The 56,279-nt window shown below is 72.5% G+C and carries 55 protein-coding genes, 2 rRNA genes and 1 pseudogene (1 of these 58 running past the window's edge); 38 read left to right on the forward strand and 20 right to left on the reverse strand.

Annotated features, from left to right (window positions below; all coding sequences use genetic code 11):
• The 10 genes from ACFU9E_RS03345 to pstB all read left to right on the forward strand — a co-directional run.
• Positions 1-93 (forward strand): 23S ribosomal RNA (locus tag ACFU9E_RS03345); the annotation flags it as partial.
• A 77-nt stretch (positions 94-170) separates the two neighbouring features.
• Positions 171-287: ribosomal RNA gene (rrf, locus tag ACFU9E_RS03350) — 5S ribosomal RNA — on the forward strand.
• A 73-nt stretch (positions 288-360) separates the two neighbouring features.
• Complete coding sequence (mshD, locus tag ACFU9E_RS03355) at positions 361-1,374, forward strand: mycothiol synthase (protein WP_380685316.1); 1,014 nt, start codon at positions 361-363, stop codon at positions 1,372-1,374.
• Between the two features lie 337 nt (positions 1,375-1,711).
• Positions 1,712-3,889, forward strand: coding sequence for an RNA degradosome polyphosphate kinase (locus ACFU9E_RS03360; protein WP_380685318.1), 2,178 nt, complete (start codon positions 1,712-1,714; stop codon positions 3,887-3,889).
• 254 nt (positions 3,890-4,143) lie between these two features.
• Positions 4,144-5,229 (forward strand): CHAD domain-containing protein, encoded by a 1,086-nt coding sequence (locus ACFU9E_RS03365; RefSeq protein ID WP_380685320.1) that lies wholly within the window; start codon positions 4,144-4,146, stop codon positions 5,227-5,229.
• Between the two features lie 49 nt (positions 5,230-5,278).
• On the forward strand, positions 5,279-5,737 hold the full coding sequence (locus ACFU9E_RS03370; protein WP_380685322.1) for an NUDIX hydrolase: 459 nt from the start codon (positions 5,279-5,281) through the stop codon (positions 5,735-5,737).
• 244 nt (positions 5,738-5,981) lie between these two features.
• Entirely contained in the window at positions 5,982-7,121 is a 1,140-nt protein-coding gene (pstS, locus tag ACFU9E_RS03375) for a phosphate ABC transporter substrate-binding protein PstS (protein ID WP_380685324.1), read from the forward strand.
• A gap of 148 nt (positions 7,122-7,269) precedes the next feature.
• Positions 7,270-8,241, forward strand: coding sequence for a phosphate ABC transporter permease subunit PstC (pstC, locus tag ACFU9E_RS03380; RefSeq protein WP_380685326.1), 972 nt, complete (start codon positions 7,270-7,272; stop codon positions 8,239-8,241).
• Positions 8,238-9,314, forward strand: coding sequence for a phosphate ABC transporter permease PstA (gene pstA, locus ACFU9E_RS03385; protein WP_380685328.1), 1,077 nt, complete (start codon positions 8,238-8,240; stop codon positions 9,312-9,314). Before pstC ends, pstA begins: the two co-directional genes overlap by 4 nt.
• Positions 9,315-9,359: 45 nt before the next feature.
• Positions 9,360-10,136, forward strand: coding sequence for a phosphate ABC transporter ATP-binding protein PstB (gene pstB, locus ACFU9E_RS03390; RefSeq protein ID WP_355357343.1), 777 nt, complete (start codon positions 9,360-9,362; stop codon positions 10,134-10,136).
• A 192-nt stretch (positions 10,137-10,328) separates the two neighbouring features.
• Here the strand turns inward: pstB and ACFU9E_RS03395 are convergent, their stop codons facing one another.
• On the reverse strand, positions 10,329-11,327 hold the full coding sequence (locus tag ACFU9E_RS03395; protein WP_380689360.1) for an anion permease: 999 nt from the start codon (positions 11,325-11,327) through the stop codon (positions 10,329-10,331).
• 5 nt (positions 11,328-11,332) lie between these two features.
• Positions 11,333-11,953, reverse strand: coding sequence for a DUF47 domain-containing protein (locus tag ACFU9E_RS03400; protein ID WP_030312623.1), 621 nt, complete (start codon positions 11,951-11,953; stop codon positions 11,333-11,335).
• 348 nt (positions 11,954-12,301) lie between these two features.
• Here ACFU9E_RS03400 and ACFU9E_RS03405 point away from each other — a divergent pair, with 348 nt between their 5' ends.
• Positions 12,302-12,700: a metal-sensitive transcriptional regulator gene (locus tag ACFU9E_RS03405; RefSeq protein ID WP_380689358.1), complete on the forward strand. Its 399-nt coding sequence runs from the start codon at positions 12,302-12,304 to the stop codon at positions 12,698-12,700.
• A gap of 29 nt (positions 12,701-12,729) precedes the next feature.
• Here ACFU9E_RS03405 and ACFU9E_RS03410 read toward each other — a convergent pair whose 3' ends face one another.
• From ACFU9E_RS03410 to ACFU9E_RS03425, 4 genes and pseudogenes are all read right to left on the reverse strand, one after another.
• A complete protein-coding gene (locus tag ACFU9E_RS03410) occupies positions 12,730-12,954 on the reverse strand; it encodes a hypothetical protein (RefSeq protein WP_380689356.1) in 225 nt (74 codons plus the stop codon).
• A 182-nt stretch (positions 12,955-13,136) separates the two neighbouring features.
• Entirely contained in the window at positions 13,137-14,069 is a 933-nt protein-coding gene (locus ACFU9E_RS03415; RefSeq protein ID WP_380714742.1) for a hypothetical protein, read from the reverse strand.
• Between the two features lie 429 nt (positions 14,070-14,498).
• Positions 14,499-15,218 carry a phosphatase PAP2 family protein gene (locus ACFU9E_RS03420; RefSeq protein WP_380681993.1) on the reverse strand — a complete coding sequence of 240 codons (720 nt, stop codon included), beginning with the start codon at positions 15,216-15,218 and terminating at the stop codon, positions 14,499-14,501.
• 408 nt (positions 15,219-15,626) lie between these two features.
• A pseudogene (locus ACFU9E_RS03425) lies at positions 15,627-16,634 on the reverse strand (NlpC/P60 family protein); the annotation flags it as partial.
• Between the two features lie 248 nt (positions 16,635-16,882).
• On the opposite strand from ACFU9E_RS03425, the gene ACFU9E_RS03430 reads away from it, so the two are divergent.
• From ACFU9E_RS03430 to ACFU9E_RS03455, 6 genes are all read left to right on the forward strand, one after another.
• A complete protein-coding gene (locus tag ACFU9E_RS03430; RefSeq protein WP_355357364.1) occupies positions 16,883-17,233 on the forward strand; it encodes a hypothetical protein in 351 nt (116 codons plus the stop codon).
• Positions 17,234-17,508: 275 nt separating this feature from the next.
• Positions 17,509-18,312, forward strand: a complete 804-nt coding sequence (locus ACFU9E_RS03435) for a hypothetical protein (RefSeq protein WP_380681992.1) — start codon at positions 17,509-17,511, stop codon at positions 18,310-18,312.
• A gap of 319 nt (positions 18,313-18,631) precedes the next feature.
• Positions 18,632-19,681, forward strand: coding sequence for a hypothetical protein (locus tag ACFU9E_RS03440; protein ID WP_380714744.1), 1,050 nt, complete (start codon positions 18,632-18,634; stop codon positions 19,679-19,681).
• 7 nt (positions 19,682-19,688) lie between these two features.
• Complete coding sequence (locus ACFU9E_RS03445) at positions 19,689-21,263, forward strand: SCO6880 family protein (RefSeq protein ID WP_380681990.1); 1,575 nt, start codon at positions 19,689-19,691, stop codon at positions 21,261-21,263.
• Positions 21,264-21,301: 38 nt separating this feature from the next.
• A complete protein-coding gene (locus ACFU9E_RS03450; protein WP_380681989.1) occupies positions 21,302-22,651 on the forward strand; it encodes an ATP-binding protein in 1,350 nt (449 codons plus the stop codon).
• A gap of 179 nt (positions 22,652-22,830) precedes the next feature.
• A complete protein-coding gene (locus tag ACFU9E_RS03455; RefSeq protein ID WP_380681988.1) occupies positions 22,831-24,621 on the forward strand; it encodes a bifunctional metallophosphatase/5'-nucleotidase in 1,791 nt (596 codons plus the stop codon).
• Positions 24,622-24,687: 66 nt separating this feature from the next.
• On the opposite strand, the gene ACFU9E_RS03460 is transcribed toward ACFU9E_RS03455, so the two are convergent.
• The 5 genes from ACFU9E_RS03460 to ACFU9E_RS03480 form a co-directional block, all read right to left on the reverse strand.
• Positions 24,688-26,190, reverse strand: a complete 1,503-nt coding sequence (locus tag ACFU9E_RS03460; RefSeq protein ID WP_380681987.1) for a sensor histidine kinase — start codon at positions 26,188-26,190, stop codon at positions 24,688-24,690.
• Entirely contained in the window at positions 26,187-26,963 is a 777-nt protein-coding gene (locus tag ACFU9E_RS03465; protein WP_380681986.1) for a response regulator transcription factor, read from the reverse strand. The genes ACFU9E_RS03460 and ACFU9E_RS03465 overlap by 4 nt, the downstream gene beginning before the upstream one ends.
• A gap of 57 nt (positions 26,964-27,020) precedes the next feature.
• Positions 27,021-28,196 (reverse strand): S1C family serine protease, encoded by a 1,176-nt coding sequence (locus tag ACFU9E_RS03470; RefSeq protein WP_380681985.1) that lies wholly within the window; start codon positions 28,194-28,196, stop codon positions 27,021-27,023.
• Positions 28,197-28,290: 94 nt separating this feature from the next.
• Positions 28,291-29,337 (reverse strand): LacI family DNA-binding transcriptional regulator, encoded by a 1,047-nt coding sequence (locus tag ACFU9E_RS03475; RefSeq protein ID WP_380681984.1) that lies wholly within the window; start codon positions 29,335-29,337, stop codon positions 28,291-28,293.
• Between the two features lie 147 nt (positions 29,338-29,484).
• Entirely contained in the window at positions 29,485-30,228 is a 744-nt protein-coding gene (locus tag ACFU9E_RS03480) for a response regulator transcription factor (RefSeq protein ID WP_380681983.1), read from the reverse strand.
• A gap of 681 nt (positions 30,229-30,909) precedes the next feature.
• Here ACFU9E_RS03480 and ACFU9E_RS03485 point away from each other — a divergent pair.
• From ACFU9E_RS03485 to ACFU9E_RS03515, 7 genes are all read left to right on the forward strand, one after another.
• Complete coding sequence (locus ACFU9E_RS03485; RefSeq protein WP_380681982.1) at positions 30,910-31,209, forward strand: MoaD/ThiS family protein; 300 nt, start codon at positions 30,910-30,912, stop codon at positions 31,207-31,209.
• 5 nt (positions 31,210-31,214) lie between these two features.
• The gene (locus ACFU9E_RS03490; protein ID WP_380681981.1) at positions 31,215-32,822 is read left to right on the forward strand and encodes a hypothetical protein; all 1,608 of its coding nucleotides are present in this window, start codon (positions 31,215-31,217) and stop codon (positions 32,820-32,822) included.
• A gap of 174 nt (positions 32,823-32,996) precedes the next feature.
• Positions 32,997-33,713 (forward strand): DUF2993 domain-containing protein, encoded by a 717-nt coding sequence (locus tag ACFU9E_RS03495; RefSeq protein ID WP_380681980.1) that lies wholly within the window; start codon positions 32,997-32,999, stop codon positions 33,711-33,713.
• A gap of 236 nt (positions 33,714-33,949) precedes the next feature.
• A complete protein-coding gene (locus ACFU9E_RS03500) occupies positions 33,950-34,030 on the forward strand; it encodes an Ms5788A family Cys-rich leader peptide (protein WP_350517234.1) in 81 nt (26 codons plus the stop codon).
• A gap of 251 nt (positions 34,031-34,281) precedes the next feature.
• A complete protein-coding gene (locus ACFU9E_RS03505; protein WP_380681995.1) occupies positions 34,282-35,115 on the forward strand; it encodes a sulfurtransferase in 834 nt (277 codons plus the stop codon).
• Positions 35,116-35,155: 40 nt separating this feature from the next.
• Positions 35,156-35,446, forward strand: a complete 291-nt coding sequence (locus ACFU9E_RS03510; protein WP_344343425.1) for a DUF1416 domain-containing protein — start codon at positions 35,156-35,158, stop codon at positions 35,444-35,446.
• Between the two features lie 85 nt (positions 35,447-35,531).
• A complete protein-coding gene (locus ACFU9E_RS03515; RefSeq protein ID WP_380681979.1) occupies positions 35,532-35,813 on the forward strand; it encodes a DUF3099 domain-containing protein in 282 nt (93 codons plus the stop codon).
• Positions 35,814-35,823: 10 nt separating this feature from the next.
• On the opposite strand, the gene ACFU9E_RS03520 is transcribed toward ACFU9E_RS03515, so the two are convergent.
• Complete coding sequence (locus ACFU9E_RS03520) at positions 35,824-36,189, reverse strand: DsrE family protein (protein WP_380681978.1); 366 nt, start codon at positions 36,187-36,189, stop codon at positions 35,824-35,826.
• 274 nt (positions 36,190-36,463) lie between these two features.
• Here ACFU9E_RS03520 and ACFU9E_RS03525 point away from each other — a divergent pair, with 274 nt between their 5' ends.
• The 3 genes from ACFU9E_RS03525 (at position 36,464) to ACFU9E_RS03535 (ending at position 38,622) form a co-directional block, all read left to right on the forward strand.
• Positions 36,464-37,066 (forward strand): FABP family protein, encoded by a 603-nt coding sequence (locus tag ACFU9E_RS03525; protein WP_380681977.1) that lies wholly within the window; start codon positions 36,464-36,466, stop codon positions 37,064-37,066.
• A gap of 109 nt (positions 37,067-37,175) precedes the next feature.
• Positions 37,176-37,640 (forward strand): Fur family transcriptional regulator, encoded by a 465-nt coding sequence (locus ACFU9E_RS03530; protein ID WP_380681976.1) that lies wholly within the window; start codon positions 37,176-37,178, stop codon positions 37,638-37,640.
• 19 nt (positions 37,641-37,659) lie between these two features.
• Positions 37,660-38,622, forward strand: coding sequence for a YgfZ/GcvT domain-containing protein (locus ACFU9E_RS03535; RefSeq protein WP_380681994.1), 963 nt, complete (start codon positions 37,660-37,662; stop codon positions 38,620-38,622).
• A gap of 13 nt (positions 38,623-38,635) precedes the next feature.
• On the opposite strand, the gene dtd is transcribed toward ACFU9E_RS03535, so the two are convergent.
• Positions 38,636-39,076, reverse strand: a complete 441-nt coding sequence (gene dtd, locus ACFU9E_RS03540; RefSeq protein ID WP_380681975.1) for a D-aminoacyl-tRNA deacylase — start codon at positions 39,074-39,076, stop codon at positions 38,636-38,638.
• Between the two features lie 534 nt (positions 39,077-39,610).
• On the opposite strand from dtd, the gene ACFU9E_RS03545 reads away from it, so the two are divergent.
• The 3 genes from ACFU9E_RS03545 to ACFU9E_RS03555 all read left to right on the forward strand — a co-directional run bounded on the left by ACFU9E_RS03545 (position 39,611) and on the right by ACFU9E_RS03555 (position 41,556).
• Positions 39,611-40,201, forward strand: coding sequence for an ABC transporter substrate-binding protein (locus ACFU9E_RS03545; RefSeq protein WP_380681974.1), 591 nt, complete (start codon positions 39,611-39,613; stop codon positions 40,199-40,201).
• Positions 40,202-40,279: 78 nt separating this feature from the next.
• A complete protein-coding gene (locus tag ACFU9E_RS03550) occupies positions 40,280-41,239 on the forward strand; it encodes an asparaginase (protein ID WP_380681973.1) in 960 nt (319 codons plus the stop codon).
• 98 nt (positions 41,240-41,337) lie between these two features.
• Positions 41,338-41,556 (forward strand): dodecin, encoded by a 219-nt coding sequence (locus tag ACFU9E_RS03555; protein WP_380687562.1) that lies wholly within the window; start codon positions 41,338-41,340, stop codon positions 41,554-41,556.
• Here the strand turns inward: ACFU9E_RS03555 and ACFU9E_RS03560 are convergent.
• Genes ACFU9E_RS03560 through ACFU9E_RS03570 form a run of 3 tightly spaced genes read right to left on the reverse strand, consistent with a single transcriptional unit; the run spans position 41,498 to position 44,555 of the window.
• The gene (locus ACFU9E_RS03560) at positions 41,498-42,391 is read right to left on the reverse strand and encodes a heme ABC transporter ATP-binding protein (RefSeq protein ID WP_380687560.1); all 894 of its coding nucleotides are present in this window, start codon (positions 42,389-42,391) and stop codon (positions 41,498-41,500) included. The genes ACFU9E_RS03555 and ACFU9E_RS03560 overlap by 59 nt on opposite strands.
• Positions 42,388-43,458, reverse strand: a complete 1,071-nt coding sequence (locus ACFU9E_RS03565; protein ID WP_380687558.1) for a FecCD family ABC transporter permease — start codon at positions 43,456-43,458, stop codon at positions 42,388-42,390. Before ACFU9E_RS03565 ends, ACFU9E_RS03560 begins: the two co-directional genes overlap by 4 nt.
• A complete protein-coding gene (locus ACFU9E_RS03570) occupies positions 43,455-44,555 on the reverse strand; it encodes a hemin ABC transporter substrate-binding protein (protein ID WP_380687556.1) in 1,101 nt (366 codons plus the stop codon). Before ACFU9E_RS03570 ends, ACFU9E_RS03565 begins: the two co-directional genes overlap by 4 nt.
• A gap of 86 nt (positions 44,556-44,641) precedes the next feature.
• Here ACFU9E_RS03570 and ACFU9E_RS03575 point away from each other — a divergent pair, with 86 nt between their 5' ends.
• Complete coding sequence (locus tag ACFU9E_RS03575; protein WP_380687554.1) at positions 44,642-46,189, forward strand: HtaA domain-containing protein; 1,548 nt, start codon at positions 44,642-44,644, stop codon at positions 46,187-46,189.
• Between the two features lie 47 nt (positions 46,190-46,236).
• Positions 46,237-47,925, forward strand: coding sequence for an HtaA domain-containing protein (locus ACFU9E_RS03580; RefSeq protein WP_380687552.1), 1,689 nt, complete (start codon positions 46,237-46,239; stop codon positions 47,923-47,925).
• 155 nt (positions 47,926-48,080) lie between these two features.
• On the opposite strand, the gene ACFU9E_RS03585 is transcribed toward ACFU9E_RS03580, so the two are convergent.
• Both ACFU9E_RS03585 and ACFU9E_RS03590 read right to left on the reverse strand, forming a co-directional pair.
• A complete protein-coding gene (locus ACFU9E_RS03585; RefSeq protein WP_380683528.1) occupies positions 48,081-48,275 on the reverse strand; it encodes a DUF397 domain-containing protein in 195 nt (64 codons plus the stop codon).
• Between the two features lie 11 nt (positions 48,276-48,286).
• Entirely contained in the window at positions 48,287-49,147 is an 861-nt protein-coding gene (locus ACFU9E_RS03590; RefSeq protein WP_380683529.1) for a helix-turn-helix domain-containing protein, read from the reverse strand.
• A gap of 312 nt (positions 49,148-49,459) precedes the next feature.
• On the opposite strand from ACFU9E_RS03590, the gene ACFU9E_RS03595 reads away from it, so the two are divergent.
• The 3 genes from ACFU9E_RS03595 to ACFU9E_RS03605 are packed head-to-tail and all read left to right on the forward strand — an operon-like array spanning position 49,460 to position 50,279.
• Entirely contained in the window at positions 49,460-49,828 is a 369-nt protein-coding gene (locus ACFU9E_RS03595) for an ATP-binding protein (RefSeq protein WP_380683530.1), read from the forward strand.
• Positions 49,825-50,040 (forward strand): hypothetical protein, encoded by a 216-nt coding sequence (locus tag ACFU9E_RS03600; RefSeq protein ID WP_380683531.1) that lies wholly within the window; start codon positions 49,825-49,827, stop codon positions 50,038-50,040. Before ACFU9E_RS03595 ends, ACFU9E_RS03600 begins: the two co-directional genes overlap by 4 nt.
• Complete coding sequence (locus ACFU9E_RS03605) at positions 50,037-50,279, forward strand: hypothetical protein (protein WP_380683532.1); 243 nt, start codon at positions 50,037-50,039, stop codon at positions 50,277-50,279. Before ACFU9E_RS03600 ends, ACFU9E_RS03605 begins: the two co-directional genes overlap by 4 nt.
• A gap of 118 nt (positions 50,280-50,397) precedes the next feature.
• Here ACFU9E_RS03605 and ACFU9E_RS03610 read toward each other — a convergent pair whose 3' ends face one another.
• Positions 50,398-51,072 (reverse strand): heme oxygenase (biliverdin-producing), encoded by a 675-nt coding sequence (locus ACFU9E_RS03610; RefSeq protein WP_380683533.1) that lies wholly within the window; start codon positions 51,070-51,072, stop codon positions 50,398-50,400.
• Between the two features lie 217 nt (positions 51,073-51,289).
• A complete protein-coding gene (locus ACFU9E_RS03615; protein ID WP_030397564.1) occupies positions 51,290-51,781 on the reverse strand; it encodes an inorganic diphosphatase in 492 nt (163 codons plus the stop codon).
• Between the two features lie 143 nt (positions 51,782-51,924).
• Between ACFU9E_RS03615 and dacB the strand changes: the two genes are divergently transcribed.
• The 3 genes from dacB to tilS all read left to right on the forward strand — a co-directional run.
• A complete protein-coding gene (gene dacB / locus ACFU9E_RS03620; RefSeq protein ID WP_380683534.1) occupies positions 51,925-53,538 on the forward strand; it encodes a D-alanyl-D-alanine carboxypeptidase/D-alanyl-D-alanine-endopeptidase in 1,614 nt (537 codons plus the stop codon).
• Between the two features lie 535 nt (positions 53,539-54,073).
• The gene (locus ACFU9E_RS03625) at positions 54,074-55,255 is read left to right on the forward strand and encodes a zinc-dependent metalloprotease (RefSeq protein WP_380683535.1); all 1,182 of its coding nucleotides are present in this window, start codon (positions 54,074-54,076) and stop codon (positions 55,253-55,255) included.
• Positions 55,256-55,520: 265 nt separating this feature from the next.
• Positions 55,521-56,279, forward strand: partial view of a tRNA lysidine(34) synthetase TilS gene (gene tilS / locus ACFU9E_RS03630; RefSeq protein ID WP_380683536.1) — the 5' portion only. Its footprint extends 399 nt past the window's final position; 759 of the gene's 1,158 nt are visible here — the first part of the coding sequence; it begins with the start codon at positions 55,521-55,523; its stop codon lies off the right edge, out of view.

The raw sequence follows: 56,279 nt of genomic DNA on the forward strand, positions 1-56,279 counted from the left end.
GGCTCCCAGTAGACGACTGGGTTGATAGGCCGGATATGGAAGCCCTGTGAGGGGTGGAGTTGACCGGTACTAATAGGCCGAGGGCTTGTCCTCAGTTGCTCGCGTCCACTGTGTTGTTCTGAAACAACGACCCCCGCCATTGCGTGCGGGCGGTGACAGTTTCATAGTGTTTCGGTGGTCATAGCGTGAGGGAAACGCCCGGTTACATTCCGAACCCGGAAGCTAAGCCTCACAGCGCCGATGGTACTGCAGGGGGGACCCTGTGGGAGAGTAGGACGCCGCCGAACAAATTTTGAGAAGAGCCCCCGCCGGTTATCCGGCGGGGGTTCTTTGCGTTTCCCGTTGACGTATCGTCAGGACATGGACGATGGAACGGCAACAACGGGCGACTCGACCACGGTCCTCGCCTCCGACGTACTGCGGCCGGCACAGCGGGACGCGGCCCTGAAGGTCCTGGCGGACGCCCAGGTCGAGGACGGCCGCGAGGCCGTGTCCGAGCAGGGCCGCCTGCGGTTGCGCTCCTCGGAGACGCCGCGGACCGGAGTGACCCACTTCCTCGAAACAGCCGGCGCCACGACCCACGCCGACACCGACGCCGAGCTCGTCGGCTACGGCCAGCTGGAGGTCCCCGAGAGCGGCACCGCCAACCCGGCTGCCGAGCTCGTCGTGGCCCCGGCCGCCCGCGGCCGCGGCTTCGGACGCCCTCTGGTGGACGCCGTGCTCGCCGAGGCGGGGCGGGCGGGTCGTGGGTACGTCGACTTCTGGGTGCACGGCGGACACCCGGCGGCCCGGCACCTGGCCGGGCGGTACGGCGCCGAGCTGGTCCGCGAGCTCCGGCAGATGCGCCGCACCGGGCCGCAGACCGAGGCCGTTCCGCTTCCGGACGGGATCGAGCTGCGGACGTTCCGGCCGGGTGAGGACGACGCCGAGTGGCTCCGCCTGAACGCCCTGGCCTTCGCCCACCACCCGGAACAGGGGTCCTGGACCGAGCGGGACCTGGCCGACCGGCTCGCCGAGCCGTGGTTCGACCCGGCCGGCTTCTTCATCGCCACCAGGGACGGCAAGCCGGTCGGCTTCCACTGGACGAAGGTGCACCCGGCAACGGCGACCGAGCCCGCGCTCGGTGAGGTCTACGTGGTCGGTGTCGATCCGGCGGAGCAGGGCAGCGGCCTCGGCCGGGCGCTGACCGCAGCCGGTCTTCGTCATCTGACCGGCAGTGACGCCGGGGCCGGCGAGCGCGGTCTGGACACCGTCCTGCTGTACGTCGACGCGGACAATCCGGCGGCGGTGCGGGTCTACGAAAGGCTCGGATTCACCGTCCACGAAGTCGATCTGATGTATCGCGCCGGGGTCGCGCGTCCGAATTCCCGGTGACCGCTCAATCGGTCACCGAGAGTGACCGATTGAGCGGGGCGTCCCGGCGGTTCCTAGCGGAGACAACGGGGCTGCGGCAACGGGCGTGCGCTCGTCGCCGCAGCCCTGACCGCCTCAGCTTTCCTCCTGGCCATGCGGTGTTTACCGTGGATTCAATTACTGCCGCGAAGATCACAGGATGAAGTCCGTAGTGTCTCGCTCGTGCAGCATCGGCCGGCACTCGCCGACCGGTTCTGTGACGACCGCGCCGGGTGGGTGGGCGTCGGTGACGGGCGAGGGCGACGGCCCGAAAAGCATTTCGCGTCCGGACGCCGTCCTGCTGGAGGAGCTGGAGCCAATGAGCATCCCCCGCCCCGTCCCTGCCCCGCTGTCCCCGCCCGCGCGGCTTTCCAGCGCGCTCGCGATACCACCGGAGCTGACGGTCACCGACGAGCAGGGCTTGGAGGAACTGCCGCAGGGCCGCTTCCTGGACCGCGAGCGCAGCTGGCTCGCGTTCAACGAGCGCGTGCTGGAGCTGGCGGAGGATCCGGGCATCCCGCTGCTGGAGCGCGCCAAGTTCCTGGCGATCTTCGCGAGCAACCTCGACGAGTTCTTCATGGTCCGGGTGGCGGGCCTCAAGCGCCGGATCGCCACGGGCGTCGCCCAGCGCAGTGCCTCCGGCCTTCAGCCGCGCGAGGTGCTGGACCTCATCTGGACCCGCTCGCGCGAGCTGATGGCCCGACACGCCGCCGCGTTCCAGCAGGAGGTGCTGCCCGATCTCGCCGCCGAGGGGATCGAGGTGGTCCGCTGGTCCGAGCTGGCGGAGAAGGAGCAGGTGCGGCTGCACACCCTGTTCCGGCAGAAGATCTTCCCGGTCCTCACCCCGCTGGCGGTGGACCCGGCGCACCCCTTCCCCTACATATCGGGGCTCTCCCTCAACCTGGCGGTCGTCGTGCGCAACCCGGTCTCCGGGCACAAGCACTTCGCCCGGGTGAAGGTGCCGCAGTCGCTGGCGCGCTTCCTGGAGGCCTCCCCGCAGCGGTACGTGCCGCTGGAGGACGTCATGGGGGCGCATCTGGAGGAGCTCTTCCCGGGCATGGAGGTGCTCGCCCACCACGCCTTCCGGGTCACCCGCAACGAGGACCTGGAGGTGGAGGAGGACGACACCGAGAACATCCTCAAGGCCCTGGAGAAGGAGCTGATGCGGCGGCGCTTCGGCCCGCCGGTGCGGCTGGAGGTCGAGGAGTCGATCGACCCCTACATCCTGGACCTGCTGGTGCGGGAGCTGAACATCACCGAGGCGGAGGTCTTCCCGCTGCCCGGTCCGCTGGACCTGACCGGGCTGTTCGGGATCGCCGGGCTGGACCGGCCGGAGCTGAAGTACCCGAAGTTCGTGGCGGGCACCGCACGCGGCCTGACCGACGTCGAGTCGGCGTCGCAGCCGGACATCTTCGCCGCGATGCGCGAACGGGACGTGCTGCTGCACCACCCGTACGACAGCTTCTCCACCTCGGTGCAGGCCTTCCTGGAGCAGGCCGCGGCCGACCCGGACGTGCTGGCCATCAAGCAGACGCTGTACCGGACCTCGGGTGACTCGCCGATCGTCGACGCGCTGATCGACGCGGCGGAGTCCGGCAAGCAGGTGCTGGTGCTGGTCGAGATCAAGGCGCGCTTCGACGAGCAGGCCAACATCAAGTGGGCCCGCAAGCTGGAGGAGGCCGGCTGCCACGTGGTCTACGGCCTGGTCGGGCTGAAGACGCACTGCAAGCTGTCGCTGGTGGTCCGGCAGGAGGGTGACACCCTGCGCCGGTACTCGCACGTCGGCACCGGCAACTACCACCCGAAGACGGCCCGGCTGTACGAGGACCTCGGTCTGCTGACCTCGGACCCGCAGGTCGGCGCGGACCTCTCGGACCTCTTCAACCGGCTCTCGGGCTACTCGCGCCGGGAGTCGTACCGCCGGCTGCTGACCGCCCCGCGCGGACTGCGCGACGGTCTGGTGGCGCGCATCCACAACGAGATCGCCAACCACCGGGCCGGCCGTCCGGCGCACGTGCGGCTCAAGGTCAACTCGATCGTCGACGAGGTCGTGATCGACGCGCTGTACCGGGCCTCGCAGGCCGGTGTGCCGGTGGACGTGTGGGTGCGCGGCATCTGCGCGATCCGGCCGGGCGTGCCGGGGCTGAGCGAGAACGTCCGGGTGCGCAGCATCCTGGGGCGCTTCCTGGAGCACTCGCGGGTCTTCGTCTTCGGCAACAACGGCGACCCGGAGGTGTGGATCGGCAGCGCCGACATGATGCACCGCAACCTGGACCGCCGGATCGAGGCGCTGCTGCGGATCACCGACCCGGCGCACCGGGCCGAGCTGTCCGGGATGCTCGACCTCGGGATGTCGGACGAGACGGAGTCCTGGCACCTGGGGGCGGACGGGTCGTGGACCCGGCACGCCCAGGACGCCGACGGCAAGCCGCTGCGGCACGTCCAGGACCTGCTCATCGACTCGCGTCAGCGTCGTCGGGCCGCCACCGCCCGATGACCCGCGGTCGCCGCCACGACCCCGCTGACGCAGACGTGACGACGTGAGCCGCGACGCCTCGCGGAGCGGCCCGTACCGGACCGAACGGTGCGGGCCGTTCCATCGGGGGCAGCACGGCACGAGACACGACGGCACGAGGTTCGACGACGCGACCGCGTGACCCACCGACGCGAGCCGCTGAGCGGTAGGGACCCGCTGAGCGGTCGGCCACCAGCCCCGGGGACGGCCCCGGGGGAACGGGGATCTAGCTAGCCATGACCGATGCGCCGATGACGGCCCAGGCGGCCTCCACCGCGACCGCCGGGGACATCCTCTCCAGCCACCTCACCGCCCTGGCGGGCGCGTTCCTGCGCGCTCTGCCGCTGGCGGTGGGCGAGGTCGGTGCGAGACCGGGTGCGTCCGTCGTCCCGTCGGAGGGCACGGCGGACCTGCTGCGGGCGGTGCGGCGGATCAACGGGCTGCTGACCACCTTCGCCGCCTCCTTCGATCCGGTCTGGGCGCAGGAGTCGCGCACCGAGCTGGCCTGGCTGCTGAACCTGCTGGCGCTGGAGCCGGGGTACGTACGGCGATCGGCCCGGCTGCTGGGCGCGCTGGACGGGCTGAGTGGCAGCGAGGCGGAGGGGCCGGGCATGCTGGCCGGCCACGCGGGGGCGCCCAAGGCCCGGGCACTGCTGGACCGGCAGCTGACCCTGGCCCGTACCCGGGCGCACTCCACGGTGCTGCAGGAGCTGCGCTCGGCCCGGTTGCACGCCCTGGCGGACCGGATGACGCTGCTGGTGGCGGATGCGCCGCTGGCGGCGCCGGCGGAGGGCCGGGCGGGCGCGGTGCTGGTGCCGCAGGCGGCGGCCGCGTTCGGGGCGCTGGCGGCGAGCGCCCAGCAGCTGCCGCTGCAGCGCTCGGCGACGCCGTACGGCGGGGACGGGCTGCGCCGGCTGGGGTCGGTGCCGAGCGCGCGGGGCGTGCTGGACGCGGACGCGGCGCTGGCGGCGGACGACGCGCCGTGGCACCGGACGCGGGTGCTGGTGAAGCGGGCCCGGTACGCGCTGGAGGTGTGCGGGCAGCCGTCGGCGGTGCTGGACGAGCTGGACCGGGTGCTGCTGCGGCACCAGGAGGCGTCCGAGGCGGCGGTGACGGCGGCGACGGCGGCGCGCACGCCGCGGATCACCCCGGCGACGGCGTACGTGCTGGGCGTGGTGCACGCCGACCAGCGGCTGGAGGTGGAGGCGGCCCGGTACGCCTTCGGGCGGCGGTGGCCGGAGCTGCCGCCGGGGGCGGAGGCGTGGCTGGACCTGCCGCCGGCCGGGGGCTGGGGGTCGGCGGCGGAATCGCGGACGGCCTGAGGTGGGCGGGCGGCCGTCGTCGTCCGGGCGGCCCGCGTCCGGGCGGACGGTGTCCGGCGGGCGGGTGGTGCTGGCGGCGGGGGCGGTGCTCTGGTTGCCCGGCCGTCCGAAGAAGAGCGGCCGGCTCGGCCGGCCGAGGATCGCGGTGATCCACCGGCCGAAGTACGACGACTGGAGCCTGCCGAAGGGGAAGCTGCATCCCGGCGAGGGCGTGGTCGAGGCGGCGCTGCGGGAGGTGCGGGAGGAGACGGGGTTCTCCTGCGTGCTGGGGGCGGAGCTGCCGACCCAGCACTACCTGGCGCAGGGCCGGCCGAAGGAGGTCCGGTACTGGGCGGCGGTGCCCACGGAAGGGGAGTTCCGGCCGAACCGGGAAGTGGACCGTCTGGAGTGGCTGCCGGCCGGTAAGGCGAGGGCGCGGCTCTCCCGGGAGCAGGACCGGCGGCTGGTGGACGCGCTGCTGGAGCTGCTGGGGGCCAGGCCGGTGCGGTTGCGCGGTCCGGAGACGTGAAGGAACAGTGGAAGTGATCTCTCTGCGCCCTTGCCGTGACGCAACCGTTACTACCTGACGTAGTTTCCTGTCATCCGTTCGAGGTTCACTCGCCGTTCACTTGCGACCGGCTGACGCGTCACCTCCCCGGCCTAACTTCGGTACCACCGGCGGGCCGAACGGGCCCCGGACCTCAGCAAAACCCGCGCTTCTCCCTGCTCGGCAGGGCCTGCGCGCCGGGCAATGCCACAGAAAGGGACACCCTGTGAAGCTCCAGCGGAACGGCCGCTCCAAGGCCCTCGCGATCGGTGCCATGGCGCTCGTCAGCTCGCTGTCGCTCGCCGCCTGCGGCTCGGACGATAACAACAACAACGCCGCCGCCCCGTCGGGCTCCACCGGCGCCGCCGCCCCCGCCGCGATCACCTGTGGCTCGAAGCCCACCGCGCTCGTTGCCGCGGGTTCCACCGCCCAGGGCAACGCGATCGACATCCTGAAGAACAACTTCGAGGCGGCCTGCAAGGGCGCCACCATCAACTACGGTGGCGGCGGCTCCGGTGCCGGTATCCAGCAGTTCAACCAGGGCAAGATCCAGTTCGCCGGTTCGGACTCGGCGCTGAAGCCGGCCGAGGTCGACGCCAGCAAGGCCGTCTGCACCGGTGGCCAGGGCATCAACCTGCCGCTCGTCGCGGGCCTGATCTCGATCGTCTACAACGTGGACGGCGTCGACAACCTGGTCCTGGACGGCCCGACGATCGCGAAGATCTTCGACTCGCAGATCACCAAGTGGAACGACCCGGCGATCGTCGCGCTGAACCCGAGCGCCAAGCTGCCGGACGCCGACATCCAGACCTTCCACCGCACCGACGACTCGGGCACCAACGAGAACCTGACCAAGTACCTCGCCAAGACCTCGGGCGGCGCCTGGTCCTACCCGCCCAGCAAGGCCTGGGCGGGCAAGAACGGCCAGGGCGCCAACGGTTCGGCCGGTGTCTCGGCCCAGGTGAAGCAGGTCAAGAACTCGATCAGCTACGCCGAGCTCTCCTACGCGCAGACCAACAACCTGAAGAGCGCCGCGATCAGCACCGGCGCCTCCAAGCCGGTCGAGGCCACCGCCGCCAACGCCGCCAACACCTTCGCCAAGGCGCAGATCGCCGGCACCGGCAGCGACCTGGCGCTGACCCTCGACTACGCGACCAAGGACGAGGGCTCCTACCCGCTGGTCCTGGTCACCTACGAGATCGCCTGCGACAAGGGCAACAAGGCCGACACCCTCGACACCCTGAAGGCCTTCCTGGCCTACTCCGCCAGTGACGCGGGCCAGAAGGCGATCGGCGACGGCGGCTACGTCCCGCTGCCGAAGTCGCTGACCGACAAGGTCAACACGGCCATCGGCTCGCTCGCCTGACCCAGTAGGACCTCCGCTGGGGCGGCCCCGTGAACGAGGGGGGCCGGGGCCGCCCCTGCGGGAAGTACCGACGAAACGCAACACGTCCGGGGCACCGCCGCCAGGGTGCCGCCCCCTCGGGGCCGCACCACCAGACCGGAGTAGACCAATGACTTCATCCACCCCTGCCGCCCCGCGAGGCAGGGAACGCCGCCCGCGCGACAGCCGGCTCGGCGACAAGATCTTCATGAACCTGTCCCGCGGGTCGGGCATCCTGCTGCTGGTGGTCATGGCCGCCATCGCGGGCTTCCTGACCTGGCGCTCGGTCATCGCGCTGAGCAAGAACGAGGGCAACTTCCTCACCACCTTCGAGTGGACGCCGGACGCCCCGCAGCCGGTCTTCGGCATCGCCGTCCTCGCGTTCGGCACCATCGTCAGCGCGCTGATCGCGATGCTGATCGCCGTCCCGGTGGCCATCGGGATCGCCCTGTTCATCTCCCACTACGCGCCGCGCCGGATCGCCCAGCCGTTCGCCTACCTGGTGGACCTGCTGGCGGCCGTGCCCAGCATCATCTACGGCCTGTGGGGCGCGCTCTTCCTGGTGCCGCACCTCGGTGGCCTGAACAGCTGGCTGGACCAGTACCTCGGCTGGACGTACATCTTCGACCAGTCCCGGGCCGGCACCACCCCGCGCAACCTGTTCACGGTCGGCATCCTGCTGGCGATCATGATCCTGCCGATCATCACGGCGGTCAGCCGTGAGGTCTTCCGGCAGGCCCCGCGGATGCACGAGGAGGCGGCGCTCGCCCTCGGCGCGACCCGCTGGGAGATGATCCGCACCGCGGTGCTGCCGTTCGGCCGTCCCGGCATCATCTCGGCCTCGATGCTCGGCCTCGGCCGCGCGCTCGGCGAGACCATCGCGGTCGCCGTCGTGCTCTCCTCCAGCAACGTGCTCTCGCTGCACCTGCTCGACCCGGGCGGCGGCACCTTCGCCCAGAACATCGCGCTGAAGTTCAACGAGGCCCAGCCCTTCGGCCGGGACGCGCTGATGGCCTCCGGTCTCGTCCTGTTCGTGATCACCCTGCTGGTGAACGGTGCCGCGCGGCTGATCGTCGCCCGCCGCAAGGAGTACTCCGCATGAGCGCCGCGACCACTTCCGTTCCGGCGGACGCCCGTCCGGTGGGCCGCCTGCTGACCGCCAACCGGCTGCCCAAGTGGGCCCCGGGCGCCGTCGCCGCCGGCTCGATCGTCCTCGGCTGCGGCATCGGCCTGGTCGGAGACCTGAAGAGCAAGCTCCAGTGGGGCCTGATCGCCGCGATCCTCTTCGTGGTCATCAGCTACGTGCTCTCGGCCCAGGTCGAGGGCCGGCGCCAGGCCAAGGACCGCCTCGCCACCTCGCTGGTCTGGGTCGCCTTCATCCTGGCCGTCGTCCCGCTGCTCTCGCTGACCGTCTACACCATCCAGCAGGGTGCCAGTGTGGTGGACGGCAACTTCCTGACCCACTCCATGATGGGCGTGCGTTCGGCGGGCCCCGGCGGCGGCATCTACCACGCGCTGATCGGCACCCTGGAGCAGGTCGGCCTGGCCACCCTGATGGCCGCCCCGATCGGTCTGCTGACCGCCGTCTACCTGGTCGAGTACGGCCGCGGCACGCTCGCCAAGGCGGTCACCTTCTTCGTCGACGTCATGACGGGTGTCCCGTCGATCGTCGCCGGTCTGTTCATCCTGTCCTTGTGGAACATCGCCCTCGGCTTCAACTACTCCGGCTTCTCGGGCAGCCTCGCGCTGGCGATCCTGATGATGCCGGTCGTGGTCCGCTCCACCGAGGAGATGCTCAAGCTCGTCCCGAACGAGCTGCGCGAGGCGTCGTACGCGCTCGGCGTGCCGAAGTGGAAGACCATCCTGCGGATCGTCCTCCCCACCGCCATCGGCGGCATCACCACCGGCGTGATGCTCGCGGTCGCCCGCATCACGGGTGAGACCGCCCCGGTGATGATGCTGGTATTCGGTGCCGCCTACATCAACAACAACCCGTTCGACGGACCGCAGCAGTCGCTGCCGATGTACATCTGGCAGCAGTACGCCGTGGTGAACAACGACTACGGCTACGCCCGTGCCTGGGGTGCCGCGCTGGTGCTGATCGCCTTCGTGATGGGGCTCAACCTCATCGCCCGGGGCATCGCCCGGTGGCGCTCGCCCAAGGCCGGACACTGAGCGACCGACTGACGTACGACGAAGACTGAGAGAAGACGAACGATCATGGCCAAGCGCATCGACGTCAGCGGACTGTCCGCCTACTACGGCTCCACCAAGGCCATCGAGGACATCTCGATGTCCGTCGAACCCCGCTCGGTGACGGCCTTCATCGGCCCCTCCGGCTGCGGCAAGTCCACCTTCCTGCGGACCCTCAACCGGATGCACGAGGTGATCCCCAACGCCCGCGTCGAGGGCAAGGTGCTCCTGGACGACGAGAACCTGTACGGCGCCAGCGTCGACCCGGTCGCCGTCCGCCGCTCGGTCGGCATGGTCTTCCAGCGCCCGAACCCGTTCCCGACCATGTCGATCTACGACAACGTGGTCGCCGGGCTGAAGCTCGCGGGTGTGCGCAAGAAGTCCGTGCTGGACGGCGTGGTGGAGAAGTCGCTCAAGGGCGCCAACCTCTGGAACGAGGTCAAGGACCGGCTGAACAAGCCGGGCGCCGGCCTCTCCGGCGGTCAGCAGCAGCGTCTGTGTATCGCCCGCGCCATCGCGGTCGAGCCGGAGGTCCTGCTGATGGACGAGCCCTGCTCCGCCCTCGACCCGATCTCCACCCTCGCCATCGAGGACCTGATCGGTGAGCTGAAGTCCGAGTTCACCATCGTCATCGTGACGCACAACATGCAGCAGGCGGCCCGCGTCAGCGACCGCACCGCCTTCTTCAACCTGGCCGGCGTCGGCCAGCCGGGCAAGCTGATCGAGCTCGACGACACCCAGCGGATCTTCTCCAACCCGTCGGTGCAGGCGACCGAGGACTACATCTCCGGCCGCTTCGGCTGATCGGCCCGCCCGCCGGTGTGCGGGCGGCGCCCCAGCGGCGCTTCACAGGCTGCTTCGCGGTGCTGCATGGCGGTGCCGCCGCGGAGCATGAAAGGGCCCGCCCCCCGAGATGTGGGGGGCGGGCCCTGTCGTTTCCGGTCCGGTCGCTTCCGGTTCGGTGGTGTCCGGCTCGGTGGTGTCCGGTCCGCCGGGTCATCCCCAGAACAGGTGGACGAACCAGTACACCAACGCTGCGACGATGGCGGCCGCCGGCATCGTGATGAACCAGCCGAGCACGATGTTCTTGGCGACGCCCCAGCGCACCGCGCGGATCCGCTTGGTGGCCCCGGCACCCATGATCGCCGAGGTGATCACATGGGTGGTGGAGATCGGCGCCTTGAAGACGAACGAGGTGATGTACATGACGGCCGAGGCGGTGGCCTCGGCGGCGAAGCCCTGCGGCGGGTCCAGCTCGATGATCTTCCGGCCCAGCGTCCGCATGATCCGCCAGCCGCCGGCGTAGGTGCCCAGCGAGAGCATGGTGGCGCAGGAGATCTTCACCCAGACCGGGATCGGGTCCCCCGCGCTCTGGTGGCCCGAGATCACCAGGGCCAGCACCACGATGCCCATGGTCTTCTGCGCGTCCTGCAGACCGTGCGCGAGTGCCATCGCGGCGGCCGAGGCCGTCTGGGCGACCCGGAAGTTGCGCTTGGCCCGGTGCGGGTTGGCCCGCCGGAAGAGCCAGAGGATCGCCAGCATCACCAGGAAGCCGCCGACCAGGCCGACCACGGGCGAGACGATCATCGGAATGATGATCTTGTCGATGACCCCGCTCCAGATCACCTCGGTGCCGCCGGCCAGCGCCGCGCCCACCATGCCGCCGAACAGCGCGTGCGAGGAGGAGGACGGGAGGCCGAAGTACCAGGTCACCAGGTTCCAGGCGATGGCGCCGACCAGTGCGGCGAACAGGATCACCATGCCTTGGTCGCCTGTGGGGGTCTCGATGATGCCCTGCGAGACGGTGTGCGCCACCCCGCTGCCCAGGAAGGCGCCCGCCAGGTTCATCACCGCGGCCATCGCCAGTGCCGCCCGGGGCGTCAGCGCCCGGGTGGAGACCGAGGTGGCGATCGCGTTGGCCGAGTCGTGGAAGCCGTTGGTGTAGGTGAAGAAGAAGGCAACGCCGACGACGGCGATGAGTGCTGCCATGTCCACGGGGGTCAGGACTCCTTGACCGCGATGGTCTCCACCGTGTTGGCGACGTGCTCGAAGGCGTCCGCGGCCTGTTCGAGGACGTCCACGACCTGCTTCAGCTTGAGCACCTCGATGGCCTCGTACTGGCCGGAGAAGAGGTGGGCGAGCAGCTTGCGGTGGATCTGGTCGGCCTGGTTCTCCAGCCGGTTGACCTCGATCCAGTACTCGGTCAGGTTGGACATGCTCCGCAGGTTCGGCATCGCCTCGGCGGTCAGCTCGGCGGCGCGGGCCAGGACCTCGATCTGCTGCTCGATCCCCTTCGGGAGGGTCTGGATGTCGTAGAGGACGACCAGGTCGACGGCCTCCTCCATGAAGTCCATGATGTCGTCCAGCGACGAGGCGAGGTTGTAGATGTCCTCGCGGTCGAAGGGCGTGATGAAGGACGAGTTCAGCTGGTGGAAGATCGCATGGGTGGTGTCGTCTCCGGCGTGCTCGGCGGCGCGCATGCGCTCGACGATCTCCGCGCGGGCCGACACGTCTGATCCCAGCAGTTCCAGCAGGAGCTTCGAGCCGACGACCAGGTTCTCCGCGGCGGCGGCGAACATGTCGTAGAAACTCGTCTCCTTCGGGGTCAGGCTAAAACGCACGGAAATCTCCGATGTGCGGGGTAGGGGACTGAACGATGCTAGGTGCAACCGAGCACCATGGCACAAACGGGGTGCTCGAAGAGGAGCCGGAACCTCCTCTTCCGTTCGGCTGCCGCAGCAGTGGACCCGATCCGCACCACAGGTGCGGGCATGAGCCCCCAGTCTGACGGAACCTCGCCCGGATTGCCCCTGTCGTGCGCCGGGAACAACGGGGTGTTCCCCGGACGGGGGAACCCCGCCGCAGGCACCCGCGGACGGTCGCCCGTGCCGGAGGAACACCACGACGGGCCAGGGTGTTGGACACTGGAGGCCGACGCAGCCACCAGGCACTCAGACGAAGGCGGGCCGATGACCACCACGCAAGCGCGCACCGAGCCGGAGCAGGCGCCCGGGGCGGAACCGCACGGCGAGCACGCTGCTCTCCCGAAGACGCCGGACGCCCAGGACGCCCACACCGCCCACGGTCCGCACGGGTACAGCGGGCAGAAGGACGCGCACCTCAAGCGGCTGCGCCGGATCGAGGGCCAGATCCGCGGCCTGCAGCGGATGGTCGACGAGGACGTCTACTGCATCGACGTGCTCACCCAGGTCTCGGCCAGCACCAAGGCGCTGCAGTCCTTCGCGCTCTCGCTGCTGGAGGAGCACCTGCGGCACTGCGTCGCGGCCGCCGCCGAGGAGGGCGGCACCGAGCTGGACGCCAAGGTCGCCGAGGCCACCGCGGCGATCGGCCGGCTGCTCCGCAGCTGACCGCGGGCCGCCGGGCGCGTCGGTCGACCCTAGTCGCCCTGCCGATCCCTCGCCGGTCCGTCCGTCGGACCGGCGGCCGGACCGGCGGCCGGACCGCCGTCGGGCCGGTCGAGCAGCACCTCGTCGATCCGCTCGGTCGGCAGCCGGTCACCGCTGCTGGCCGTGGCGGCGATCATCAGCTCACCGGCCAGCTCGATCTCGTCGAGGGCCGCGTCGTCGTGGCCGCCGCTGCGGCCGCCCGTGGACGACATCACCTGCACCACCCCTTCAGCGCCTCGCCAGCCCGGGCGGCAGCCACCCGGCGTCCAGCCTAGGCACTTCGGAGCCCGTCCACATGGCACGGACGGGCCATCTCGGCGCCGCCGAAACGGGTGGGCCCGGGGGGTTCCGGGCCCACCCGGACCGGCGGCCCCCGCTCCCGCGCCCCCGGAACGTGCTACTTGGGGCTCTCGGTGGGCTTCATCGCGAAGATGTCCGCGGCCGGCGGCTCGGCCGCCTCCACCGGTGCGCCGAACTCGCTCAGTGTGGTGGTCGAGACCACCTTGACCTGGTCCTTCGCCTCCTTGGAACCGGCCACCCCGGCGAAGGTGAAGACCTCGACCACCTTGTGCAGCCGGCCCTCGTCGTCCAGCCAGACGTCGTAGGGGACCTCCTTGACGGTGAAGGTCTGCGCCCCCATCCGCAGGCCGTCCCCGGCCCGGCCGCCGGTGGCGTCGGCCGCCTTGGCGAGGTCCAGGGTGCCGCGGTAGTGCTTCAGGGGCACCCCGTCGACCGGTTCGGTGCCGATCAGCTCGGCCTTCTGGGCCCCGCGCAGCGCGCCGGCGGCGGCCGCCGGGTCGGTGGCCCCGCCGCTGACCAGGTTGCCGTCCGGCAGCTGGCGGACGTCCAGCTTGACCCACTTGCCCTCCGGCACCTTGGCCCCGCTGTTCTGCAGGTAGACCGTTCCGGGCAGGAGCACTTCGACGATCTTGCCGGTGGTCGCGGCGCCCGGCGGCACCTGCACCTCCAGCCGGCCGATCCGCTTCACGTAGTCGTAGCCGCCGCTGCCGGTGAAGACGGCCTTCTTCTCCGCGGACTCGGTCACCAGCTCGGTCACGGCGTGCGCGGAGCCCGCCCGGCCGGTGATGTCGGCGGCGCCGCGGACCGCGCCCAGCGGGTCGGTGGCGAGCTGGTCGGGGGCGCCGCTCGCCCGCTGGTCGGCCGGGGCGGCGGCCACGGCGTCCGCGCCGCCCGCGCCGTCCGGCGAGCAGCCGGCCAGGGCGGCCGCCCCGGCCAGGGCGACGGCGAGCAGGGCGGCCCCCGCCGCCGGACGCGCCCGCCGCCCGGTGCGGCCGGCCGTCGGGCCGGCGGTGCGCTGCTGGTCGGTCATCTTCATCCTCGCGACAACCCCTTCGGGCCCGACTGCCCCGCCGGCCACCGTCGCGGGTGGGCAGAGCTCTTGCCGGGCAAACGAGTTGGGGCGCGAGGAGTTACGCCATGTCCCGCGCGTCACAGGCGTCGCGCGGCGGCGCCCCGGCGCGTTACCGTGAACCACGTGCACAGTGAGCTGCCGGCGGTACCCGGCACCACCCCGACGCCCGAGCACTGCGTCGCGATCAGCGAACGCGGCTCCTTCTCCTTAGCGACCTGCAGTTGCGGCTGGTTCTCGCCGGCCCGGCGCTCGCGCGACCTCTCCCGGCGCGAGGCGGACGCCCACCTCGCCGACAGCGGGGCGGTCCCGGGGTAGGCCGTTCCGGGGCGGTCGTCCTGGGCGGTCGTCCTGGGCGGTCGTCCCAGGTGGTCGCCTCAGCCGGTCGTCTCAGGCGGCGAGGTCGGACTCCCGCGGCTGCTCCTCGGCGCGGACCGTTCCCCGCCTCCCGCCGCGACGCCCGCCCGGCCGACCCGGACTCCGCTCGGAGCCCCGTCCGGCGCGGATCAGCGGGGCCAGCGGCGTGCGCGCGATCGCGTGGCAGAGCGGCACGAGCACGGCCATCGCGATCGGCGCCAGCAGCAGCACCACCGCGGTGGCGAGCGCGAAGCCGCCGATCACGTCGGTCGGGTAGTGGACGCCCATGTACATCCGGCAGAAGCCCTGCAGCAGGGCCAGGCCGCCGGCGATCCAGCCGAGCCGCCGGTTGACCAGGAACAGCGCCACCGCGATGCCCATCGACATCGTGGAGTGGTCGCTGACGAAGGAATGGGTGCCGGCCTTGCCCTCGACCAGCACCTCCAGCCCGGGGTGGTCCACGAAGGGCCGGGGGCGGTCCACGATCGCCGAGATCGGCAGGTTGGCCAGCTCGGCGATGGCGACCGCCAGCGGGGCCCAGAGCAGCCCGGCCACCGCCACCGGGGCGTCCGGGCGCCGCCGGGCCCGCAGCCAGCCCACCAGGCCCAGCAGGGCCAGGCCGATCAGGATGCCGTACTCGCCGACCCAGGAGACCAGGTGGTCCAGGGCGGCCGGGGCGTGTCTGGCCAGGCCGTTGACGGCGTAGAGCAGCCCGAGGTCGGGGTTGGTCGTGTCGGCAAGCGGCGTCGACACGCCGCACCTCCTTCCGGGTCCGCTGCACCTGGTCGTTCGCACCGTGGCCCACCTGCCGCCGCCCGGTGCGGGGCGGTTGACGGTCGACCACCGGACACAACGTCATCACTGGAGTACAGCGTTCCACGGGAACACGCAGTTATGGAAACTTGACTCAGCGTCCACACCGCGCGCACACCCGGCGGGTGGGCGGGTTCAGTTCTTTGCGGGGAGTTGACCTGAACCTGCCGCTCCGACGCCGGGTGCGCCGGCGGCCACGGCGGCACCGGACCGGCCGGGCGGTACGGCCGGGGCCGGCGGCTGCCCGGCCGGGGCGGGTGGGGCCGGCGTGGGTGTCGGGGTCGGCGTCTGGGGCGGCGTCGGGGTCGGGTCGCCGGGGCGGCTCGGAGCGATCACCCCGCCTTCCTCGTTGCGGTCCGGCAGGGCCTGGGCACCGTCCGAGGTGACCCGGGTGGCGCCGATGTACTCCCGGGTGTCGATCTTGTCGTAGCGGATCACCGCGCCGGTGTGCGGAGCGTTGAGCATGTACCCGCCGCCCACGTAGATGCCGACGTGGTGGATGCTCCGCGGATCCGTCAGATCGGTCGCCCAGAACACCAGGTCACCCGGGCGCAGCTGGTCGCGCGACGGGTGCGGACCGGCGTACCACTGGTCGTTGGCCACCCGCGGCAGGAGGATGCCCACGCTCTCGAACGCGGCCCTGGTGAGCCCGGAGCAGTCGAACCGCCCGTTCTGCCACGCCTTTCCGTCGCCGCCCCACAGGTACGGGGTGCCGAGCTTGGTCTGGGCGAAGTAGATGGCACCCGCCGACTGCGCCGAGACCTCCACCGGGGCGGACGGGGTGACCGGGGCGGCGAAGCTGCGGGCCGTCGCCAGGATGTTCCGCACGTACCCCTGGGTCTCCCGGTACGGCGGCACGCCCTGGTACTTCGTCACCGCGCCCGGCCCGGCGTTGTAGGCGGCCAGCATGTTGGACTGACGGTCACCCGGGACCTTGGAGACGTCCCGGGCGAGCGCGCAGTCGAAGGTGGCCGCCGAGGCGATGGCGTCCAGCGGGTCCCAGGGGTCCCGCCGGCCGTCGTTGTTGCCGTCCGTGCCGTACGACGCCCAGGTGCCCGGCATGAACTGCGCCAGGCCCTCCGCACCCACACCGGAGCGGGCCCGCGGGTCGAAACCGCTTTCCTGGTACAACTGCGCCGCGAGCAACGGGGGGGAGAGATCGGGGCAGAGCCTGCCCCACTGTTCGATCTGCGCCTGGAAGGCCGCCGGAACGGTCCCCGGGGAGAGCCCGGCGGCATTGCCCTGCTGCTGTGGCGTCCCGCTCGCCGCATACGTCCCGAGCGTCACCAGGCCGACGAAGCCGGCGAGGACAACTCCCGCGGCAGCGGCGGCCGTACCGCCTTTCCGGAGTACCATCAGCACCATCCCGACGAATCGTCAGTCGAAGTGTCCCGGAAGGCGTTGCTCACCGCAATCATCAGAGATACAAAGAGTGAGCGCTATCCTTCGTACGGTGGACATCCTCGCGTACGTGTCCGATGCCTCACGACCAATCCGCGAGAAGTAGCCAAGTCGACATCAGATCTGGCCAAGAATAGGTACCGACCCTTCGCGCGGGCGGGGTCTGGGCCCTTGAATTTGCCTGATCGGGCGGTGAGATGGAAATGAACCAGAGCAGCGTGCAGAGCATCGCGATCGGCCACCTGGCCGAGGACCCTCCAAAGAAGCCGAATATCGACACCATCATCGGCGGGATCGCCCCGGACTGGGGCCCGTTCGCGAGCCTCGGGTCGGAGGCCCGGGTGATGGTCGAGGTCGTCATGGCCGTGGCCATCCTGGCCTGCCTGGGCCTCGCCGTCTGGGGTGCGGCCAAGCAGCGGATCGGCGCCACCGCGATGCGCGACAGCTTCGGCGCCGAACAGGGCAAGGGGCTGATCATCGCCGGGCTGACCGGCGTGTTCATCATTGGATCACTCGGCACTCTGTTCACCATTGTTTACGGCATGGCGATCTGACGAACAGGCAGATCGGACAGTCGGGACGGAAGCGGCGGTTCGGACTCTTCGGGTCCTTCGGACCGTCGTGACGTGCCGGCGGCGCCCGCGGCGCCGGCCGGCCTGTCCGATCGTTTGACCGTCCGACCGTCTGTACGTCTGTACGTCTGTCCGGGCATCCGTGAATGCTCGGAGCCCCGCCGGGAATCCATCCATCACCCCTTCCCTCCGCGCCCGCCCACGGCCGGAGGGGCCCCCGGAGCCGCCAGCCGGCTCCCCGCACCAGGAGGGCCGCCGTGTCGTTGTCCGACGACCAGCCGCACACCCGTACGCGGCTGCCGGTCGGCGAACAGCCCTCCTCCCAGCCGGGTGCCCTTCAGGCGCGGCCGCTGCGCACCCTGCTGACCGCGCTCCTCGTCGTCGCCCTGCTCGTGCTCGCGATCTCGGTGGCCAACCGGGGCAAGCCCGACCCGGGCACCGGCAACACCGGCCGCTCCGCGGACCGGGCCGCCGCCACCGCCGCCTCCAGCGGCGAACAGCCCGTCACCACCACCGCCAACGGCATCGCCTCGGGCTTCCCGCACACCGACCAGGGCGCCCAGTCCGCCGCCGCCAACTACGCGGTGGCCATCGGCTCCGCCGACATGTTCCGCACCGACACCCGCCACACCATCATCACCACCATCGCCGACCCCGCCACCGCCCCGAACCTTCAGTCCCGCTTGGACCAGGGGTTCGGCGGCGACACGGTGGCCCGCTACGGCCTGGATGCCCAGGGCCGGGCGCCCAAGGGCCTCACCTTCGTCAGCCGCACCATTCCGGTGGGTACCAAGTCGGTCGGCTACACCGATGCGGAGACCAAGGCCGAGGTCTGGTGCACCGGCCTGACCGGCCTCGCCGGCGAGCGCTCCATGCTGCCGGTGGTGACGAGCTGGTTCACGCTCACCCTCTCCCTGCGCTGGACGGGCGGCGACTGGAAGCTCACGGACTACACGAGCCGGCAGGGGCCCGCCCCCATGCCGGGAGATGAACAGGCCGCCACCGCCGAGGAGATCACCGGCGCCGTCCAGCAGTTCGGGGGTTTCCGCTATGCCCGTTGAGATGACCGTCGCCCCGCCGACGGCCCGTCGCGGTCCACGCTGCGGCACTGGGGCCGGGGGCGCCCCGCGGACCGCCGTCCGCCGCGCCGGGACGCTGGCGGGCGCGTTGGCGACCCTCCAGCTCGGCGCGCTCCTCGCGGCCCAGCGGGTGTTCGCCGAGCCGTCCCCGACGGGCTCGCCGACTGGCACCCCGAGCGGCAGTCCGAGTGCCACCCCCAATGCGAACTGTCCGGATCTCCCCATTTCCGGGAACGGCATCCTCTGCGTGGACAAACCAGGCGGTGGGGCTTCGCTGCCCGGGAGTGGGACGGTGGGGTCGGTGACGGATCCGTTGGGGTCGTTGGCGAAGGGGTGTGCGCAGGCGGCGGCGTGGGTGGTGCGGAAGCTGTCGGGGTCGATCGACGGGACGACGGAGGTGGACTTCACCAATGCGTCGTTCCTGCAGCAGTACGCGGTGGTGTTCGCCGCGTCGACGATCATCACGCTGGTGCTCTGGCTGCTCGCGGTGACCAAGCGGGCGGTGCGCGGGGCGCCGTTGGCGACGGCGATCTCGGAGGCGATCGGGTTCCTGTGGCTGACGGTGGTCGCGTCGGCGTTCACGCCGTTGATCCTGTACACGGTGGTGAGCGCGACCGACGGGCTGACCAAGGCGATCGCGGTGGGGACGAAGTCGGACACCGGGACGTACCTGGGTGGGTTCGCGGACACCCTGGAGAAGGGTGACATCGGCGGCGGGCCGCTGATCCTGATCATCACCTCGCTGGTGGCGGTACTGGCGGCGGCGGTGCTCTGGATCGAGCTGCTGATCCGGGCCGCGATGCTGTACGTGGGCGCGCTGCTGGGGACGGCGGTGTACGCGGGGCTGGTGGACAAGCAGTTGTGGAAGCACGTGCGTCGCTGGGCGGGGGTGATGGTGGCGGTGGACCTGGCGAAGCCGATCATCGTGATCATCCTCGGGCTGGCCGGGGCGGTGTCGGCCGGGGCGGGCGCGAGCGACGACTTCGCGCGGGTGCTGTCGGGGTTGGCGATCCTGTTCCTGTCGATCTTCGCGAGTGCCTCCGTGTACCGGTTCGTGCCGGGCTTCGGGGACGAGATGATGAACATGCGCCGGGCCCGGGCGAGTGCGGTGTCGGCCGGATCGGCGATGATCAACGGGACCGCGAACTTCATGCGACAGGGCATCAGCACGCACGGCGACCGCGGCCCGCAGGCGGGTGGCGGCGGGGGCGGCTCGGGCGCGGGCGGCGGTTCGGTCGCCCCGGGCATCGCGGCCCACGCGGCGCGCACGCCCGCGCCGCCGGCGCAGGCCGGGCCGCCGGCCCAGTCCTCGGGTGCGGTCCGCGACAGCAATCCAGCGAAGGGAGGGTGACGGGTAAGTGAGCAGCGAACCACTCGGCCAGTACGGCGCCCAGTACGCCCAGCCGTACGTGCACCAGCGCCGTACCTACCTGATCGGCAAGGCCCGCCCGAACGCGCCGATCGGCCGGAACCGGGAGTCCGGGGAGATCGTGCTGATCATCTTCGGGGCCTTCCTCGGCATGGTCTGGGGCCTGATGATGCCGATCCTGCCGTTGCGCATCGCCGGCCTGGTCGGCCTGCCCGCGCTGGCGATCGCGGCGGTGTACGTGCCGTACCGGCGCCGGACGTACTACAAGTGGGTGGAGATCAACCGCACCTACCGCCGGACGGTCCGCAGCGGCCGGGCGGTGTGGAAGTCGGACGCGATGGACGCCGGGACGCGGCTGGACGGCCGTGAGGTGGAGATCGGGCCGCCGCCCGGGGTGGGGCGGCTGCGCTGGCTGTCGGCGCCGTTCGGGCCGGACGAGGTCGGGGTGCTGATGCACCTGGAGCGGCGCACGGTGACGGCGGCGATCGAGATCGAGGGTCCGGGTGTCGGGCTGCGCGACTCGGAGGACCAGGAGGCGCTGGTCGACCGGTTCGGGACGCTGCTGAAGCACGTCGCGAACGGGGACGGCTTCGTGACCCGGCTGCAGATCCTGGCCCGCACCCTGCCGGCCGACCCGGACGCGCACGCCAAGGACGTGGAGCGGCGCGGCGATCCGGGCGCGCCGCGCTGGCTGATGGACTCGTACGACCAGCTGCAGTCGATGGTGTCGACCTCGTCGGAGCAGCACCGGGCGTACCTGGTGGCGTGCATGCACTACACCCGGGACCTCGCGGCCGAGGCGCACGCGATGGGTCGTACCGCGACCGGGCGGCGGGCCCGGGACGACGAGGGGCTGGCCGCGGTGATGGCCCGCGAGCTGACCGACATCTGCGCGCGGCTGGCGGAGGCGGACATCCGGGTGCGGCAGCCGCTGGGCCAGGCCCGGCTCTCCTCGCTGCTGCACTCGATGTACGACCCGGACCACCCGATCGACCACATCCAGGCGATGTCCAAGCGGAATGCCTGGCCGGCCGAGCTGGACGCGACCCACCCGCAGTACCTGGAGGCGAAGACCCGCGAGTCGGCGACCCGGGAGCCGTGGTGCCACGCCACCGCGTGGATCAAGGAGTGGCCGCTGACCCCGGTCGGCGTCAACTTCCTGGCGCCGCTGCTGGTGCACACCCCGGACGTGATCCGGACGGTGGCGGTGACGATGGACCTGGAGCCCACCGACGTCGCGATCGAGCGGATGCTCACCGAGAAGACCAACGACGAGGCGGAGGCCAGCCGGGCCGCCAAGATGAACCGGACGATCGACCCGCGCGACCTGGCCCACACCGGCCGGGTGGACCAGCGCGGTGACGACCTGGCGTCCGGCGCGGCCGGCGTCAACCTGGTCGGCTACATCACGGTCTCCTCGCGCAACCCCGACGCGCTGGCCCGGGACAAGCGGACGATCCGGGCGTCGGCGGGCAAGAGCTACCTGAAGCTGGAGTGGTGCGACCGCGAGCACCACCGCGCGTTCGTCAACACCCTGCCGTTCGCCACCGGTATCCGCCGCTGAGCGGGCACCGGCCGAGCGACTGATCTGGAGGCCCCCGTATGGCGATCGGCAACCTCACCGACGCGTTCACCAGCCTGATGTTCGGCAAGGTGGAGACCACCCGGCTGCCGGTGCGCACCTCCACCGGCCAGGCGCAGGCGGTCTACCTGCCGACCGCCGCGCCGGGACTGGGCGACTCCGGGGTGATCATCGGACGGGAGGTGTACAGCGGGAAGGGGTACGTCTACGACCCGTTCCAGCTGTACGGCCAGCAGCTGCCGGCCCCGCACTGGCTGGTGCTGGGGGAGTCCGGCAACGGCAAGTCGGCGCTGGAGAAGACCTACGTGCTGCGCCAACTGCGGTTCCGGGACCGGCAGGTGGTGGTGCTGGACGCGCAGGGCGAGGACGGGGTCGGCGAGTGGAACCTGATCGCCAACGCGCTGGGCATAAAGTCGATCCGGCTGGACCCGATGGCGGCCCGGGACGGCGGGGTGAAGCTGAACCCGCTGGACCCGGCGATCACCCAGACGGGGCAGCTGTCGCTGCTGCGCACCATCATCGAGGTGGCGATGGGGCGCGGGCTGGAGGAGCGGGCGGGCTTCGCTCTGAAGGCCGCGCACGCGCACGTGGTGGCGACGGTCCGGGACCGGCAGCCGGTGCTGAACGACATCATCGACACCCTGCGCAACCCCGAGCTGTCCTCGGTGGAGTCGCTGGGCGTGGCAGTGAAGGACGTGCAGTCCTGGGGCCTGGACGTCGCGCTGGTGCTGGACCGGCTGGTCGACGGCGACCTGCGGGGCATGTTCGACGGGTCGACCACCGACGGCATCGACCTGGACGCGCCGCTGATCGTCTTCGACCTCTCGCACATCGACCGCAACTCGATCGCCATGCCGATCCTGATGGCGATCGTCGGGGTCTGGCTGGAGCACACCTGGATCAGGCCGGACCGCAAGAAGCGGATCTTCCTGGTCGAGGAGGCCTGGCACATCATCAACAGCCCCTTCGTGGCACAGCTGTTCCAGCGGCTGCTGAAGTTCGGCCGCCGGCTGGGCCTGTCCTTCGTCGCCGTGGTGCACCACCTGTCGGACGTGGTGGACGGGGCGGCGGCCAAGGAGGCCTCGGCGATCCTCAAGATGGCCTCCACCCGGACCATCTACATGCAGAAGGCCGAGGAGGCGCGCGCCACCGGGCGGGTGCTCGGCCTACCCCGCTGGGCGGTGGAGATCATCCCCACGCTCTCGCCGGGCATCGCGGTCTGGGACGTCAACGGCAACGTCCAGGTGGTGAAGCACATCATCACCGAGGCGGAACGCCCGCTGGTCTACACCGACCGCGCGATGACCGAGGACGCGGTGGCCGAACGGGTCCGGGCCGAGCGGCAGTTGGCGGCCGAGCCCGGCGTCTGAGGCCCGGCCCGGCGGAGAAAGTCCGACGACGATTCGTCAGTAGGTAACCCTGTCGTTACGTCCGGGGGCCTGACAGCTACGCGCGTTGACTCTAGGCTGCACTCGCGCAACGACACTCGTCTCGCGCGCCCGGGCCTGTCCACAGCTGGGCGCTCTCACAGGTGCAGGGGACCCCCTACATGCTCTCCGTCAGAACTCGACGGTCGGCGCTGGCCGTCGTCGCCGCGGCCGGCCTCGTCGGCACGGTGGCCATGCCGTCCGCGGCCCAGGCCGCGACCGCCAAGCCCAAGACCGTCAACCTCCAGTTGCTGGCCATCAACGACCTGCACGGCAACCTGGAGCCCCCGGCCGGTTCGTCCGGGACCATCCGCGAGATCGACCCGGCCACCGGCCAGCCGGTCAGCACCCCGGCCGGCGGCGTCGAGTACCTCGCCACCGCGCTGCGCCAGGCCCGCATCCCCGCCGACGACTCGATCACCGTCGCCGCCGGCGACCTGGTCGGCGCCTCGCCGCTGACCTCGGCGCTCTTCCACGACGAGCCCACCATCGAGGCGCTGGACAAGCTCGGCCTGGACGTCTCCTCGGTCGGCAACCACGAGTTCGACGAGGGCTCCGCCGAGCTGCTGCGCCTGCAGAACGGCGGCTGCCACCCGACCGACGGCTGCTACGAGGAGGGGCGCAAGTTCGCGGGCGCCAACTTCAACTACCTGTCGGCCAACGTCACCAGCGAGAAGACCGGCAAGCCGGTGCTGGCCCCGTACTGGGTGACCAAGTCCCAGGGTGTCAAGATCGGCTTCATCGGCGTCACCCTGGAGGGCACGCCGAACATCGTCACCGCCGAGGGCGTCAAGGGCCTGAAGTTCGCGGGCGAGGTCGACACGATCAACAAGTACGCCGCCGAGCTGAAGGCCAAGGGCGTCAACTCGATCGTCGCGCTGATCCACGAGGGCGGCCTGCCGGCCAGCAGCACCTACAACTACGACTGCGGCGCGGCCGGCCAGGGCATCTCCGGCCCGATCGTCGACATCGCCAAGAAGATCGACCCGGCGGTCGGCGCCATCGTCACCGGCCACACCCACAACGCGTACGCCTGCACCATCCCGGACCCGCAGGGCGTGCCGCGCTCGGTGACCAGCGCCGCCTCCTTCGGCCGGCTGTACACCGAGATCGACCTGAAGCTCGACAAGGCCAGCGGCACCATCGTGCGCCCGTCGGTCAAGGCCGAGAACCACATCGTGCGCCGCACGGTCGAGAAGGCCCCCGACCTGACCCAGCTGATCGACCACTACTCGAAGCTGGCCGCGCCGATCGCCAACCGCCCGATCGGCTACATCGCCTCGGACATCAACGGCCGTGGCAACAGCGACCTGGAGAAGCCGCTCGGCGACGTCATCGCCGACGCCCAGCAGGTCGGCCTCGCGCCCGCCGACAAGGGCGGCGCGCAGGTCGCCTTCATGAACCCCGGCGGCATCCGCGCCGACCTCGTCTACAAGGCGAGCGGCGCCGAGGGCGACGGCGTGGTGACCTACGGCGAGGCGTTCACCGTCCAGCCGTTCACCAACATGATGCAGGTCAAGACGCTGACCGGGGCCCAGCTGATCCAGCTGTTGCAGCAGCAGGTCAGCGGCTCCAACGAGGCCTCGCCGAAGATCCTCCAGCCGTCCAAGTCGCTCAGCTACACGCTGGACATGCGCAACAAGGGTGCGGACCGGATCGTCGTCGACTCGATCCGCCTCAACGGCGCGCCGGTCGACCCGGCCGCCAAGTACCGGGTCGCGGCCAATGAGTTCCTGGCCGGCGGCGGCGACGGCTTCCCGGCCTTCGCGGCCGGTACCGACAAGCTCGTCGGTGCCTCCGACCTGGACGTCTTCGCCGCCTACCTGGGCGCCAACAGCTCGGCCGCCGCGCCGCTGAAGGCCCCGGCGCAGGACCGGATCAAGATCATCACCGCGGGCAGCACCACCGGCTGAGCCGAGGGTCGCCGGCCGTGAGCCGACCAGGGGCGGGGCGCTGTCGGGGCGTCCCGCCCCTTTCGGCTATGCGGGGGCGGGGCCGCCGGGCAGGCGGACGGTGGCGAGGGTGCCCGGGCCGCCGTCCCGGGCCGGGCCGAGCGACACCTCGCCGCCGGCCTCCCGGACGCTCTGCGCCACGATCGACAGCCCGAGGCCCGAGCCCGGGAGCTGGCGCGAGGAGGGGGAGCGCCAGAAGCGGTCGAAGACGTACGGGAGCTCGTCCGGGGGGATGCCGGGACCGTGGTCGCGGACGGTCAGCACGCCCGCGTCGAGCCGGACCTCGACGGTGCCGCCGGGCGGGCTGTACTTCACCGCGTTGTCCAGCAGGTTGATCACCGCGCGCTCCAGGGCGGCCGCGTCGGCGTGCACGTACCAGGGCGCGGTGGCCGTCTCGAAGACCAGCCCCGGACCGCGCAGCTTGGCGCGCTCCACGGCCCGTTCGGCGAGCTCGTGCAGGGCGACCACGGCGAGCGTGCGGACCGGTTTGGGGGAGTCCGGGCGGGACAGCTGGAGCAGGTCGCCGATCAGGACGGTGAGCTCCTGCATCTGGGCCTTCATGTTGCCGAGCAGCTTGGTGCGGGTGGCGGGCGGGAGCGGACGGCCGGTGTCGTCGCTGCGGATCAGCAGGTCGACGTTGGTGCGCAGGGAGGTGAGCGGGGTGCGCAGCTCGTGCCCGGCGTCGGCGATCAGGCGGGTCTGCCGCTCGCGGGAGTTGGCGAGGGCGGTGCTCATGGAGTTGAAGGACGTGGAGAGCCGGGCGATCTCGTCCTCGCCCTGCACGGGGATGGTGGTGCCGACCTCCTCGGTGCGGGCGATGTGCTCGACGGCGTCGGTCAGTTGGTCGACGGGCTTGAGCGCGGAGCGGGCGACGAGCCGGCCGGCGACACCGGCGAGGATGATGCCGCCGAGGGCGACGCCGCCGAGGATGAAGGCGAGCTGGTTCAGGGACTCCTCGACGCCCTTGGTCGGGGTGGCGACCATGACCAGCGTGGGCTGGCCGGTGAAGGCCAGCGGACTCCAGCCGATGCGGATCATGGCGGGTTTGCCGTCGGTGTAGTGCCCGTTGCGGATGAGGAACTCGTTGGGCTTGAGGTTCAGCGCCCGGAGATCGCCGGGTTCGGTGACCATGGCCTTGGTGGCCAACTGGGGCAGGCAGACGATCGGGGTCTGGTCGACGATGACGACGTACTGGGTGTCACGGGGGGCCGCGACGGCATTGGGCGGCAGTTGAGGAGAGGCCGGGACGTTCTTCAGGGCCCCCTGCGGGGTGGTGGCGCAGGCATCCAGGTTGAGGCGGGGCGGCGGACCCTGCACGCTCTCCAGGTCGCTGCGCACCACCCCGTACATCCGCTCCTCCACGATGAACCAGCACGCCAGCGCCGATAGCGCGATCGCCACCGCCACCGCCGCCGCCGTGAGGAAGGTGAGGCGGGTGCGCAGCGAGCGGGCGCGGTACCAGGTGGTGACGCGGCCGCGGCGCGGGATGCGGGGCGGGGCGAGCGGGGGCGGCGGGACGGTGGGGCTCACGCGGTGGTGCCGGCGGCGGGGCGGAGCGCGTAGCCGACTCCGCGGACGGTCTGGATGAGCCGGGGCAGGCCGCCCTGCTCGGTCTTGCGGCGCAGGTACATCACGTACACGTCCAGCGAGTTGGACGAGGGCTCGAAGTCGAAGCCCCAGACCGCCTTGAGGATCTGCTCGCGGGTGAGCACCTGGCGGGGGTGGGCGAGGAACATCTCCAGCAGCATGAACTCGGTGCGGGTCAGTTCGACCGGGCGGCCGGCCCGGGTGACCTCGCGGGTGGCGGTGTTCATCCGCAGGTCCGCGAAGGCGAGGACGTCGGTCTCCTCCTCGACGGCGGCCGCCCGGGCGGCGGCCTCGGTGGCGAGCGCGTTGCGCCGCAGCAGGGCGCGCACCCGGGCGAGCAGCTCGTCGAGTTCGAAGGGCTTGGCGAGGTAGTCGTCGGCGCCGACGTCGAGGCCGGTGACCCGGTCGCCGACGGCGTCCCGGGCGGTGAGCATCAGCACCGGGACGGTGTCGCCGCGCGAGCGCATCCGGCGGACGGCGGTGAGGCCGTCCATCCTGGGCATCATGATGTCGAGCAGGACGAGGTCCGGCCGTTCGCGTTCGACGGACTCCAGTGCCTCGTAGCCGTCGGTGGCGGTGGCGACCTCGTAGCCCTCGAAGGCGAGGCTGCTCTCCAGGGCGTCCCGGAGCGCGGGTTCGTCGTCGACCACGAGGAGCCGGGCGCTGGTCTGGTGCCCGGGCTCGGCGGGGGTGCGGTCGTCGGCGGACGGGGTCATCGGCGGTTGCCCTTTCTGGTGGCGGGAGGGCCTGCTCGGGTCAATTGTCGGACGTGCTCAGATGTTCTGGCCGGACTGCAGCTTCGGCAGCACCTGCTTGATGTCGTCGATCGGGATGGCGAAGCCGAGGCCGACGCTGCCGGCTCCGCTGCCGCCGGCCGTGGCGCTGGACCCGCTCGGCGAGTACATGGCCGAGTTGACGGCGATGACCTGCCCGCCCGCGTTGATGAGCGGGCCGCCGGAGTTGCCGGGGTTGAGCGCGGCGTCGGTCTGGAAGGCCTGGTAGGTGGCGGTCTCGCCGCCGCTCTGCGGGGCGGTGCCGCGCAGTCCGGGCAGGTTGGGGAGGCCGAAGCCGCCGTTGCCGCCGGTGGTGCCCTCGTCGAGCTGGACGGTGACCTCGCGGTGCTCGGCGCTGATGATGCCGGAGGTGACGGTGCCGGTGAGGCCCTCGGGGTTGCCGATGGCGACGACGGGGTCGCCGACCGCGACGGCGGAGGAGTCGCCGAGGACGGCGGGGGTGAGCTTCTTGGCGCCGTTGGCGGTGATCACGGCGGCGTCCAGGCCCTTGTCGGTGCCGGTGAGCGTGGCCCGGGCGGTGGAGCCGTCGTGGAAGGTGACGGTGATCTGGCCGCCGCCGGCCGCGCCGGAGACCACGTGGTAGTTGGTGAGGATCTGCCCGTTCGCCGTGAGCACCACGCCGGTGCCGGTGGCGGTGCCGTTCGCGGTCTTCACGGTGATCTGGACGACGCTGGGGGAGACGGCGGCCGCGACGGCGGCGACGTCGGCGCTGCCGTCGGAGCGGGCGGCGACGGGGCTGGCGATGGTGCCGGTGCGGGCGGTGGAGTCGTGGTCCCGGGCGGCGACGAGGCCGCCGGTGACCCCGCCGAGGACGGCGGCGATCGCGGCGACGGCGGTGACCAGGGCGAGCCGGCCGCGCAGCAGGCCGCGCCGGGCGCGGTGGCCGGGGCCGCCGGGGGTGGGCGCCGTGCCCGCCTCGGGCGGGAACGGCGGGGCCGGGGGAGGGGGCGGGGTGCCGGCGGCGGGGTGGGCGGCGGTGCCGAACCCGGTGCCGTCGTACCCGGTGCCGTCGTACCCGGGGTGGTCCTGCGCGGTGCGGTCCTGCGTGGTGCTGTCGAGGACGGTGCCCGGGATGATCCGGGGCTGCGGGTACCCGTACGGGCCGTCGTACTGCTCGCCGTCGGTGCGGGGCTGCCACTGCTGGTGATCGCTCATGGCGACCAACGTCCGCCCGGGGGATGAGAATCCGATGAGAGTCCGCTCAGAACGCCCCGAGAAGCCCGTTGACTTCTCATAAAGCCTGGTCAGGCTAGGAGTCGGCGCCGTCCGGCGAGCAGCCGCAGGAACGCCGTACGACCAGGCGCGACGGGAAGGTGCGGACCCGTTCGGTGTCCGAGCCGGGCACCATCAGCGAGTCGTCCAGCACCAGGTCCACCGCCGCCCGGGCCATCGCGTCGCGGTCGGAGGCGACGGTGGTCAGCGGCGGGTCGGCGAGCGCGGCCTCCGGCACGTCGTCGAACCCGGCCACCGCGAGGTCCTCCGGCACCCGCAGGCCCAGCTCGCGGGCGGCCCGCAGCACGCCGATGGCCTGGTCGTCGGTGGAGCAGAAGATCGCCGGCGGGCGGTTCTCGGAGCGCAGCAGGTCGAGCGCGACGTCGAAGGCGCCGTACCGGTGGAACGGCGCGTCGATCAGGTGCGGCTCGGTGGGCAGGCCGTGGGCGTCCATCGCGCGCTGCCAGCCCTCGACGTGGTCGATGACCGGGTCGCCGGGCGCGGGGGACTCCACCGGGCCGCCGAAGCAGGCCACGTACGGGTGCCCGTGCACCTCCAGCAGGTGGCGGACGACCGTCTCGGCGCCGGCCACGTCGTCGGTGACCACGGCGACGTCGTCGATCGCCTCGGGGCGGCGGTGCAGCAGCACCACCTTGGCGCCCTCCATGGCGGCGAACTCCTCGGCGGCCCGCTGCGAGGGGCCCTGGCTGACCAGGATCAGGCCGGAGACCCGCATGCCGAGGAAGGCGCGGACGTAGTGGACCTCGCGGTCGTCGACGTAGTCGGAGTTGCCGATCAGCACGAGCTTGCCGCGTTCGGAGGCGGCCCGTTCGACGGCGTGCGCCATCTCGGCGAAGAACGGCTGGCGGGCGTCCGGGACGACCATGCCGATCAGGTTGGTGCGGCGGGAGGCCATCGCCTGCGCGACGCTGTTCGGCCGGTAGCCGAGCTGCTCGATCGCGGCGAGCACCTTCTCCCGGGTGGCGGGCGCGACCGGGCGCGGTCCGTTGTTGATCACGTAGCTGACGACCGCGGTCGAGGTACCAGCCAGTCGGGCTACGTCGTCGCGCGTCACTTTGGCCACGGGGGGGAGTCTACGCGTGTGGCATGTGGCCGGGCAGTGGGGGACCCGCGTCGGGCGGGCGTGGCGCGCGGAGCGCCCCGGACGGGTCGGGACGAACCAGGACAGGCCGGGCGGGACGGCGCGGGGCGGCCCCGTCCGGCCGGCCGGTCAGGCCTCCAGGGCGGCCGGGGAGCGCCGGGCCGGCGGATCGTTCCGCTCGGCCCGCTCCCCCTTGTCCCCCTTGTCGGGGACGACGAAGCGGTAGCCGACGTTGCGCACGGTGCCGATCAGGCCCTCGTGCTCGACGCCGAGCTTGGCGCGCAGCCGCCGGACGTGCACGTCGACCGTCCGGGTGCCGCCGAAGTAGTCGTAGCCCCAGACCTCCTGCAGCAGCTGCGCCCGGGTGAAGACCCGGCCGGGGTGCTGGGCGAGGTACTTGAGCAGCTCGAACTCCTTGAAGGTGAGGTCGAGCACCCGGCCCTTGATCCTGGCCGAGTAGGTGGCCTCGTCGACCGAGAGGTCGCCGTTGCGGATCTCCATCGGGCTGTCGTCGGTGGACACCTGGAGCCGGCCGAGGGCGAGCCGCAGCCGGGCCTCGACCTCGGCGGGGCCGGCGGTGTCGAGCAGGACGTCGTCGATGCCCCATTCGGCGGTGACGGCGGCCAGGCCGCCCTCGGTGACCACCAGGATCAGCGGGCAGCCGATGCCGGTGGAGCGCAGCAGCTGGCAGAGGCTGCGGATCTGCGGCAGGTCACGCCTGCCGTCCACCAGGATGACGTCGGCGCTGGGCGTGTCGACCAGGGCGGCGCCCTCGGCGGGGGCCACCCGGACGTTGTGCAGCAGCAGGCCGAGCGCGGGCAGGACCTCCGCGGAGGGCTGCAGCGCGTTGGTGAGGAGGAGCAGAGAACTCATACCCGGTAGTCCCCTTTCCGGGTCGTCGCGGTCGCGGTCCGGCCGCCGCCACGGCCGGATGGCGCAGGTGCTGATGAGGGGGAGGAGACGGAGGCCAGGGGGGACGCGGGGGATCCGGCGGCGCGCGCGGCCGGACGGCGTACGCCCAGGGGGTCCTGTGATCCCCGGTGCACCGTTTCTGCCCTGCTCATCCGCGAACCTTCCGGTCCTGGCCCGTCCCGGGCGGCGGCCCGGAGCCGGGGTTGTCCGACGCCCCGGCCTCGTCCCGGCACCTCGTTGTGCCGTGTGTGGCGGGGCGGTCCCTGCGGCACGCCGGGGGTGGGCCGACGATTCGCACGGACGTCCGTACTGGCGTCCTGAAAGCACAAAAGGATCCGGGGGCGACTCTGCCCGGATCCCTCACGGATCGAGGATAGCCGACCGGCCCACCGCGCCGGGAGGGCTCGAATCCGGCGGTTCGGCCTTTTCGGGCGCGCCCCGGGTGAGCCCGGCCACAGCTTCGCGACGGCGCCGCCGGGCGCCGGGCCAGGGCGATTGCCGCTCGCGCGGGCGAACACGACATCATGGGGGACACATCGGCGGCACCGCGCGCGTACACCTTTCGGGCGAGGCGCGGGCGCCCCGGTGGTGGACCCGGCCGGGACACCCGGGCCCGGGCGAGGACGACGAGAAGGGGTTGCCATGGGCGCGACCACCGGGCACGACCCGGCGGCCGCCGTTCGGGTGAGCGGGACGATCCGCTACTGGGCGGCGGCGAAGTCGGAGGCCGGGCTGGCCGAGGAGCCGTACCTGGCGGCGACCCTGGCCGAGGCGCTGGCGCGGGCCGAGGAGCGGCACGCGGACCGGCCGAAGCTGGTCCGGCTGTTCGGTCACTGCTCCTACCTGGTGGACGGCTCGCCGGTGGGCGGCCGTGACCGCGCGACCGTGGCGCTCACCGAGGGCGGGACGATCGAGGTCCTCCCCCCGTTCGCGGGCGGGTGAGCGGCGTGACCGGAACGAACGGAACCCCCGAGGGGCAGCCCCAGCAGGCCCAGCCCCAGCAGCCGCAGCCGCCGTACCAGCCGCAGTACCCGTACGGGCAGCCGCAGCCGCAGCCGCAACCGCCGTACCAGCCGCAGCAGCCGCCGCAGGGCTACCAGCCCGGGCAGCCGCCGTATCCGTACGCCCCGCAGCAGGCGTACGCGCCGGATCCCTATGCGCAGCAGGGGCACGCGGCGCAGCCGTACGCCCCCGGCGCGGGACAGGCGCCGTACGGCGGGCAGGTGTACGGGCAGCCGCCGTACGGAGCCGGTCCGGGTATGGACGACGCCGCGACGGCGCTGCTGCCGCCGGTGCCGCCGCTGGAGGACGCCGCGGCGACCACGTTGCTGCCGCCGGTGCCGCCGCTGGACGACGCTCCCACCGCGCTGCTCCCGCCCGTGTCGGCGGCGGGCCCGATGCCGTCGGCCCCGGCCCCGGCCCCGGCGCAGGCTCCGGATTCGGTCCAGGGGCCGGCGCGGCCCTACACCGAGCCGCGGCGCGGCCGGTCGCACCGTCGGGCGGAGCCCCCGGCGCCCGCGCCGTCGCCCGCACTCACGCAGGCGCAGGCCCCGGCCCAGGCCTACCCGCCGGTCCAGTCCCCGGACCACGGACAGGGTCTGGACCAGCCGACCATGACGCTCAAGCGCCCGGAGCCCCCGGCCCCCGTGCTGACCGACCCGGCCGCGGCCCGCGCCGCGCGGGCCGCCCGGGCGGCGCAGAACGCCCACGCCGCGCCCGCCGGTCCGGCCGCGCCGTTCCCCGGCCCGGCGCCGTCCCTGGGCACGCCTCCGTTCCCGCCCGCGACCCCCGTGGCCCCCGTAGCCCAGCCGTCCCCGGTCCAGGCGGCGGCTCCGGCCGCGCCCGCGCGGACCGGTTCGCCGATCCACGACCCGGGCCTCCAGCCGGCCCTGATCACCGCCGGCGCCGCCGCCCTGCTGGCCGGCGGCGCGGCGCTCGGCCAGGTGCCGCTCGCCCTGGTGCTCGTCCTGCTCCAGGGCCTGACGGCGGCCGGCTGGTTCCGGCTGAACGGCATGTGGCCGGCCCGCCAGGGCATCGCGCTGGCCGCGCTGTCCGGCGTGGTGGCCGACGTCTCGGTGCTGCTGGCCGACGCGGACGGCGGCACGGCCGCGGTGGTGGGCACGCTCGGCGGGTTCTTCCTGCTGGTCCTGGTACTGCAGACGTTCCGGCCGGCCGATCCGAAGGAGCGGTTCTACGCGCTCACCGTGCTCGGCTCCGCCACCGTGGTGACGGTGCTCTGCACCGCGCTGCTGCTGGCGGACTGGGTGCCGGCGGCGGTCGGCGCGGTCGCGCTGGCGACCCTGCTGGCGGCCGCGCCGCTGCCCGGACCGCGCTGGCTGGGCCCGCTGCTGGGCCTGGCCGCGGCGGTCGGTCTGGGCTTCGCGGTCGGCGCACCGCCGTTCCTGGGTGTGGCGGCCGGTCTCGGCGCGCTGATCGGACGCCGGGTGGCCGCGTACGACTTCCCGTCCAGGTTCGTGCACATGACGGCGGGCGTGGCCCTGCCGCTGGCGGTGTCCGCACCGCTGGTCTGGATCGCCACCGCGCTGCTCGGCTGACCGCCGCGACGTCCCGTCCCGGAACCATGCTCCGGGGCGGGACGTCGTACGGTCGTGCGGGAACGGCCCGATCCGCACGGCCGGCCACGATGAGAACCACGAACCACGAACCACGAACCACGGCGACGAACGACAGCGACGGACGACAGCGACCGGCGACGACGGGGGAGAGCGATGCGCGGCTGGCTGAAGGCGACGATCGGCATGGTGGTGCTCTCCGGCGTGCTGGTGGGCGCCGACCGGATCGCCGTCGGCGTCGCCGAGGACGAGGCGGCCGACCAGATCCTGAAGAGCGGCCGGATGAGCCAGAAGCCGGACGTCTCGATCGAGGGCTTCCCGTTCCTCACCCAGGTCGTCGCGAAGAAGCTGGACGACGTGCGGATTTCCTCGGACGCGCTGACCGTCGGCGAGGGCAAGGACAAGGTGTCCCTGCACGCGTTCCGGGCCGAGCTCTCCGGCGTCGAGGTGAGCGGCAACATGAGCAGCGCCACCGTGGACAGCGGGGCCGGCTCCGCGCTGATCACCTACGCGGACCTGTCCGGTCTGCTGCCGCCGGCCTCGGAGCTGGTGCCGAACGCGGGCCGGCTCTCCCTGGGCGGCGGCACCCGGCTGAGCCTTTCCTACGGCGGTCCGGGCAAGATCAAGGCCTCGCTGGGGCCGTTCCCGATCGGCGACGCCGCGGTGCACAGCAAGGGCGACACCGTGACGGTGGACGGGTTCAAGCTGAGTTCGATGGCCTCGCTGCTGGCCGGGGTGTCCGACCAGTCCCTCGCCCCGATCAGCTTCACCCTCTCCACGCTGCCCGCCGGGCTGAACCTGTCCTCGGTCACGCCGCAGGAGGACGGCCTCCGGCTGGGCTTCGAGGGCAAGGGCATCAAGCTCATCGGCTGACCCGAACACCTCCCCACCAACCGTTCCGTCGTTCCGCTCCGCGAGACGCGCTGTCCAGCGCCGGCCGCGGAGCGGTGCCGTTCCCGCCTTCCGGCCCCCCTCAGAGCGCCCACGGCCCGCGCCCCGGCCGGTTCCCGACGCCCATGAAATGGTCAAATCCCGAGATGTGAGCCATCCGGTCTCATCATCCGATACGCTGGTGACAGCGGGCGCCGGGTGTCCCTAGCATCGTTCGCATGAAGCGACAGACGGACCTCACCAAGCGGCGGGCGGTAGACCTGTGCCGCGTGGCCGCCTGTCTGTGTCGAATGCGTTAACTCGGCGTCCAGGCAGGGCAGTTGCCCCCGCCGCCGATTTCTTCCGGTGATCGCAGCCGGCCCTTTTGGCCGGGCGTCCCCGCCGTACTCCGCCACGCACCGCCCGGTCGCGCCGCACACCGGCTCCCGTCCCATCATTCGGACAGGAATTCGGACCGATGGCCGACGGGCGACCCGCACCACCGCTGAGCAGCAGCACCCCGAAGCAGCGAGCACCTTCCGCCAACCGCCCCCGGATGGAGAACATCACCATGAGCCGCAGCGACGTCCTGGTCGACGCCGACTGGGTCCAGGCCCACCTGGACGACCCGAAGGTCGTGATCGTCGAGGTCGACGAGGACACCTCCGCGTACGACAAGAACCACATCCGCAACGCGGTCCGGATCGACTGGAAGGACGACCTCCAGGACCCGGTCCGCCGCGACTTCATCGACCAGGCCGGCTTCGAGGCGCTGCTCAGCGCCAAGGGCATCGCCAACGACGACACCGTCGTCCTCTACGGCGGCAACAACAACTGGTTCGCCTCCTACGCCTACTGGTACTTCAAGCTGTACGGCCACGGTGACGTCCGCCTGCTCGACGGCGGCCGCAAGAAGTGGGAGCTGGACTCCCGCGACCTGGTCGCCGAGGTGCCGCAGCGCGCCGCGACCGAGTACACGGCGCAGGCCGCCGACTCCTCGATCCGCGCCTTCCGCGACGACGTGATCGCCGCCATCGGCAACCTCAACCTGGTCGACGTCCGCTCGCCCGACGAGTTCTCCGGCAAGCTGCTCGCCCCGGCCCACCTCCCGCAGGAGCAGTCGCAGCGCCCGGGCCACGTGCCGACCGCGCGCAACATCCCGTGGGCCAAGAACGCCAACGACGACGGCACCTTCAAGAGCGACGACGAGCTCAAGGCCCTGTACGAGGCCGAGGGCGTCGACCTGGCGACGGACACCATCGCCTACTGCCGCATCGGCGAGCGCTCCGCGCTCACCTGGTTCGTCCTGCACGAGCTGCTCGGCCAGGAGAACGTGAAGAACTACGACGGCTCGTGGACCGAGTACGGCAGCCTCGTCGGCGTGCCGATCGAGCTCGGCAACTGAGCCACCGGCTCCACCCGTAAGGCAGAAGGGAAACAAGACAATGTGCGGTGCGAAGGCCGGCGGCCCGGACCTGGCAGGAGTTGACGTGGCGAACGAGACGATCATCCAGGGTTCGGTGACCCGCGACGGTGAGCCGGTCAACGGCTACGTCCGACTGCTCGACGAGAACAACGAGTTCACGGCCGAGGTGCCCACCTCGGCGACCGGCCAGTTCCGGTTCTTCGCCCGCCCGGGCAAGTGGACCCTGCGCGCGCTCATCCCGGGCCAGACCGTGGACCGCCAGGTGGTCGCCTCCCAGGGCAACCTGACCGAGGTCGCCATCGCCGTCTGACCGGCGACGCCGGAACAGCGGAACAGCGGAACAGCAGTACCGGGGGCCCCTGCCGAGCGGGGGCCCTCGGGCATACCGTGGAAGTGTGCAGTCCCGTCGGCGGCGCCGCTACTACTACGTCATGATGACCGTCTGCCTGGGCCTCTTCGTGCTGGCCTGGGGGGCGGTGCGGTTCGTCTCCGTGCCGGCGGCCGTGGCCCTGTGCGTGGTCGCGATGGTCATCCCGCCGGCGGCGGCGGTGTTCGCCAACCGGCGCGACCCCGAGGACGACTGGTGGGACGACCCGCGCTGGGAGGACCCGAAGTGGGACGATCCCGGCCACGACCGGGACCGCCCCGACCACGAGGACCGCCCTCAGCGGCCGTAGCGGCCGGCGCCTAGTAGACGAGCGCCTGCACGCCGTCGGCCATGATCTCGCTGACGAAGACCTGCGCGCCCGCGATCCGGGCACCCTCGACGAGGTCCTTCTCCTCGATCCCGCGCCGTGCCGCGCACTGGGTGCACAGCGTGAGCGTGCCACCGGCCAGCACCGACTCCAGCAGGTCCGGCAGCGGCGCCGCGTGCGGCAGCTCGAACTCCGCCGCCCGCCCGGGCAGGGCGAACCAGGACGACTCCCCGGTCAGCCAGAGCGACACCTCGACGCCGCTGGCGACGGCGACCGCCGCCACCGTGAACGCCTGCGAGCACCGCTCGGGGGCGTCGGCCCCTGCGGTGACCTTGATGACGAGCTTCTTCGAAGACATGCCGACACCCTAGATCGCCGACGTGGTGGGGCTCACCGAGACCCTCCCCCACCCGCCGGATAGAGTGAGCGGCAGCAAAATCCACCACACTGTCGCCGCAATGGGAGCCACCCGTGTCCGGTCTGGAAATCTTCTTCGACGGTCTGCTGGCCCTCATGGCCGTGCTGATCACCTGGTTCGCCATCTTCTCGGTGATGAAGCTCTACCAGGGCCAGCGCTGACCCCGCTGCCGTACGGTTGAAGTACTCCCGCACCGACGACAGCGACCAGGAACATGATCGAGATCCCCTCTGACCTCCACAAGGACGTCGTCCCGCTCGCCTTCCTCCTCGGCACCTGGGAGGGCGCGGGCGTCTACGCCCCTCTGCCGGGTGAAGGGGGCCCGGGCACCGAGAAGTGCAACTTCGGCCAGGAGATCGTCATCCGCCACGACGGACGGCCCTTCCTGGAGTTCCGCTCCCGCACCTGGGTGCTGAACAGCGAGGGCGAGAAGGTCCGTCCGCTGGAGAACGAGCACGCCTTCTGGCGCATCACCAGCAACCAGCACGGCACCAGCGGCGCCCGCGGGGTCGAGATCTCGTCCGTCCGTGACGACGGCACGGTGGAGATCTGGTACGGCGAGCTGGCCGACGGCAAGCCGCAGATCGACGTCTCCACCGACGCGGTGGCCCGGATCGAGGGCTCGCCGGAGTACTCGGGCGGCAAGCGGCTCTACGGCTTCGTCAACGAGGAGCTGCTCTGGGTGGGCGAGAAGGCCGCCCCGAACGTCCCGCTGCGCCCGTACATGTCGGCCCAGCTGCGGAAGGTGCTCTCGCCGGCCCAGCTGATCAAGGACATCAACGACCTGCCGGACGACGGCATCGCCTTCTTCAAGTAGTCCTTCGAGCAGGTACGGCCGCCCGCAGGGGCGCGCACGGGTAGGGACCGGCCTCCGGCCGGTCCCTACACTTGGTTCAGGACCCCCGACGTTTGGCAGGGACAGGACCGTGGCGGACACCGGCACCACCGACTGGCAGCTCTCCGGCGACTGGAAGGCCGACCTGCGCGAGCGCGGGTACCGGCTCACCCCGCAGCGCCAGCTCGTGCTGGAGGCGGTCGACGCGCTCGACCACGCCACCCCGGACGACATCCTCTGCCACGTCCGGCAGACCGCCAGCGGCGTCAACATCTCCACCGTCTACCGGACCCTGGAGCTGCTGGAGGAGCTGGGCCTGGTCTCGCACGCCCACCTCGGCCACGGCGCCCCGACCTACCACCTGGCCGGCCGCCACCACCATCTGCACCTGGTCTGCCGGGACTGCGAGAAGGTCACCGAGACCGGCACCGAGATCGCCCAGCCGCTGATCGACAGCCTCCGCGCCCAGCACGGCTTCGACACGGACCTCAAGCATTTCGCCATCTTCGGCCGCTGCGCCGACTGCGCCGCCGGGCCCGTCGCGGAGCGGTCGTAAGCTAGCCGGTATGACCGGTCTGAAGAGTCCGCTGCTTGCGCTGTCCGGAGCCGTCCCCGCCGAGGGAACCGACGAGGGCGTCGCCGCCCACTACGGCGACCTCTTCCGTGAACAACGGAACCTCTCCCGGGGCACCGGCTTCGTGGACCTCTCGCACCGCGGCGTGATCACCGTGACCGGCGCGGACCGGCTGAGCTGGCTCCACCTGCTGGTCACCCAGCACGTCAGCGCGCTGCCGCCGCAGCAGGCCACCGAGGCGCTGGTGCTCTCGCCCAACGGGCACGTCGAGCACGCGCTCTACCTGGTCGACGACGGCACCACCCTCTGGGCGCACGTCGAGCCGGGCACCCAGCAGGCGCTGGTCGGCTACCTGGAGAGCATGAAGTTCCTCTACCGGGTCGAGGTGACCGACGCGACCGCCGACTACGCGGTGGTCCACCTGCCGGCCGGCTCCACCGCCTCCGCCGAGGGTGCGGCGGCCGTCCGCGAACTGCCCTACGGGCGGGACCTCTTCCTGCCCCGCGCCCGGCTGGCGGAGCTGACCGCGGGCTACGGTCCGGCGGCGGGCGTCTGGGCGTACGAGGCGCTGCGGATCGAGGGCCACCGGCCGCGGCTCGGCTTCGAGACCGACCACCGGACCATCCCGCACGAGGTGGACTGGCTGAGCACCGCCGTCCACCTGCAGAAGGGCTGCTACCGGGGCCAGGAGACGGTGGCCCGGGTGCACAACCTGGGTCGGCCCCCGCGCCGGCTGGTCTTCCTGCACCTGGACGGCACCGAGGAGGTGCTGCCCCCGCACGGGACGCAGGTGCGGCTCGCCTCCGACCCGGAGGGGCGGGCGCTCGGCATCGTCACCTCCTCGGCGCGCCACCACGAGCTGGGGCCGATCGCGCTGGCGGTCGTGAAGCGCAACGTCCCGGTGGACGCGGTGCTGCTGGCCGGCACGGTGCCGGGGACGCAGGACGTGATCGTCCCGCAGTAGGACGAAGGCACCGTCAGACTTCGACGAGGACGGTGAACGGGCCGTCGTTCACCAGGGCGACCTTCATGTCGGCGCCGAAGCGGCCGGTCTCGACCTTGGCGCCGAGCGCGCGCAGCCGGGCGACCACCTCGTCCACCAGCGGCTCGGCGACCGGACCGGGCGCGGCGGCGTTCCAGGTGGGGCGGCGGCCCTTTCGGGCGTCGCCGTAGAGCGTGAACTGGCTGATCACCAGCAGCGGCGCCCCGATGTCGGAGCAGGACTGCTCCACGCCCTCGTCGTCGGCCGGCAGCAGGCGCAGCGTCCAGAGCTTGCGGGCCAGCTGGGCCGCCTTGGCGGGGGTGTCGTCATGGGTGACGCCGACCAGGACGCAGAGTCCGGGTTCCTCGATCGCGCCGACGGTCTCCCCGGCCACCGTCACCCTGGCCTCGGTCACTCGCTGCACCACTGCTCGCATGCCGCCATTCTGCCGGAGCCGTCAGGGCCGGAGCCGTCTGGGGCGTGAGCAGGCCCCGTGGGCGCTCGAAGGCCTGGCGCACGCCGGGTTGCGTGCGCCTGCGTGCGCCATGGCAGCGTTCTCCCGGCGAAAAGCTTCGGTCGTATCAGCCACCCCTCTTCGCCAGGGGGCCGTTCGGGTGCACGGGCAGTGCGGCGGCGCCGGGCGGGGTGGCACGCTGGGGGACCGTACGAGGGCGTGTCCGCCGCTCCGCCGCACCAGGGCGGGGAGCCGGCCGCGCCCGAGGTCCGGGGCGCCGAGGTCCGCCGCGCCGGGCCCGGTTCGGCCGGGCGGCCGAGCCGGTAGGTCAGGCGTTCTGGTCGTGTCGCCCCGCCGGGTGGCCACGGCCGGGGGCGGGAACCTTCGCGGTCGTCCGGGCGTGCCTCCGGACGGGAACGCGCCGGCGGCGCGCGCGGCGGTTGGCGGGCCGGACCGGCGGCAGGCGACGGGGCGCCGCGAGCGGGTGGGATCGGGACGACGGCAGGTGGTTGGTTGATGGACGCGATCAGCACGGCGCAGGACCGCTACGGGCGGCTGCCCGAGGGGCCCGGGGCCGGCCCCGAGCCGGACCTCGGACGCCTGGGCCTGGACCAGCTGCGGACCCTGCGCCGGGAGACCCTGGACCAGGAGGCCGACCTCTCCTACCTGCGGCGGCTGCTGCACGGCCGGATGGACATCCTGCTGGCCGAACTGGACCGCCGGCCCGGAGCCGGCGGTACGGCCCGGACCACGGACCCGGCGGAGTCGGCCGGCGCCCTGCTGGAGCGGTTGCCGGCGATCCTGACCGACGCCCCGTCCACCGTCCGCCGCTCGGCCCGGCACGTCACGCTGGGGCCGCCGCGCGGGCAGCAGTCCCAGCTGGAGGCGGACGCGCTGATGGGCGACGTCCAGCTGGCCGACCTGGCCGCGCACCCGGCCGAGGAGCTGCTGGCGGCGCTGGAGCGGCTGCGGGCGCACGAGCGGGAGGTGTCCGGGCGACGGCAGCGGCTGCTGCGGACGGCGGACGGCTGCAACGCCGAAATCACCCGCAGGTACCGTGATGGGGAAGCACGGGTCGACGACCTGCTCGCAGGCGGTCCGCTCTGACAGGTGCGGGGGGCGCCGGGGGTGGGGGACGGGCCCGGCTCGCCCCCGGTTCACCCTCACCTCCGGAAGGCTTTCGCCATGTCCAGTTCCGTCTCCCTGCCCGTGCTCGCCGAAGTCGTCCGCTCGGGTTTCACCGAGGGCCGGCACCGGGGTTCGCTGGTGCTGCTGGCCGCTGACGGCTCCGTCGAGTTCGCGCTGGGCGAGCCGGACGCGCCGGTCTTCCCGCGCTCCTGCGCCAAGCCCTTCCAGGCCGTGGCCACGCTGCGGGCCGGGCTCGCGATCGAGGGGGAGCTGCTGGCGCTGGCGGCTTCCAGCCACTCCGCCGAATCGTTTCACCTCGACGGCGTGCGGCGGATCCTCGCCGGTGCCGGACTGGACGAGTCCGCCCTGCGCACCCCGGCCGACCTCCCGCTCGACGACCTGGAGGCCGAGCTGCACCTGCGCTGGGGCGGTGACCGCGAGCCGATCCTGATGGACTGCTCCGGCAAGCACGCCGGCTGGCTCGCCGCCTGCGCGGCCAACGGCTGGCCCACCGACAGCTACCTCGACCCGGAGCACCCGATCCAGCGACTGGCCCGCGAGGCCCTGGAGGAGGCCGTCGGCGAGCCGGCCGCGCACGCCGGGGTGGACGGCTGCGGCGCGCCGCTGCTGGCCGTCGGCCTGACCGCCCTGGCCCGCGGCTACCGCGCCCTGCTGCTGGCCGAGCCCGGCACCCCGCAGCGCCGGGTCGCCGACGCGATGCGCGCGCACCCCGAGTACGTGGCCGGCACCCGCCGGGCCGACACCCGGCTGATGCGGGCGGTGCCCGGCGCGCTCGCCAAGATGGGCGCGGAGGCCGTCCAGGTGGTGGCGCTGCCGGACGGCCGGGCGCTCGCCTTCAAGATCGAGGACGGCGCCGAGCGCGCCCGCGGCCCCGTCCTGGCCGCCGCCCTGCGCCGCCTCGGGGTGACCACCGGCGATTCCACGCTGGAGCGGATCGCCGCGGCCCCGCTGTTCGGCGGCGGCCTCCCGGTCGGTGAGGTGCGCGCGGCGTTCTAGCCAGGCCCTGTCTCCAGCGCGGACCGCTCTCCGCGTGCGGAGCGACGGCCCCCGGTGCACGGTGGACCGGGGGCCGTCGCACAGCTGAGGAGTCCGCCATGAGCGAGCACGTGTACCGGGTGACCGAGATCGTCGGGTCCTCGACGGAGAGCGTCGACGCCGCGATCCGCAACGGCATCGAGCGTGCCTCCCGGACGCTGCGCCACCTCGACTGGTTCGAGGTCTCGCAGGTCCGCGGCCACCTCGCCGAGGGGCGGATCAAGCACTACCAGGTGTGCATGAAGGTCGGCTTCCGGCTGGACGAGGAGGGAGCCTAGGAGCAGCCTGGGCGCGCTCCGGCAGCACCAGCGGCACCCCCGTGCGCGGGTGCGGCAGGACCTCGACCGGGTGCCCGTACACCTCGCTGAGCAGCGGTGCGCGCAGCACCTCGGCCACCGGCCCGTCGGCGACCGTCGCGCCGTCGGTCAGCAGCACCACCCGGTCGGCGTAGGCCGCCGCGAGCGACAGGTCGTGCAGGACGACGACCACGCCGTCCCCCGCGGCGGCCCGGGTGCGGGCCAGGCGCAGCACCAGTTCCTGGTGGCGCAGGTCGAGCGCGGCGGTGGGTTCGTCGAGCAGCAGCAGGGCGGTGCGCTGGGCGAGCACCCGGGCCAGCGCCACCCGGGCCCGTTCGCCGCCGGAGAGCGCGGTGAACGGCCGCCCGGCGAAGGCGGCGGACTCGGTCGCGGCCATCGCCTCGTCGACCACCCGCTCGTCCTCGGCGGCGGCCGCGGTGCCGGCCCAGGGGGCGCGGCCCATCCGGACCACCTCGTCGGCGGGGAACGGGAAGGACAGCGCGGCCGCCTGCGGCAGCAGCGCGCGGCGGCGGGCGAGGTCGGCGGGCCGGAAGCCGGCCAGCGGGCGGCCGTCCAGCCGGACCTCGCCGGCGGTCGGCGTGAGGTCGCCGGCCAGCACCGAGAGCAGGGTGGACTTGCCGGCGCCGTTCGGTCCGAGCAGGGCGACCACCTCGCCGGCGGTGACCCGGACGTCGGCCCCGGTCAGCAGCTCGCGTCCGCCGACGGTCAGCCGGACGGCCTCGGCGGTGAGCAGTTCGGTGCCCGGGGCGGGCCGTGCGGGTACCTCGGGTCGGTTGCGCAGGGCGCCGATCCTCATGCCCAGCCTCCCTGCTTGGTCCTGGTGCGGCGCAGCAGCCAGAAGAAGAACGGGCTGCCGATCAGCGCGGTGAGCACGCCGAGCGGGAGTTCGGCCGGTTCGGCCAGGGTGCGCGCGGCGAGGTCGGCGGCGACCAGCACGAGGGCGCCGCCGAGCGCGGAGGCGGGCAGCAGGAAGCGGTGGCCGGGGCCGGCGACCATCCGCAGCAGGTGCGGGACGACCAGGCCGACGAAGCCGATGATGCCGCTGACCGCGACGGCGGCGGCGGTGAGCAGGGCGACCACGGTGATCAGCACCAGCCGCATCCGCTCGACGTCCACGCCGAGGTGCCGGGCGGGCCGTTCGCCGAGCGCCAGCAGGTCCAGCGAGCGCGCGTAGCGGGGCGCGACGGCGAGGCCGACCAGGGCGAACGGGAGGACGGCGAGCACCTTGCCCCAGGTGGCCTGGGAGAGCGAGCCGAGCTGCCAGAAGGTGACCTGGCTGATCGCCGCGGAGTCGGCGGTGAACAGGAACAGGCCGATCAGGGCGCCGCAGAAGGCGTTCACCGCGACGCCGGTGAGGATCAGTGTGACGACCTCGGTGCGGCCGCCGGAGCGGGACATCGCGTAGACCGCGAAGACGGTCAGCAGGCCGGTGGCGAAGGCGGAGGCGGTCACCGTCCAGGTGCCGAGGGCGTCCAGGCCGAGCACGATGCAGCCGACCGCGCCGACCGCGCCGCCGGAGGAGACGCCGATGACGGCCGGTTCGGCGAGCGGGTTGCCGAAGACGCCCTGCATCAGCGCGCCCGCGCAGCCGAGCGAGCCGCCGACCAGCAGGGCGAGCACCACCCGGGGGAGGCGGACGTTCCAGAGCACCGACTCGGGGACGCGGTCGAGGGCGTGGCCGCCGAGGCCGAGCCGGTGGCCGAAGGAGGCGAGGATGTCGCCGAGCGGGATGCGGTAGGCGCCGGTGCCGGCCGCGAGCAGGGCGAACAGCACCAGGGCGACGGCGAGGCCGGTGGTGAGCAGGGCGGTGCGGCTGGTGCGCCTGGCCACGGGAACGCTCTTGCCGGTGAGCGTGGCGGTCATCGGGCGGCCTTCGGGTAGAGCTGTTCGGCGATCTCGCGGATCACCTGCGGGGTGCGCGGCCCGTAGCTGAGCAGCTGGCCGTCCTCGACGGAGACGATCCGGCGGTCGAGCCCGGCCGGGGTCTGGGCGACGCCGGGCAGCTTGAGCAGGCCGTCGACGCCGCCGACGGAGTCGAGCCCCTTGCTCATCACCAGGATCGCGTCGGGGGCGGCCTTGACCAGGGCCTCGCTGGTGAGCGGGGTGAAGTCGCCGCTGAGCCCGGCGGCGGTGCCGGCGTCCTCGCCGCCGACCGCCTCGATCAGCGAGCCGGCGCCGGAGGCGGGGCCGCCGAGCAGGTAGACGGAGGCGCTGCCGCGCAGGTAGAGGAAGGCGACCTTGGGACGGCGCTGTCCGACGGCGGGCAGGTCGGCCTTCGCCTCGGTGATCCGCTGCTCGGTGCGCTCCTTCAACTGCCGCCCGGCGTCGGGGACCCCGAGGGCGGCGGCGACGGTGTCGATGCGCGGGCCGACGTCCTCCAGCCGCTTGGCGTCGTCCAGGACGAGCAGCGGCACGCCGGCCGCGCGGATCTGCGCGACGGCCTCGGCCGGGCCGGTGGAGCGGTCGGCGAGGACGACGGTCGGGTGCAGGGAGAGCACGCCCTCGGCGGAGACCTCGTGGGCCTGGGTGATCACGGGCAGGGCGGTGGCCTGCTCGAAGGTGGTGGAGACGTCCCGGGCGACGACCTTGGGGCCGAGGCCGAGGCTGAAGACGATCTCGGCCAGGCTGCCGTTGAGCGGGATGATCCGCTCGGCGCTGGTGACGGTGGTGGTCCGGCCGTCGGCGGAGGCCGCGGTGGCGGGCAGCTGCGGGGTGGGCGTATCGGGCAGCGGCTCGACGGTGTCCGGGGCCTGTGTGCCGGTGCCGGTCGCCTCGCCCGTGCTGGTGGAGAAGCCGCAGGCCGTCAGGGCGAACAGCGGACCGAGGAGGAGCAGCAGGATCGCGGGGCCGCGGGCGGCCCGATGTCGGGTGGTACTGCTGCTCAACGTCGTTCCCTTCGTCGGGAGTTGTCGCCGCCGGTGGGTGGGGTGCGGGGGTGCCCGGCGGGGCTCTTGACTCATATATTAGGTTAGCCTTACCTAAACCTTGCAAGGGGGTCGGTGATGCGCCGACCCCGCTTCCCCTGTCGCGCCGAGGAGTGATCCGCGTGCCTCTGCCCCATCGGCTCCGCCGCCTGACCGCCGGCCTGGTGGCCGCGTTGGCGGCCCTGTTGACGGTCGCCCTGCTGCCCGGGCAGGCGGTCGCGGCCGAGGGGCGGGTGTCCGGCGGGCGGCTCGACTGGGGGATCAAGCAGTCCTTCCTGACGTACGTCACCGGGCCTATCGCCCAGGGGAGTTGGGGGCTCACCGGCGGCGCGGCCACGGTCTCCGGCAGCGGCTTCCGGTTCCACTCCGCCACTGGCACGTACGACCCGGCGAGCGGCGCGCTGAGCGCCGCGTTCTCCGGCGGGGTCCGGTTCACCGGGCACCAGGAGAGCGGCGCCAACGCGCTCGACCTGAGCATCGGACGGCTCACCTTCCGGGCCGCCCCGGGCGGTTCGGCCGGGCTGTACGCGGACGTCAGCAGCAAGTCCCGGGAGACCGGGCAGGTCAGCAACGCGAGCCAGGCCAAGCTGGCGGACCTCTCGCTGGCCGGCGTCGACCTGCGCGGCGCGGCCGGGACCCTGACGCTCAGCAACGTCCCGGCGACGCTGACCGACGCGGGGGCCAAGGCCTTCAGCGGGTTCTACACCGCCGGGACGGCGCTCGACCCGGTCAACCTGTCGGTCAACCTCCCGGCGGCGCAGCCGGCCTCGTCCGCGCCCACGACTCCGGCTGCGCCGACCGCTGTGCCCAGCGCTGCCGCGACCGCTTCGCCGAGTTCCGCGCCGTCCTCGTCCGCCCCGGTGGCTCCGACCGGTGCCCCGACCCCGGCCGACACCCCGGTCGCCACCCCGGCCCCGACCACCGCGCCCGCCACCGCTCCGGCCGCCGTCGCCACCGAGTTCGGCAACGGCGCGCTCGACTGGGGCGTGCGCCGCACCTTCCGCGACTACGTCACCGGCGGTATCGCCCAGGGCCGTTGGGAGCCCACCGGCGGCGCGGCGGACGGCGGCGCGTTCTTCCGCTGGACGCCCGCCAAGGGCAGCTACGACCCGGCGAGCGGCGCGCTGAGCGCCGCCTTCACCGGCAGCGTCCGCTTCACCGGCCTGAAGAGCGGCGACGCCTACGGCCTGGACCTCACCGTGGCCAACCCGGGCGTCACCGTCGCGGACGGCAAGGGCGTGCTGCGCGCCGATGTCTCCGGTCGCACACCGGAGGGCGCCGCCCAGCAGCTCACCGGCGTCGAGCTGGCGACCTTCGACCCGGCCGGGCTCACCTCCGAGGGCGGGCTGCTCAAGGCCGTCGAACTCCCGCTCACGCTCACCGAGCCGGGCGGCAAGGCGTTCGGCGGGCTGTACCCGGCGGGCACCGTGATGGACCCGTTGAGCTTCGCCGTCGCCCTCGACCCGGCCGCCGCCCTCCCGCCGCTGCCGGACATCGGCAGCGCCCCGGTCGTCGCGCCGAGCCCGTCCGTCACGCCGGTCGCCGCCACCGCCGACGCCGGGGGCTCGGGCGGTGTGCCGACGGCGGCCGTGGTGGCCGGCGGTCTGCTCGCCGTCGCGCTGGCCGCGGCCGGTGGCCTGTTCCTCTTCCGTCGCCGCCGCAGCGCCTGACCCCCCTCCCCACCTCCTTCCCCCGTTCATCGATCGGAGTTCCCCCCATGTCCCGCAACCGCACCCGGCTGGCCGCCCTGGCCGCCGTCACCGCCGGCCTCGGCCTGACCGCGTTCGGAGCCCCGGCCCTGGCCTTCGGCGCCGGCGCGCCGAGCAGCGTCACGTACGACACCGGCGCGCTGAACTGGGGCGTGAAGGCCAGCTTCCGCAACTACATCGAGAGCCCGGCCTCCCAGGGCGGCGCGATCAAGCTGACCGACGGCGCGACCCGCAACGCCGACGGCACCTTCCACTTCGGCCTGGTGAGCGCCAAGTACGACCTCACCACCCACGCGCTCAGCTCCTCCTTCACCGGCGGCGTGCACTTCACGGCCCACCACGGGGCGCTGGACGTGGCACTCAGCGACCTGAAGATCACCACGTCGGGGACGGCCGGCACGCTCACCGCCGACACCGCCTCCAAGGAGTCGATGGGCGCGGCGGAGGTCACCAAGCGGGACGACGTGCCGCTGGTGACGTTCACCGTCGGCCAGGACACCACGACGGGCGTGCCGGCGGCGGCGAAGCTGACGGAGGAGGGCGCGAAGGCGTTCGCGGGCTTCTACCAGGCCGGGGCGGACATGGACCCGCTGGCGCTGCTGCTCCAGCAGAGCCCGGCCACCCCGTCCCCGACGGCGACGCCGACGGCCACGGCTACCGCCACGCCTACCGCTACTCCGACGGCGACGGCGACGGCGACGGCTACGCCGACCCCGACCGCCGAGCCGTCCACCACGGCCACCGCCTCCCCGTCGGCCACCGCGACCGCCGAGCCCACGGCCACGGCCACCGCCACCGCCACCGCTTCGCCGTCCGCCACGCAGTCCCCGACGGCCACCTCCTCGCCGTCCGCGACCTCGTCCCCGTCCGCCACCGGTACCCCGTCCACCGCGCCGAGCGCCAACGGTGAACTCGCCGTCGTCAACGGCACGCTGGACTGGTCGGTCAAGGAGAGCTTCCGCAAGTACCTGCAGAGCCCCGTGGCCAACGGCAAGGTCGAGTTCGGCGGTGGCGCGGCCGACTACCGCTTCGGCGGGGCGAACGGCAGCTACAACACCAAGAGCCACACCCTGTCGGCGGGCTTCGCCGGCTCGGTGCGCTTCCTCGGCCACCCGGCCGCCGGCGGCGGGTACCAGCTCGACACCGCGCTGTCGAAGCTCGGCCTGAGCATCTCCAAGGACGGCGCCTACCTGACGGCCGACGTCAACGCCAAGTCCCTGGACGGGAAGACGACCTCGCTGTCCGGGGCCCGGATCGCCAAGCTGGACGTGTCGAAGGCGAACCTCACCCCGGTGAACGGTGTCGTCACGCTGAATGCGGTTCCGGCCACCCTGACCGCCGAGGGTGTCCCGGCCTTCGTCAACTACAAGGAGGGCGACGCCCTCGACCCGGTCACCGTTTCGCTGGCCTTCGACAAGAACGCCCAGCTGCCCACCACCCAGCCGAGCAGCGGAGGTGCGGCGGGCGGCACCACCACCGGTACGACCGGCTCCACCGGCACCGGCACCGGATCCGGGACCGTCGGCGGCGCCTCCCTGACCACCACCGGCGGCGCGACGATCGGCGGCACCGGCGTGCTGGCCTCCACCGGCTCCTCCACCCCGGTGGCCCCGCTGCTGGCCACCGCCGGCGGCCTGCTGCTGCTCGGCGGCGGCGCCACCGCCCTGGCCCGCCACCGCAAGTCCGCCGGCGCCTAATGCGGGCTGCGGAGTAGGAAGTCGGCGGATCCGACTTCCTACTCCGGCACGCTGAACAACGTCATCCGGTGGCCCTCGCTCGATCAGAGCGAGGGCCACTGTGGTTGCGCAGGAAGTAGGCGGGCCCGACTTCCTGCGCGACCGGAAGGCGGGGGCTACGCGTGGTGGTCGAGTTCGCCGGTTTTGATGGCACCGAGAAGATCGGTGAAGGCGGCTGGGGTGGTGCGGACTATGACGTCACCGTCGTCGGACTCTCGGAGTTCGACCAGGCCAACGGCCCCCGAGCGGACCTCGACGCAGTTGGAGTCATCTCCGCTGAAACTGGACTTCTGCCAATCGGGCCGTGACATGTGCGTCTTCCTTAGAGGGTGTAGCGGAGATGTTGAATCAGTCCCCACGAGTCATGCTCGACACGAGATCGTAGAGGGCGAGACGCGTCCAATGCCGGGAGCGCAAAGGACTTGAGTCGCTCGAACTTCGACTGATAGACGTCGATCTCGGCCTGCTCACTCAAGTACGAGGTACCGCCAGGGTGCTCCGTCAGCACTGTGTCCAAATCGCGGTGCGGGCCGTGCACGATCATGAAGGGCGTACCCGTGGAGACGTAGTCGGTGCAGCGGAAGGGCAGGACCTGGATCGTAACGTGCGGGAGTTCGCTGACCTCAACCAAGTGGTCCAGCTGGTCTCGCATGGCATTCGGGCCGCCGAATCGGGTATGCAGGGCGGCTTCATGGATCACTGCGTGGAAGGGAACGGCTCCGCCCTGGTCTATGACCTGCTGGCGGCTGCGACGGAATTCCACCTTTTTCTCATCGCCACTGAGGATGACCTCGCTGTAGCGCGGGACCTGAAGTAGTCCGGGGATCAGCAGCGTTTCATAGCTGGAGAGAGCTGTCGCGGTCGACTCGGCCTCGGCCAGATCGAGGGCTGAGGCGTTGACAAAGCCTTTGAAGGCACTCCACCAGCCCTTCCCGTTGCTGAGCCCCATCCTGTGCAGAGCCGCGGCATAGGTCTCATCCGTGTGGCCATAGGCATCCAGCAGAACGGTCAACCGATCCGGATCCAGCCCCGTGCGGCCGGCCTCGATGTGGCTGAGTTGCGGGCCTCCCATGCCGACGAGTGCGCCGGCATCTTTGACTGCCAGCCCGGCGCCCTCGCGGAGGCGCCTCAGTTCAGCACCGAAGCGCCGCTGCCTCTCACTGATGTGGGTCCTGAGTGCCAAGGGGTGTCCTTCCGTGTCGGAGCAGTCTCCCGCTGTAAGGGCTCGGGATGCCACTCGCGCGGGTGAGGCCTCTCGCCCCTACCGGCTCATCTTCCCGGATCGTGTTGCACGCGTGGAACCTAATGACCTAACGTCAGTGTTGCGTCGATCACATGGCGGATCGTCAGTAATGCCAATTTCCAGGGCAGTAGGCGCATGCTGCCCATTGCGCACCGCAGAGCAGCCAGGTCCGGGCTGGCCTCGTTCACGGCGACGCATCCGTCGACGTTCTCTCCTCCCCTCCCTCCCTGCCTCTCCCCATGGAGGTCTCCCATGCGTGCCCTCAACCCGCCCGACTGCTCCACCTTCCGCGCCGAACTGCGCGCCAACCTCCGCTCCGCCGGATGGCCGCCCGACGTCATCGCCGACGCCGAACTCGCCTTCCACGAGCTGTACATCAACGCCTGGCAGCACGCCGACTCCCCGGCGCCGTCCGTCCTCGTCTTCCTGCGGCCCACCACCCTGCGCGTCGCCGTCTGCGACGACAGCCCCGACCTGCCGCCCGAACCCCGCACGCCCACCGACCCCTACGCGACCTCCGGACGCGGCCTCCACCTCATCCGCGCCCTCACCCACCGCTTCGGCACCCACCCCACCAAGACCGGCAAGGTCACCTGGTTCGAACTGGACGCCGCCGCGTGAACCTCCCCCTCACCCCGCACGACCCCTACCTCCGCACCTACACCGAGCCCGAGATCGCCTCCCTCCTCCACGAACTCCACGAGCGCGGCGAGCCCTTCGGCATCCGATGGGGCTCCGCCACCGTCGACGGCACCACCGTCCACCTCGGCGACACCACCCTCGCCACCTTCCTCAACCTCCTCGAACTCCTCCGCCGAGCGAGCCCGAAGTGACCGACTTCCTCATCGGCGCCGCCTTCACCACCCTCCTCGCCCTCGCCCTCACCACCGTCATCACCGGCGTCATCACCGCCCTCAAGGTCGGCCCGCCCCCACCGCCCATCACCCGCCACGGACGCTGGGAACTCCGCACCCTCCCCGACGGCACCCCCGAATACACCTGGATCGCCCGCCAAGCCCGCCACTTCAGCCCCGAAACCAACCCCCACAACCACCGCCGCACACCCCGATGACGCACCTCGGCGCAGGAAGTCGGCCACGTCGACTTCCTACTCCGGCCAGGGGGCCACGGGAGCAATGCCGAAGAGCAGGAAGTCGGCCGGTCCGACTTCCTGCTCCACGATCGGTCGTTCAGGCGCTCAGCGGGTACCGCGTGTCCAGGTCGCGGAAGAGGGCGCCGTTCAGCTGGAAGGCGCGCTTGCACTCGTCGACCACCCGGCGGCGCTCGACCTCGTCCATCGCCTCGCCGGCGGCGTCGAGCTTGGCGCGGTAGTCGCGCTTGAAGGCGGCCGGGTTGTCCACCTGCTCGAAGACGTAGAACCGCACGCCGTCGCCCTTGCGCTCGAAGCCCCAGGTCTTCTCGGCGATGCCCCGGATGATCTGACCGCCCGACAGGTCGCCCAGGTAGCGGGTGTAGTGATGGGCGACGTAGCCCGCCGGCCACTGCTCCGCGAGCTCCTCCAGACGGGCGACGTACGCGGCGGTGGCGGGCAGCGGGGTGAGCTCCTCGCGCCACTGCGGGCCGCGCAGGTGGGCCAGGTCGCGCTCGATGGCCTCGGTGCGCAGCACCGCCGGATCGATGAAGGGGCCGGCCACCGGGTGCTCCGCAAGCTGTTCCGCCCGCTCCTCCAGCGCGCGGTAGACGTACCAGAGCTGGCCGGTGAGGTCGGCGTAGGCCTCGATGCCGAGGTGCCCGCCGAGCAGGCGACTCATGAACGAGGACTGCTCGGCCGCCTCGTGCTCGGCGCTGCTCGCGGTGCGCAGCACGGTGGAGAACGGGACGACGGGCTGCTCGGGTATGGGCATGCGGGCCTCCAGAGATCGAGTACACCCCCGATTGCTTTGGTTAGCCTAACCTAAGCGAGCATCATGCCGACAGGGTGTCGGGAAAAATCGCACGCCCCGGGAACGGCGAAGGCCGGGGCCGCGGAAAACTCCGCGAACCCCGGCCTCCGACTGCCTCGACCTACCTCAGAGCCCCCCGGCGGACGGACCGCCGGACGGACGAGATGGGCGCGACGGCTCAGTGACCGCCCTGCTCCGCCAGGCGCTTGATCGACGCGGTGACCTCGGCCTCGGCCTCGGCGCGGCCGACCCAGTTGGCACCCTCGACGGACTTGCCGGGCTCCAGGTCCTTGTAGACCTCGAAGAAGTGCTGGATCTCCAGGCGGTCGAACTCCGACACGTGGTGGATGTCCTGCAGGTGCTCCCAGCGCGGGTCCGTCGCCGGGACGCAGAGCAGCTTGTCGTCGCCGCCGGCCTCGTCCGTCATCTTGAACATGCCGATGACGCGGCACTTGATCAGGCAACCGGGGAAGGTCGGCTCGTCCAGGATGACCAGGGCGTCCAGCGGGTCACCGTCGTCCGCCAGGGTGCCCTCGACGTAGCCGTAGTCGGCCGGGTAGCGGGTCGAGGTGAAGAGCATCCGGTCGAGCCGCAGACGGCCGGTCTCGTGGTCGACCTCGTACTTGTTACGAGAGCCCTTCGGGATTTCGATAAGGACGTCGAACTCCAACGGTTCCTCCAAGGTAGGGACTGACAGAATCCAAGTGTCTCCTACGGGAGTGAGTGCTCAGGAAAGGGGCCGGGTCGGTGCGTGCAGGGGCTGGGTCGGGGGACCGACGCGGGGGGACGGCCGCGGGGCTGTTCGGGGCGGCGTTGCTGGTCGCCGGAACGGTGCTCGGAACGGGTGGTGCGTACGCGCAGCCGTCCCCGACGCCGACCGGATCGGCCTCGCCGGGCGGCCGGTCCACCGGGAACGCCCAGGGGGGCCAGGACGAGGGCAACGGCCGGCGGGACGGCCACGGGGACCGGGGCGACCACGGCGACCACGGGGGCAGGGGCGACCGGCCGGGCAGCCGCGGCAGCGAGTCGCCCCGCCCGTCCGCGAGCTCCACCGGCACGGCCACCGGCACCGCCACCGGTACGGCGGGCACCACCGGTGCCGCCACCACCCCGCCCGGCGCCAAGCCCACCGGAGCCGTCCGCCCCGCCCCCAGCGGGACGGTGCTGGCCGCCGCCGGGGCCGGGCCGGACACCGGCGTGCCCACCACCCAGGGCCTCCAGCAGGCCCTCGCCGCCGTGCTCGCCGACAAGAGCCTCGGTACCGTCGGCCTCGCCGTCGCGGACGCCACCGACGGTCAACTCCTCTACGGAACCGGCGAGAACACCGCCGCGACCCCGGCGTCCACCACCAAGCTGGCCACCTCGATCGCGGCCCTCTCGCTGATCCCCGGCGACACCCGGCTGACCACCCGGGTCGTCAAGAACGCGGCCACCGGCGGGATCACCCTCGTGGGTGGTGGCGACCCGACGCTGACCGCGCTCCCCGCCGATCAGGTGCAGATCGGCGGCATCCCCGCCGACCCGGACACCGCCCCCGCCTCGCTGGACGCGCTGGCCACGCAGACGGCCGCCGCGCTGAAGGCCGCGGGCACCACCACCGTCGCGCTCGACTACGACGTCTCCCTCTACACCGGCGCCCTGCTGCACAAGAACCACGACAACGAGAACATCCCCGCCGTCACGCCGCTGATGGTGGACGAGGCCAAGGTCGACCCGAAGAGCCGCGAGGACGCGCCCGCCCGCGTCGCCGACCCGGCCATGGCGGCGGCCGAGGCCTTCGCCAACCTGCTCAAGGCCCAGGGCATCACCGTCCAGGGCAAGGCGAAGCAGGCCGCCGCCCCGGCCGCCGCCGACGCCCCCGTGCTCGGGCGGGTCGACTCCCCGACCGTGGCCCGGCTGGTCGAGCGGCTGCTGACCACCTCCGACAACACGCTCGCCGAGGCGATCGCCCGGCAGGCCGCGGTCGCCGCACACCAGCCGGCCAGCTTCGAGGGCGCCGCCACCGCCGTCACCCAGGAGCTCGCCCGGCTCGGCGTGCCGACCACCGGTGTGGTGCTCAACGACGGCAGCGGCCTGCACACCGGCAACGCGATCCCGCCGGTCGTCCTGGTCAAGCTGCTCACGCTGGCCGCCTCCGCGGAGCACCCGACCCTGCGCCCGGTGCTGACCGGCCTCCCGATCGCCGGGTTCACCGGCACCCTCGGCAAGCGCTTCGGCTCCACCTCGGGCGCCGCCGACGCGGCCGGCCTGGTCCGCGCCAAGACCGGCAGCCTGAGCGGCGTCAACACCCTGGCGGGCACCGTCGTGGACGCCGACGGCCGCCTCCTCTCCTTCGCCCTGATGACCCGGACCACCGCCCCCGCCGACACCGCCCGCACCGCCATGGACCGCGTCGTCGCCCGCCTCGCCGCCTGCGGCTGCCACTAGGGCCGGGCCCCCGCCGGGCTCGGGCACCACGTCCGAGTCCGGCGTCCGGGGGGTGCCCCGGGCGGGCACACCTCCCAGCCCGGCGGGCGGGCCGCAGGCCGAGCCGGGCAGGGCGAATCCGGTGGGGCGCCGCTGCCGTGCCTTCCGGCAAGGCGCCCCGGTGCGAGGCCGGTCGGCCGAGGTGGTGCAGGCATCACGCATGGTGGGGCCGGGGCGGCTCCGCTCTGGGGGCATCCGTGGGACCAGGACGGTTCGCCATGTGCCGCAGGGGCGGCTTGGCGGTGCTGTCGGGAGGGTTCCGGCGTGTGGTCGCCGCTCCCTTCCCCGGCGGGCTCCGCGTGGGGTGGCCCCGCTGCCGCACCTTCCGGCCGGGCTGCCCCGGGGCGAGGCCGGGTCGGCCCGGGCCGTGCGGGGGCGGGCGGCTCCGCGGCGGCGTGGGTGGGTTCCGGTCAACCGGCCGGTGGGCCGTCGGCGGGCCGTCATTGACCGGCCGTTCCGGCTCCCCCAGGCGGGCGGGAGCACGTACGGTGAGGGCATGACGAGCGCGAGCGGCGGTGCCGACATGGTCGACTGGAATCTCGCGGTCGCGACCGCGACCCGGCTGGTGCGGCCGGGGCCCGAGGTGAGCCGGGCCGAGGCGGGCGCGGTGGTCGCCGAGCTGCGCCGGCACGCGCTGGCGGCGGAGGAGCACGTGCGGGAGTTCACCGGCATGCGCTCCAGCAGCCTGACCGAGGCGGCCGCGACCCCGGTGCTGATCGTGGACCGGCCCGGCTGGGTGCGGGCCAACGTGGCGGGCTTCCGCACCATCGTGCAGCCGCTGGTGGAGAAGCTCCAGGCGCGCCGGGCGAACGGGTCGGCCTCCGCGGTGTTCGGCACGGTGGGGGAGAAGGCCACCGGCATCGAGGTGGGCGCGCTGCTGGCGTTCCTGGCCACCAAGGTGCTCGGCCAGTACGAGACCTTCGCCCCGGCCGAGCCCTCGCTGGAGGCGCCGGACAGCCCGGCCGCGCTGTTCGACAAGCCGCGGCTGGGCCCCGAGGGCCCCGGCCCCGGCCGACTGCTGCTGGTGGCGCCGAACATCGTGCACGTGGAGCGGGAGCTGGACGTCGACCCGGCCGACTTCCGGCTCTGGGTCTGCCTGCACGAGGAGACCCACCGGACCCAGTTCACCGCGGTGCCCTGGCTGCGCGACCACATCCAGTCCGAGGTGCAGTCCTTCCTGGCCGAGACGGACGTCGACCCGGGCGCGCTGCTGGACCGGCTGCGGGACGCCGCCGGCTCGCTGGGCGCCGGGCTGCCGGGCCTCGGCGGCGGCCGGGGGGACAACTCCTCCTCGGCCGGTCTGCTGGAGATCGTCCAGTCGCCCGCCCAGCGGGAGATCCTCGGCCGGCTGACGGCCGTGATGTCCCTGCTGGAGGGGCACGCGGACGTGGTGATGGACGGGGTGGGCCCGGCCGTGGTGCCGAGCGTCTCCGAGATCCGCGAGAAGTTCCAGCAGCGCCGGGACCGCGGCGCCAACCGGCTGGACCTGGTGCTGCGCCGGCTGCTCGGCATGGACGCCAAGCTGCGCCAGTACCAGGACGGCGCGGTCTTCGTGCGGGGCGTGGTCGAGCAGGTCGGCATGGAGGGCTTCAACCGGGTCTGGACCTCGCCGAACACGCTGCCGACCAAGGAGGAGATCCACGACCCCGCCGCCTGGGTGGCCCGCGTCGCGCGCTGAGGCGGGGCCCGTAGGGGCCTGCAGGGGCGCAACCGGCGCTCAAACCCGTTCGTACGGGTGGTCCAGTCGTGCACATGGCGGGTGAAGATACGTTTCTTCATTCACCCGAACGTGGGACGGTGGTCGTACCGGTGGCGCGGGTGGCGTAGCGGGTGCCTCCTTTCTGCCACCATCTGTGAGCGCCCGGTAACAGGGTGCTCACAGATGCGCGGTCCCCGCCGCGCCCACCGTCGTCCTGTCCCCCCTCCGCCGAGGAGTCGTCGCCGTGGGCCCTCACCCCGCCGTCGCCGCGATACGCCTGGCCGTTCGCCGCACCCTCACCGACCTCGCCGCCGAGGCCGGTTCCACCTTCACCGCGCCCGTCCGCGAGCCCCGGGAGCCGCGCGAGCGCACCGGCGCCGCGTTGCCCGCCGCCGCGTTGCCCGCCGCGCTGCCCGCCACCGTCGGCACCACGCTGATCGGCAACGCCCACCGCCACCCCTCCGGGCTGCCCCGCACCCCCGCCGCGCCCGGCTCGCCCCTGGTCCTGGTCGCCGTCAGCGGCGGCGCGGACTCCATGGCGCTCGCCATCGCGGCCGCCTTCGAGGCCCCCAAGATCGGCCTGCGGGTCGGCGCCGTCACCGTCGACCACGGTCTGCAGGCGGGCTCCGCCGAGCGCGCCGCCCAGGTCGCCGGCCGGCTGCGGGAGCTGGGCCTGGACCCGGTCGAGGCGGTCGCCGTGCGGGTCGGCCGGGAGGGCGGCCCCGAGGCCGCCGCCCGGGACGCCCGCTACGCCGCGCTGGACGAGGCCGCCGAGCGGCACGCCGCGGTCGCCGTGCTGCTCGGCCACACCCGCGACGACCAGGCCGAGACCGTCCTGCTGGGCCTGGCCCGCGGCTCGGGCGCCCGCTCGCTGGCCGGGATGCCGGCCCAGAAGGGCCGCTACCGCCGTCCGCTGCTGGAGCTGGACCGGGCCGCCACCCGGCAGGCCTGCTCGGCCCAGGCGATCCCGGTCTGGGACGACCCGCACAACTGCGACCCGGCC

The organism is Kitasatospora sp. NPDC057595 (assembly GCF_042800875.1).
Lineage (GTDB): Bacteria > Actinomycetota > Actinomycetes > Streptomycetales > Streptomycetaceae > Kitasatospora.

Coding starts and splice junctions, on each gene's coding strand:
- mshD (WP_380685316.1), top strand. CDS start 361: ATGGACGATGGAACGGCAACAACGGGCGACTCGACCACGGTCCTCGCC.
- ACFU9E_RS03360 (WP_380685318.1), top strand. CDS start 1,712: ATGAGCATCCCCCGCCCCGTCCCTGCCCCGCTGTCCCCGCCCGCGCGG.
- ACFU9E_RS03365 (WP_380685320.1), top strand. CDS start 4,144: ATGACCGATGCGCCGATGACGGCCCAGGCGGCCTCCACCGCGACCGCC.
- pstC (WP_380685326.1), top strand. CDS start 7,270: ATGACTTCATCCACCCCTGCCGCCCCGCGAGGCAGGGAACGCCGCCCG.
- pstA (WP_380685328.1), top strand. CDS start 8,238: ATGAGCGCCGCGACCACTTCCGTTCCGGCGGACGCCCGTCCGGTGGGC.
- pstB (WP_355357343.1), top strand. CDS start 9,360: ATGGCCAAGCGCATCGACGTCAGCGGACTGTCCGCCTACTACGGCTCC.
- ACFU9E_RS03405 (WP_380689358.1), top strand. CDS start 12,302: ATGACCACCACGCAAGCGCGCACCGAGCCGGAGCAGGCGCCCGGGGCG.
- ACFU9E_RS03415 (WP_380714742.1), bottom strand. CDS start 14,069: ATGACCGACCAGCAGCGCACCGCCGGCCCGACGGCCGGCCGCACCGGG.
- ACFU9E_RS03430 (WP_355357364.1), top strand. CDS start 16,883: ATGAACCAGAGCAGCGTGCAGAGCATCGCGATCGGCCACCTGGCCGAG.
- ACFU9E_RS03450 (WP_380681989.1), top strand. CDS start 21,302: ATGGCGATCGGCAACCTCACCGACGCGTTCACCAGCCTGATGTTCGGC.
- ACFU9E_RS03455 (WP_380681988.1), top strand. CDS start 22,831: ATGCTCTCCGTCAGAACTCGACGGTCGGCGCTGGCCGTCGTCGCCGCG.
- ACFU9E_RS03465 (WP_380681986.1), bottom strand. CDS start 26,963: ATGACCCCGTCCGCCGACGACCGCACCCCCGCCGAGCCCGGGCACCAG.
- ACFU9E_RS03470 (WP_380681985.1), bottom strand. CDS start 28,196: ATGAGCGATCACCAGCAGTGGCAGCCCCGCACCGACGGCGAGCAGTAC.
- ACFU9E_RS03480 (WP_380681983.1), bottom strand. CDS start 30,228: ATGAGTTCTCTGCTCCTCCTCACCAACGCGCTGCAGCCCTCCGCGGAG.
- ACFU9E_RS03485 (WP_380681982.1), top strand. CDS start 30,910: ATGGGCGCGACCACCGGGCACGACCCGGCGGCCGCCGTTCGGGTGAGC.
- ACFU9E_RS03495 (WP_380681980.1), top strand. CDS start 32,997: ATGCGCGGCTGGCTGAAGGCGACGATCGGCATGGTGGTGCTCTCCGGC.
- ACFU9E_RS03500 (WP_350517234.1), top strand. CDS start 33,950: ATGAAGCGACAGACGGACCTCACCAAGCGGCGGGCGGTAGACCTGTGC.
- ACFU9E_RS03505 (WP_380681995.1), top strand. CDS start 34,282: ATGAGCCGCAGCGACGTCCTGGTCGACGCCGACTGGGTCCAGGCCCAC.
- ACFU9E_RS03510 (WP_344343425.1), top strand. CDS start 35,156: ATGTGCGGTGCGAAGGCCGGCGGCCCGGACCTGGCAGGAGTTGACGTG.
- ACFU9E_RS03520 (WP_380681978.1), bottom strand. CDS start 36,189: ATGTCTTCGAAGAAGCTCGTCATCAAGGTCACCGCAGGGGCCGACGCC.
- ACFU9E_RS03525 (WP_380681977.1), top strand. CDS start 36,464: ATGATCGAGATCCCCTCTGACCTCCACAAGGACGTCGTCCCGCTCGCC.
- dtd (WP_380681975.1), bottom strand. CDS start 39,076: ATGCGAGCAGTGGTGCAGCGAGTGACCGAGGCCAGGGTGACGGTGGCC.
- ACFU9E_RS03545 (WP_380681974.1), top strand. CDS start 39,611: ATGGACGCGATCAGCACGGCGCAGGACCGCTACGGGCGGCTGCCCGAG.
- ACFU9E_RS03550 (WP_380681973.1), top strand. CDS start 40,280: ATGTCCAGTTCCGTCTCCCTGCCCGTGCTCGCCGAAGTCGTCCGCTCG.
- ACFU9E_RS03555 (WP_380687562.1), top strand. CDS start 41,338: ATGAGCGAGCACGTGTACCGGGTGACCGAGATCGTCGGGTCCTCGACG.
- ACFU9E_RS03560 (WP_380687560.1), bottom strand. CDS start 42,391: ATGAGGATCGGCGCCCTGCGCAACCGACCCGAGGTACCCGCACGGCCC.
- ACFU9E_RS03565 (WP_380687558.1), bottom strand. CDS start 43,458: ATGACCGCCACGCTCACCGGCAAGAGCGTTCCCGTGGCCAGGCGCACC.
- ACFU9E_RS03570 (WP_380687556.1), bottom strand. CDS start 44,555: ATGAGTCAAGAGCCCCGCCGGGCACCCCCGCACCCCACCCACCGGCGG.
- ACFU9E_RS03580 (WP_380687552.1), top strand. CDS start 46,237: ATGTCCCGCAACCGCACCCGGCTGGCCGCCCTGGCCGCCGTCACCGCC.
- ACFU9E_RS03585 (WP_380683528.1), bottom strand. CDS start 48,275: ATGTCACGGCCCGATTGGCAGAAGTCCAGTTTCAGCGGAGATGACTCC.
- ACFU9E_RS03595 (WP_380683530.1), top strand. CDS start 49,460: ATGCGTGCCCTCAACCCGCCCGACTGCTCCACCTTCCGCGCCGAACTG.
- ACFU9E_RS03610 (WP_380683533.1), bottom strand. CDS start 51,072: ATGCCCATACCCGAGCAGCCCGTCGTCCCGTTCTCCACCGTGCTGCGC.
- ACFU9E_RS03625 (WP_380683535.1), top strand. CDS start 54,074: ATGACGAGCGCGAGCGGCGGTGCCGACATGGTCGACTGGAATCTCGCG.